Here is a 47622-nt window from a genome sequence, read left to right on the forward strand (position 1 = left end):
GAATAGCTCAGTTGGTAGAGCACGACCTTGCCAAGGTCGGGGTCGCGAGTTCGAGTCTCGTTTCCCGCTCCAAATATGTAACGCAGAAAGGAACCTTCGGGTTCCTTTCTGCGTTTTCGCATGCCTGATTTCCGGCGATGCCTGCGCGAACACCGGTGCGCAGGCATATCGGTACTCAGCGATAACTGATGGTGAAGTCGAGTGCGCCTTTGGCCAGGCCAGGCGTAACCCGGTCGTCGGTCTGGTAGAAATGCGCACGATAGGGCAGGCGGGTCTCAGGGAGTTCGAGTTTTTTTTTGCTCGAGACGTGTTCCTGCAGGGGGACGGGAACCCCCAGATCATCGGTTATCTGGATGCCGATGCCTTTCGCCGTCGAACCATTGCCCAGGCTGAACAGGCCCTTTTTCGGGTCGATCGCCACCGAGCCGTCGGTACCTGTCAGGTAGATGTAGGCGGTGGCGGTGCTCGCTGCGGGGTCGTCGTCGCAGTTACTCAACTTGATATGGAACGGCATGCTGGTTGTTGTGCTGTCCTTTCCCGGGAAGTCCGCCACTGTGTGGCTACCCAGGTCCACAGGGTCGGCACTCACGGCATCGCTTTCCAGCGTGCATTGTGCCTGGTGCAAGGTGGCGCTTGCCCGCAGGCGAAAGGCGTCAGGCAAATCCGTGGTGCTGCCATGGGCCAGTTCTTCATCCAGCACGACCGGCCCCGCCGCAATCGGCCCGGTCTTGACCAGCGTGACCCTCATGTTTATCGGGCCGATAAACAGAGGGGTGGCCATGGTGGTCATGTTGGTACCGTAGTAAGGCACGTTATTATCGCCGCTGGCCGATCTGAAGTTGTTGTTGGCTTGTGCGGCGAACGGCCAGCCCATCTCGATCACCGCGCCAACCCCTGCGATTCTTGTCCTGACGACCCTGCTGGCCAGGCGCCCGTTGCCCAGCCGCATAGGCAGGTTGTGGACGAATGGGGTGGTGTAATCGACGTGTGCTTCCAGCAGTCGATCGTCGGCGTTGGTGCATTGGACGCGGGTGGTTGATGGGTCGAGCAGCCCGCCAAAGAATTTGCTGGCGATGGGTTCACCGACTGGCAGATCCCTTGGCACCCATACGTCTGTGAAATCTGCCGAGAACAGCGCGGGGCCAGAGCCGTTCTGGGTGACGCAGCCTGATGCGGCATAGGCGGCTTGCAGGGGAATCAGAGGCAGGCTGGCGAACAGCAGGGCCGTCAGCAGGCGCGGGCGAGTGAAAGTGTTCATTGGTTGTTCCAGTCGGAGGGGGCTTGGCAGCGCAAGGTCTGCATGCGGTAGCCTTGTTCAAGCGGCAAGTTGGCGGGCGTGATATCGAAGCTGCATTGCTGCTCATTGCCTGCGGTCCATCTGGCCAGCAGTTGCTGTTGCTCAAGGTGGGTGGCCACCAGTGCCTGGCCACCTTGGCCGACCACCGCCAGTTCCTGGCCTTGGGCATCGCTGACTTGTGCGCCGAACGGCAAGGGGCGGCCGTCTGCTTGCAACAGTGTCAGCACCAGGCGGTTGACCCGGCGCGCCGCGAATTCCGCCAGTACTACAGCACCGCGGCGTGGTACCACCTGCGTGGCGCCGTTGTCGATTTCGATTTCCGGGTCGAGCTGGTCCAGTTGCAGCACCACGGGGTTGGCCCGGTACGGGCGCATATAAGGTGCCAGGACATAGCCGTCGCGGTTGGTTTTGCCCTGTTGTGTCTGGCTGACCCCGATCCCGGCGATATCCGGCACATGCACCACGGCGTTGGTTTCGCCTATGAACGGTGCCAACAGCATGCCGCCGCCGTGTGCCAGCAGGGCGCCGCTGGTGCTCAGTGACAGGCTGCGGTAGTCGGAGGCTTCGCTGTAGCCCACGCCGTAGTTGGCGTGGCGGCCCTGATAGGCCAGCGACAGGCTGCCACTTTGCTGAGTGTCGTTGGCCAGCGTGGCCCGGTAGTTCAGGCGCCGTTCGTCGAAGTGGCCGCTGAGGCTGGCGCGTTCGCTGTACTTGCCTGCACTGTGTTGCAGGTCGAACGTGGCGCTGGAGGCATGGGCGAAGTCCAGGGGCAGGGTGATGCCCAGGCCGATGATGCGGTCGTTGCTGCGCGACGAAGTGAGTGATTGCGAGGCAAACAGGTTGAGGCTGATGTTGTGCGGCAATTGCGTGTTGTATTGCAGCTGATATTGGCGCCGTTGCAGGCGGCTGTGCCAGTAGTCGTCCTGTGACAGGGTGAGGCTGAGCGCGCCGGCATTGCCGAAGTGCTGGTACACCGAGGCCTCCACCCGGCTGCGGCGGCTGCCCAGGTACCGGTTGGAGGCGTTGCGCTGCAGGACGGCTTCGTCGTAGTCGCGGTAGCCGACGGTGGAATAGCGGTAGCCGGCAAAGCGCAGGCTGGTACCGCTGTCGAAGGCCTTGCCGTAGCGGGCCGAGAGGCTGTTGCCCTTCACTTCGCCCAGCGCCGGGCCAAGGTCGGTGGTGGCTTGCGTGATGTCCAGCGACAATGCGCCGAGTGCCCCGAAGTCCCGTGCCAGGCCCAGGGTGGCAGCGCGGTAGTAGTCGCCACCGAGTATGCCGGTATACAGCGTGCTGTCCCAGCCGATGCCGCGGGCCAGCGCACCCTGCCATAGCGCCGGTGTATCGGCCTGGCCGGTGCCGTGGTAGCGGCCCAGGGCCAGGTCGTAGCGCCACACGCCGGCACGCATCAGGTTGCTGAGTGTGGAGTAAGGCTGGATGAAGCGGCGCACCTGGCCATCGGCTTCGGTCAGTACCACCTCCAGCTCGCCGCTGCTGGCGCCAACGGCCAGGTCATCGATTTCGTACGGCCCGGGGGCGACGAAAGTGGAGTACAGCGGGTAACCGTTCTGCAGTACCTCAAGCTTGGCGTAGGTTTGCGCCACCCCGCGCAACACGGGGGCGTAGTTCTGCATGGTGTCGGGCAGCATCCCGGTGTCGGAGGCCAGCTTCACGCCCTTGAACGGCAGGCTGCGGAAGACCTCACCCTGGGTGAAGGTTTCGCCGAGGGTGAGGGTGCCCCAGCGCGCCGGCAGGTCGCGCTGGGCGTAGGTATTGCTGCGCGTCCAGCGCAGGTCGCCCTGCTGGTTTTCGCGCAGGGCTTGCTGGCTGCGCAGGCGCCAGCCATACAGGTTGATACCGCTGTTAAGGTACAGGTCCTGGCTGTTGCGGCTGCCGCTGCCACGCCGGTTGCTGTGCTGGACCGAGGCCTGGTAATTGACGAAAGCGGCATTGATGCCATCGTCCCAGTGGCTTTCGGCGATGGCGCCGCTGGTGTCGCGGCGCAGGTAGGACTGCGGTATCGACAGGTTCAGGCGCAGCTTGCCGGCATCCAGGTCGGCACTGGCGCCGTCCAGCTGTGCGGCAAGGTCGATGCAGTTGCCTTCGTTACCGGGTTGCCTGACGGCCAGGTGCTGTTCCCGCACACCGATTTCACCCAGCAGTCCGGCGCTCAGGCATGGCACCAGGGCCTGGCCGTCGCTGCTCTCGTTGACCGTGATCTCCCGTTTGCCCATTGGGCTGAGGTTGACGTACAGATCCAGGGTGTAGCGGCCTGCTGCGAGGGGGCGGTGCTCGGCCAGGGCACGCAGGGCGAGGGCGCCGGCATCGGCGGGTTGGCCCGGGCTTTGGCGGATGAAGCCGGGCTCGAACTGCAGATCGGGCGGGGCGGCCACGGCTGGCAGGCTCAGCAGGCTTGCGCCGAGCGCGGGGAGGGGCAAAAAGCGCAGGCGTGACAGCGCCTGCCGGCGTTTGAAGGGCTTGAGCATGACGGATGCCTGGGTTGAACGTTGGAGCGCGGCGGTTAGGCGGTGCCGGCAGTGGCAAGCGAGGCGTGATTGGCTAGTGCGAGGCGGTCGCTTGGTGGGGAGGGAGGATAAGGAGAAAGGTGGGGAGGGGCTGTAGGGCTAGTCTGGGGGAAGAAGGGATAAGTCGGCGAGATTGTGTCAAATTGAAGGGGAAATGAGGTGATTGAGAAAGGCGGTGATGCAGATAAAATCTGCATCACCGGAATAGTTGTTATTCGTCTAGCTTTTCAGCCAATTAGAAAAGTCGACAGCTTCTTCGTGGTTATTAAAGTTATTTTTATAGAACCCTTTGTCCATTACATGTGTATATACCGTTGTTCCTTCAACTTTCAATGGCCTGGTTCCGTGAGGTGCTAGAGGTATACCCTGGCTGTCTACTTGCGCTTCGCCACCCGGAGCGAACCCATTGTTGCTGGGTGAAGTTTCGTAGTCTATTGACGGAGTCCTAGGGCGGGCTAGAGATTCCGAAGTGCTTGATAGACTCGTACGACGAGCGGGTTGATTGAGTTCACCGATGTTTGAATCCAATATTGGCGAATCGATAGATCTCGTTTCTGTATCAGCGTTGGGTACCATACCTGTGAGTTTCACGGGCCCGCCATCACCACCATCGACTTCCGCCGCCGCATTACGTCGTGCGTTATCGGCCGCTCTCCTATCCCTGCCTCCTTTGATCATCGCGGTCGTCAACGCCAGCGTACCAAGGATAGACAATGACAAGGACGCGATTCTGAGCTTCTGTTGCTTTTTCGGGTCTTTGGTGAACTCTACAGCAACCTGCGTAGCTGCCGATGCTACCGTCGCGGTTATACCTACAGCCAGCACTGTCAGGGCCAGCGGGGTGGCGGCCCCCCCTGTGGCTACGGCAAAGCCGATGGTCAACGCCAGGTTCATCGCCACAACGGCAATGTTCAGCCCGAATTCAACCCCACGTTTCTTCTTCTCTTTCTTCGGGTCATCGTTCGATCCCCAGCCGCGGCTGTAATGCCCGGTGGGGTCCTGCCACATCACCGGGTTGCCAAGGCAGTACACGTAAGGGTTGATGCCCGCCATTTCAGGGTCCATGTTGTCCGGGCTGTTGAAGCGCATCAGGCCTGGGTTGTAGGCGCGGTAACCACGCCCCAGCATGTACCAGCCCAGGAACCACTCGAGGGCTTCGGCATTGAACCCCAGCAGGCCCTGCAGCTTGCCTTCCTGCAGTTCGCCATAGGCACTGTAGGTCACTTCATGCACCTCGTCATTGGCCGCGCATTCAGCGATAACACTGTTGTTGTTACTGGCCATGTACAGGTTTGTTGCGCTGCCGTTGCCCGACTGTTGCATCCCCAGCGGTGTCACGCCGCTATACAGGTACTCGGTAAGCACGCCATCGCGCAGGGTGCTGCTGACGCGATAACCCTCGTAACGCCGTTGCTCCTCGGCCTGCGCGCCGTGGCGCACGCCCAGCAGCTGCCCGTGGCCGTCATAGCGGAAGCTGGCCAGGGCCTTGCCATCGGGGGTCGTTACGCTGGCCAGTTGGCCGGTATCCTCGTCGTACACCAGGCTGTTGCCCTGTTCGTCCTTCAGCATGTTGCCGTCGGCGTCGTAATCGTCCTTGGTGAACGTCACCAGTGCCGGGTAATCGGCCGTCAGCGTGTGGCTCACGCTTTTCAGCTGGAAGGGCGAATCTTCGAAGAAATCGTAGAAGGCTTCGTCGATTTCGCCGTCTGCGAACTCGGTCAGGCAGATGTAGATGTTGTCGTAGTCATCAAATTCAAATGCCTGATTGACGATTTCACGGCCCTTGCTATTGGTCGGCAATACGCTGCCTTCACACCTGTGGTTGTACAAGCGATCACGGTCATCATATTCAAAGGTTTCCGTCAGTACCGGCTCGCCCGCTTTGATCAGCCTGCGGCGGTGCAGCATGTCATCGTCGCGCCACAACTGGTCGATCGTGCGCTCATCGATAATGGTTTCCAGCTCGCGCTTATCGGTGGTGGTTTCAACACGGCTCAGCTTGAGGGTGCGCGAAGTTTCCCGGCCCCGATGGTCATAGGCTTGCGTGCACAGCAGTTGCTGTTTGTGGGTGGCCTCGGCGCTGTTGGTGGTCAGTGTCGTATGCAACAGGCCAGCACTGTTGTAAGTGAACACTGCCCGCAGCGAGCCCTGAGTGATCGAGACCAGCCTGCCGAGGTCATCGTACTCGTAGGCCTTTCGGCTGTTGTCGCTGTCGCTGTTCTCCAGCATGCGCCCTTGCAGCGAGGTGAGGAAATCACGCGTGTAGGTTTCGCCCGATTGCTTGTCTGCCCAGCTTTCACTGAGCAGGTAGCCTTGGTCGGTGTAGCTGTAGTTGCGTTTACCGTGCTCGTTTTCGGCTTCGGTAATGTCTGCCGAGGCCATGCTGTACTTGAAGTGGGAAGGCTTCTGGTTTTTCCCGGCGGTGATACGCGTTGGCGAGGTGCCGACCGCCAGATCGTATTCGTAGTTGAAGGTACGGCCCGATTTCATGACCCGTTTTTCCGGCAGTAACCGCGAGCCCAGGTACTCCCGCGTTTCCTGAAGTGGGCCAATGGTCATCGAGACCAGGCGGTCGATGTCGTCGAACTCACGCTCGCACACCGAAAGCCCTTCAGCGTCCCGCTGCGGGTGCACCAGTAGGCTGGTAGCCAGCTCATCGGTACTGTGGCGGGCGAACTTGCGGCTTAGCGCGGAGCCATCGGCGCGGTCGGTGCGCGCCATCCGTCCCCAGACGTCGTACTTGTAACCGGTGGTGCGTTTGTGTTCGGCGCGCGCTGTTCGCTTGCCGCTTGCCGGCACGCCGAAGGTAAAGGTTTCTTCGACGCTACGCCCAAAACCGTCATAGCGGTATGCGCGTGTCGACGCCGCGACGCCTTCTTCGTCCAGCGTTTGCACGTGCTCGGGTTTGTCGAAGTGGTTGAAGGTGGTGACGTTCTGGTTTTTACGCACACCGGGTTGATCCGGGTATTCCTCCCAGGAGGTGACGATATCCCCATCGGTGCCGAACGGGGAGCGTTCGGTGAACACGGTCACCTGGTCCGGGCGGACGGTGGCGCACCGGTTACCCCAGTTGTCGTATCGATGCTGGCTGGTCAGGGCCAGGTTGCGGCCGGGCAGGTGGTCGTAGGTGGTTTCTGCTTCCAGCTGGCCGAAGGCGTTGTACGCGGCCGAGTACACCTGATACGTCTGCTTTTGCCTGCTGCGTGAGGCCACCTCCTCGCATACCCGCTCTTCCTTGACGGTGCGGTTGAGGCCGTCGAACAGCATGCGGCTGATCACGCCCTGGTTGTCTTCGGTTTCCTGATAATTCTGCGCAGCCGACACTACATAGCGATAGTGGATCGTAGCGCGCCGCTCGGCATCGTCCGGTGCGGAGGTTTCGCTGGTCAGCCGATTGCTTGTGTCATAGCTGAAGCGCGTGACAGTGTGGTGAATGTCGACGTTTTCCAGCACCTGGCCTGTCAGCGGATGCTGGCTTTGTTTCGCGACCTTTTTGCTCAGGTTGTGCCCGGTGGTCGTCTGTGTGGTCTGCAAGACATCGCCGAATGCCTTGTGAAGGTCGCGGCTGAACTTCCACTCAAGCGTGGTGGTGGTGTCGGCCAGCACTTTGCCCAGGCTTGTCCCGTCATGCTCGCCATGTAGCGTGGTTTCGCGTTTGCTCATGCGCCCATGCAAACGCGCATTCCCTGGGTTGTCGAGGTAGCTACGCCTGACCGTGCTGAGGGGGCGCAGGGCTTGCGGATTGGACGCGTCCGACAGCACTTCCTGGTCGATGGCCAGCCATGTCGAGGCGATTTTGCCGTGTTCGGGCAGGTCGGTACGGCCTTCCAGAACAACCAGCGCTTTATAGGTGAAATCCGTGCGCAGCGGAATCGCCCCTTGTACAACCTTGGCGCGCGCACTCGGGTAGACTGTCTGGCTTTTCACATGTTTCCTGAAGCCGTTAGGCTCGGCAGGGCATCTGCCAGCTTCGCCCGTGGCCTCGAAGTATTCCAGCAAGGTGTACGAGCCATCCGCTCTGATTTCCTTGATGAGATTGCCTTCGGGGCTGTATTCGGTGGTGATGCATTCGGAGCGCTCTTTATTGGCATCATCCACCATTCCCCAGGTTGTCTTGACTGTTTTGGCCATCAGGAAATTGCTTGGCTGATCGTCGAAGGGGGTGCCCAACTCGCCGTGATAGGCTATTCGGGTCAGGGTGACCTCCTTGCCCTGAACACGGGTTTCCAGGGTGGCGCGGTGGAAACGGTCGTACTCGGTCGTGACGATACGGTCGGCCTGGCCCGCACAACGCCGGGTAGCCGTGGACCAATAGCTGTAGCCTGGGTCGACGATGTCGTACAAATTGTCGCGGCCGTTGTTGCGCCATTTAATGCCGCTGCCGTTGCCCATGTAGTTTTCAGCGGAGTAGTCATAGTCTGTGCGCATTTCAGGCTGGTCATGCCCTGGCAGAACGCGATGGCGCTTGACCCGTGGCAATTTCTTGTCGACACCCGGCAATGAATGGCCAGGGTCACCGTCAACGCCATAATCCACGTGTTCCACGGCACCCGTTGGCCAGATCACTCTGGTTACACAGGTTTGCCCATGCACCTCCTGGTAATCGAACTGCCACTGGGTCTGGTCGGGCATGACTATGTGCTGCAGCTGCCGCCCATTGAATTTGAGCACATGGCTGGCCCGTACATCCTCGGCGTCAGGGTAGCGGGTGAACACGGTAGTACCGCCATATGTCACCTCCAGCAGCCGGCGGCCTTTGCCGGGGCCGTCGGGGTGGCCGTCGCGTACTTCAGTCAAGCAGAACCAGCCAGGCGCATTCGGGTTACTGGCATACGTCAGTTCGATCCATTGCCCGGTCGGTGCGTAGATGCGCGTTGGCAAGGCCACACGCTGTTTTCCTTCGCCCATGCTTTCGAGCACTTCGACCACGCCGGTACGGTGCACGACGCGGAAGAGACCTTCACCGTCCTTGTGGAAATGAAAGCTATCGAGTTTCTTCTCGCTGATGCTCTCGATGCCATCCACGGTGAACTGTTCGCCGGTAGACAGTGACAAGGCGCCGCCGCCTTCAGGGTAGGCGTGTTCGACAAAGCGGGTACCGTTCATGTCCCAGCATTCGCCGTAACCGACATCGCCCCCACCCATTGAGTTGTAATTGAGGACCGGCTTCAGATTGGGCCCTGCGCCGCTGTTGGCGACCAGTTCAGGGATCGTGATGCTTAGCCCATATTGCCCGGTACGTTCTTCGACGCGGTTTTCGACCGCGAAGTTGTTGGCGTTGGAATGCGCGGCCATGTTGCTCATGGGGTCACCTGTGATTTGGTATTGGTTGGGTAGTACAGCGTGCCGCAACGGTATCGGGTGTAGCCGTTTTCATCGGACTTGTGGGTACGGCCGATCATGACTTCGCCAGCGCCGCAGGTAAAATCGAATTGGTATTCCAATTTACCGTCTAGCCACTCACCGGGCTCTACGATCATCCTGTTCTTTTTGTCATTATCTATTTCGTCTTTATAAAACTCGGCGCAGGTGTAGGTGGTATAACCGTTCTCGTCGCCTTCATGTTTTCGTCCGATCATCACACTGTCTGTCGGGCAGGTGAAATAAATGTAGTCTACCTGATCTTTATTGTAGGTCACGGCTTCTGTGCAGTTTTTGTCCGGTGGCTCGGCACTCACGCTGCTGGGTTTACGTCTGCCGCATTCAGATATGCTTGCGGAGGTGAAGCTATTCTTCATCAGGATTTTTTCGGTGCCGTTACCTTTGACTTCGGTGCAGCCGTATGTTGTGTCTTTGTTCTCGTCGCCGATATGCTTTCGGCGAGTCATGACCATATTTTTTTCGCAGGTGACATCGCTATCTTTTTCTTTCACGGTGACGGTTTTAGTGGCTCCGAGTGTTACGGCTTTCAATTCCGGTATTTCATCATCGTCCGAAATTTTTATTTCAATACAGCTTAGCCTGCGCGTGATTCGCCCTGCGCCATTGCTGGTTTTTTCAGTAAGTTTGAATCCCACCGACTTCTCGTTTCTGTCGTTGACGTAGTCTATGTATTTGCCGGTTTCGAACTCCACCAGCCGGTCAATGCCAATTTCTGGAAGTTGTGAAGGATTGCGTGTGGTTTCGAGCCGGATGACAAAGCTCTTGTTATCTTCCGGGTCATCTTCCGTGTAGAAGGTACCGTCCAGTTTCGTATTGCACAACCAGTCGTCGGTCAGCAGGATTTCTGCTGCGGAGGGAATATCCTGCATGATGATTTCAGTGGGTTGCATGTCATAGCAGTTCCCTGTGCCGATACCACCTCTATCGGCCAGGGAAAGTTTCAATGTCTTGCCGGCCCCGGCAGCGGGGATGTCCACGTTGCACCGACGCTCGCCATGATCTTCCGTCTCCTTTGAAACCAGAGTAAGGGTTCCGGCGTTGGCATGGGGTGCAGTCAAGCCAAAAAGCATAAGTGTGAAAACTGGGAAAAGGATTGTCGTTGAAGCGAGGCGGGGCAGGCTTCGCCTTACCGTATGGGTCATGGTCGAGTTCCTTCGGTTTTGAAGAAGTTGTTGGCGCAGGCCGCAAGTGTTCGCAGGAGCGGGCTGGTTATGCTCAGGCTAAAATACGAGGCGCAGGTTGGCACCTGGCAGAAATGACAGGTATGGCTGCTGGAGCAGCGTGGCTGCGTGTTACCTCTGCATGCCGCTTGGACCTGTTATTTTTGCCAGTAGTGGAAACGAGCCGGCAGGCGTAGAACTTCATTCCGGAACGCTTGATACGGAGTGACAGTAATGAGTTCAACGGCTGATAACAGCCCCATTGCCAGCCTGGGGCAGCGCCCACATTCGAGTAACCCGAAACCCGTTATTGCAGGGTTGACTCAAGACCTTGAAGTGGATCTGGATGCGTTGGGCGGCGCCAATCTAAAGGCCTCTATCCGAGGGGCGAATCTGCAAACGGGTGACGTGGTGCTTTCCAACTGGCGAGGCCTGGATGCAGAGGGGGGTGCATTTGATCTGGTAGCGGATGGCACAGTGGTAACCGACCCGGATAACGTGATTGTAGAGATAGACAACAAAATAGTGACCGCTGCCCGCGGCGGGTATGCGTTCTTGTCTTATCAAGTCAATGATAGTGCAAGCGACGAGTCGCAACGGCAGTTCTGCTATGTAGGGTTGCGTTCCGTCAACCGATTGCCAGTGGTGCAGGTATTGCAATCCCATGATCTGGAGATCGACAAGAAAGAGATACAGCAACATGCTCACGTGGTGACAGCAGCTTATCAAGCCATACAAGAAGGTGACACGGTTGAGCTGACAGTGCGTCGCTTCAGAAGCGATGGCAGGGAATTGAAGCAGTTTGAAACGGGCTTGATCAGTCAGCAGAAGTTTGAGGGGGAACCGCTCGAATGGTATATACCCAAGGCCCAGTTGAATACTGTCGATACGGGGGGGTACCTGCAAATCAGTTACAAAATCAAACTCAAGGACGGCAGCGAACTCGAGGCTTCGCGAAGCCAGAAGTTCACGATCCGTGACACTAGCGCCATCGCTACACTACTGCCAGCCCCCCGTGTAGAAAATGGCGGCAGTGACGAGATTGATCCTGGCAATTACGCCAACGGTCTGCCGGTTGCCATTGACGCCTATCCGCAGCGTGCTGTTGGCGACTACATGATGCTGGCCTGGGTGTTGGCGTCGGGTGAAGCGCACGTGCAAGTTGTCCGTGTGGATCAAAGCAGCCTGGTGGCAAAGCAGTTTGTCCTGCGCATTGCACATGAATGGCTAGTTGCCAGTTTGGGTGCGGTGCAGGTGTTTTACCAGTATGTCCGTGAAGGTCACTCGCTGACGTCAGAGGTATTGCCGCTGAAGGTTACGAGGCCTCGCCTAATTCCCCCTATGCCCACAGTCAGGGGCAGTTCGTCGACCGGGGCAGCAGACGAATACAATATAAATGCCTTCGATATCAGGAAAAGTGGTGCATACGTCATCATTCCCGCCGAAGCCGATCTTCTGGTGGGTGAATACTTTGAAGTGCATTGGCAGGGCGAGGCGAACGCGGGGCGGGTGATCATTGAAGACTCGGATGCGGAAGGCACGCGGGTATTCAACGTGCCAGCCGATTTTGTCGCGTCCAATATGGGTACTACGCCGTCGAAGCGATTTGAAGTGTTTTACCGGATCGTTGACAGGAAGACAAACCTTTACTTGGAAAGCAAGCCAGTGAAACTACTGGTTTTACCCTTGGAAAAAGAAAGATATCACCGCGTTGACTGCCCGGATGCAACGGCTGAAGAAGAGTTGGTGTTGGTGCCAGGTGGTGCAACGCTGACGTTGGCTCCTTGGGCTTTCATTGATGAAAACCAACTGCTGAGCATTCATTTAAGCGGTGTTGGATCTGATGATAAGCCTGTGGCGGAAGTTTTGCGGGACAGTGTGCCGGTTAGCCAGTCGGAGGTTGAGGCAGGTGTTATCGATGCACTCTCTTACGCTGTGCTGGACACGCTGAAATCGGATGCCAAGTTTCGTGTCTGGGCCAGTGTCAGTTTTGACGGAACTCAATGGTGGGATTTTCCAGAGCTGGATCTGACACTCAAAAGGTGAACACTATTCCAAGGCGCACGCCGGATGACTTTTTCGAAAACATGGCAAGCCTTGGCATGCTCCACCGCCGGGGTCGTCAACATGATTCGGCCAATATCTTTTGCCGACGCCAAACAATACATGGCACTTAATTTAACCAAACAATCGAGGGTTTGATCATGACAGACCTTACAAAAGAACAAATCCTGAAGCGCTTGGCCTCTGGCACTGTCATTAGGGACTGGAGCGCTGTTGGCGCGTTGGCACGAAGCCACATCAACCTGTTGCTTCGCGACCAGTTCCTGCAGGGGTACACCGACCAGTCGTTCATCGCGCCCATGAGTAGCCAGTTCGACCTGGATGAAGGTGGCGAATTACGTGGCGAATTCCGCAACCTGGTATTCGGGCCGCCACAGCTTTCATTCGAAGATGCAACCTTGCTCTCGGCGGTTACAACGGTGCGGATGAGTATTCTTTCAGGTGATTATGTGCAGCATGCTCACCTGCCGGGCAGCCCCCCGATTTTGCTGCGGGCCTATAGTGTGGACGAGGCCATGGGGTATGCGGTCAGTGCGCAGGTCGAGCTGAAGTTGCAGCAGAGTGCGAGCGGGCAGTACACCCAGTTGATGCTGGCGCTTTCCGACGCCAGACCCGATACGCTGGAGTGTGAGCTTGGCACAACCCCTTACGCCTCGAAACAGATTGGCCAGGCGGTATTCAGCCATTGGCTTGAGCAACCCGGCTATCGTCAGGTTTATATCCTGGCCCAGTTCGATCGTGAAGACTACGCGTCGATGTCGCCCATGGGGATCAAGGTATTGACCCAGATGGCGCCCTGGGGAGGCAAGACCGACAAGGCGTCCAAGGACAAGGCTGCCAGCGAAGGCGATGGTGCCGTGCTCTTGCTGATGCAGACGCGCTCGCATTTGCTGCCCGGCACGCTTCCACAGCCAGGTCACGATTTCCCTTTCCTGCTTCCCGGCACGGCCGCGGCAGGTGCCGAGTACTCATGCACCGTGTTGCTTGACCCGGTCAACGAGGGGAAGCGCGCCGAGCCGTTGACCCAAGTGTTGAGGCCGGTGCGCATGCCCAATGCACATCGGTACACGTACAGTGCTGGTGACAAGTTCGTGCCGGCCGATGTGGTCGGTTTTGGTCATATCTCGCCCACTGAAGGTACCTGTCGGGTCGAGCCAGGTATCAAGAGTATCGTTGCGCAAGAGACACTGCCGTTCAAACTCGAAGGCAGCACGCCCGCCGAGGGGTGGAATACGACAAACATCAGGAGCACTGCTGCCAGCGGCGACATTACGGATGCGGGTGTGTATACGTCTCGCGATGCCGACGCGTTCACAGCGGATAGCCAGATCTCATTGGTGACGGGGCGCTATGGCAGTGACGGCGACCAGCAACGTGCTGCGTTGCTGATCGAGCATGTCAGGCCGGTACAGATTTCCCCACGGGTGATGACCACTGGCGCCAATGGTGTGCCGATCCAGCTTGCCGCTTCAAGCGTAGATGGCGGCACCCTTCGCTGGGAAAAGGTCGATACACCGCAATCGCTTCGTGCTTCACGGGGGCCGCAGCGGGTCGGTAACCATGAGAAGCACGACCTTACGGGTGCTTACTCGGCCGACCTGGGAAAACTCGAGGATCTGGGTAACGGGAAGGCCAGGTTTACCCCGGCAAAGATCGAGCAGGACACCCCTGAAATCCTGTTCCAGGTCATTCGGGCTACGGACACCCGCTCAGGCGCATTTGCCGACGCGACAGTCGTGATCGTGACCAGGCCGCAATACTTTTCTGTTGACCCATTTTATGTAGCGGACTACAAACCGAACGGCACGGTGCCGTTCAGTGTCAAGGGCACCCCCCCTGGCCTGACGTGGCATTGGTTTGGCGAGGGCGAAATAGGCCAGGACGGTATCTATACGCCACCCCTGGCAGCCAAACTGCCAGTTACTGTGGTCATGGCCGATTGGCAAAACCTGAACAGCGGCTACGCAATCATCGAGCACCGCCCGGTCGTATTGGCCAGCCCGGCGACCAGTGGCTGGGATGATCTTGCCGTTTTCAGCATCGAGTTGCTTAGCCCTGGCGTGTGTTTCGCCAACGGTATGCAGCAAATTGAAGTGCTGATAACCATCAAGACAAAAGTGGATGGGTTGGGAGTTTCGCCGCCGATCAGCGACACAGAACTGGCCAGCCTCAAGCTATTCAACACTGAAGGCGGAAAGGTGATCGAGTTCCTGCCTGCCGGTGAAGAAGGTTTGGAGCCTGATGACCCATCGAAGCCCGGGACCTGGGCAGTGAGCAAAGACCGTAACCGGGTAGGAACACGGCCGGGGGCCACGCAGGGTGAAACGTTGCCCATGGACGCCAGTACCAGAACCAAGCATTTGTTCTTGCTGACCAACAGTGTGGGGACCCTGTTCGTGGGGGCTCAGTTCACCGGTGACGATAGAATCCCTTACAAATCCACTAGCTATAACGATGGTAATTCGAAAGTCAAGGTGACCGGTGAGGCGCCGCCAGAAAAATATACTGAAGATGCCTATACCTTCAAGCGTATCCCGGTCAAAGGTTGGGAAGGCGAGAACACCGAAGACTTCGACAAAACCGATGACACCACCGACTACTGGGTACTGGCTGGGGCGAAGAGCGATGAATTCAAGACGCTGAGTTTTCTAAGGTTGAAGTTTGACGACGACAACAAGGTATCGATGATCCGTTGGGAGTCAAACCAGCGCAAAGAGAAGTATTGCAGTTTCACGAGCTTTGCGTTTACGCCATTGAAACCCGCAGTCATGCAATATCCCCAGAATGCCGAAAACCCGGAGGATCCGGAAAAGTACCTGGTGTATGACGGTCTGTTGCAAGCGTTGGTGAAGGCCCAAGTCGGCGACCCTGACTTCCTGGATACTGAACTGGTCGAGAGCGCCAAGCCTGGGCGGGGCGATGTTTGTTTTGCGCTCCATCGGGTATCGAACCTGCCGCTCTTTTATGACAGTGAGAAAGATAAGCGCGAGAAATGGCGAGCGCCACTGGAACGGCCATTATTATTCCGTCTGATGGATCAATTCGGCAATTGGCATCGGCTCAAGGTTGATTTCCACCTTGCCAGTGGTGTGAAAGGTAGCCGCGACAAGCTGTCTTTCTCGGTCCGTTAATATTGATATTTTTTGAGGTAAATCAGTATGTCCGGCAAAACGGCACTGCATTCGGGGGCTTTCAACTTCTCCAGTTTCATCAGTAATAGTGTTGACCCGCGTACCGGCCAGTATGGCCTGAGTATTGTATTACCTGTCTTGCGTGGCGACTATTTGGGTGGCGTAAGCTTCCCGCCATCGTTTACATACAGTTCGGTGGGCGCAGGTGACTTCGGCTATGGGCAAGGCTGGGATATCAATCTTAGCAGCTTCATCGAGCATGCTTATCCTGAAGGCGGGAGTGCGCTATCGTTGTACACCGGTGAGCGTTTCACGGTAGACGGTGTCGAGAGTATCAGTGAGAAAAAACTGGATACTTTCCATTTTCACAAGGATGGCGATGGGGTGTTTCGAGTCGAGCATAAAGATGCTCAGTTGACAGAAATTCTGGAACTTGTACAGATCGGTACCAAAAAACTGGCGCTGCCCACAAAGATTTACTCCGCTTCGAAGCGCTGGCTCGAATTTGTCTACCGTGACAACCCGCAATTGCCAGGCAACCCCTGCTTGAGTGAAGTGCGTGACTCCGGGATAGATGGGCAACAGGGGCGTCGCCTGCTGTTGATCGAGTACCCGGGCGATATGATCATCACCTTGTACCCCGATCAACCTGCGGCGCGAGCCAGTTATACCCTCAAGTTCAAAGGGCGGCAGCTCGAGCGTATAGTCCTGCCCACCGATGATGCGGCTTATTGGGAGTTCGCTTATCAACAGGTGCACGGGCAAACCTGTGTGACCCGGGTGCGCAGGCCGACCGGTGCGGTGGAACATATCGAATATGGCATAGACGGTGATCCGGGCCACAAGCTCCCAGGCGTCGATCAGTACTTGCCGCGGGTCAAGCGTCACCGCATCGTTCCGGGTTTTGGCCAGGCCGAACAGGTTACCGACTACGAGTACTCTTCGACCAACTTCGTGGGTAATGGCAGCTCTGTTGTCTGGAACAATAATGGCCGCGATAACCTCTACGATGTGGCCGACGCCAACTATTCCTACTGGAGTAAAACCACCGAACGCTGCCCCGGGCAAGCTGACCGCACCGTGCTGAGAACCTTCGACCGCTTCCATCGTATGGTCGAGGAAAAACAAGTTCAGGGCAGTTGCGTCATTACCACGGTTAGCCAATACCCAGGCAATTCGGCTGAGCCGTTCGGCAAGCAACCTGAAAACTTCCAGTTGCAGCAACTTTCGACTCAGAGCTGGCAAAAAGCGAATGGTAAGCCGGGCACTGCCGTACACACCACCGAGTATGACCTGTTCGGCAACCTGATCAGAGAAGTTGCAGTCACTGGCGTCGAAACGGTGTACGAGTACTTCCCCGTTGACGGAGAGCCCGGCAAGTGCCCGGCCGACCCCCAGGGTTTTGTACGCTGGCGCAAGAGCCAAACCATCAAGCCATCGGCCAAAGGTGAGGGCGCAGCCGCGACCGAGCGTACCGAATTCGTATACAAGGCCCTTGACCCGGTTCCCCTGCCTGAGGGCACGCCCGACCCTGTCGCCAAGCCGTGGCTCGTGTTGAAAGAAGAACAAGCCTTCGTCATGGCGGGTGAGATGAAGGTGCCGCTGAGCCAGACGATTACCCATTACCATGAGTCCAAAGAAGACCTGCTGAGTTATGGGCGGCCGGCCGAGACGATCATGACCATGGGCGCAAAGCCTACGACCACCTCGTACAGCTACACGACAGAGGTGGTGGAAAACCATCCAGCCCTGGTCGTCAATCAGGTAGTGACGGGTTTCGATCATGGGCAGGCGCTGGAAGATGGAACCGTTCGCAATGTGCAGAAAACCTTTGCCTTGAAGCACTCGGCATTGACCGCAGAGCCGTTGCTCAACCGCGATGACAACGATGTGGAAATCGCCTATGCCTATGATCTGCTGGGCCGTGTGACTGTCGAGACGGTTGCGCCAAACGACAAGATTTACAAGGCTTCCCGCAAATACAGCTACGTGCTGGCGGTGGGGGACAGCCCGGCGGTGCAGACCTCGACCGATGTCAAGGGCGTGACCACCCGCACCCTGCTCGACGGCCTTGGCCGTGTGTTCGAAGAACAGCGTATGGAGGCCGACAGTGTCGAAATCTGGCGGCGCCAGCGGTACCGCAAGACCTACCTGGCCACCTACAACGCTTATGGCCAGCTTGCCGAAGAAACCGAGTACGACTGGATGGCCGATGTGGTTACCGAGCCGGGTATCCACCACGCAGTGGACCTGACGCTGCAGACAACATACGGCTACGACGACTGGGGCCAGCAAGCATGGCAAAGGGGGCCGGACGGCATCTGCCATTTCGAGGTGACGGACCCGGTTGGCACCGAGGCGTCGGCCCAACTGCCCATCACGCGTAGCTGGCGTGAGTCGGCGGATGGCACGGTTGCAAGCGGCGTGACCGAGACCTGGCTCAACCGCTTCGAAGAGGCCACGCACGTCAGGCGCTTCAGGAAGAAGGACGACACCGTTGCGTACAGCCAGCATACCTATCATTACGATGGCCTGGGGCGTGTGGCCCGGGAAGTGGCTGCCGACAAGTCCACCACGCTGAGCACGTACGACACCTTTGGCCGGTTGCTGACACAGACGCTCCCCGACAGGTCGGTGGTAACTCGCCGCTACGCCACGTTTGACAGTGACGACCTTCCGGAGAGCATCGATGTCGATGGCATTGTGCTGGGCACGCAAACGTTCGATGGCCTGAAGCGGCTTTACCGGTCTGTCACCGGTGGGCGAGAGCGCATTCTGCACTACAAGCCTGGGTATAACCGACCAGAGAAGGTGTTCACGCCTTCCAGGCAATGGGTCGAGTATGAATATAACCCGGTGTTGGGCGAAGAGCCGCTCAAACGGACATCCAGTCGGTTCACGGCTGACTACACGTATGACCCGGAGAATGCCCGGTTGCTGCGCTGTACAGAAGATGGGCAAACCCTGGAACGGGATTATTTCAGTACCGGGCAGATGAAATGGGAGAAGCGCACCGAGGGCAACGAAACGTTCGAAATGACGTATGCGTACAGCTATCGCGACCGTATGTTGAGCTACACCGATGTACTGGGCCAAGTGCAGGACTATCAGTATGACGATGCCGGGCGGCTGCAGAAGACTACCCTGGGCACGACAGTGGCGATGTTCGAGTACGACAAGCTGGGCCGAACATCGAAGATCGAAACCCGTGATGGTGATAACTACCTGATCACCTGGTTGGAGTATGACGAGTTCGATCGTGAAACCCTTCGCCGTTTTGACATGCCAAGCGAGATACAGACATTGAAGCAGGACTACGATGTCTGCGACCGGATTGAACTGAAGGCATTGAAACTCGGCGAGCAGGAAACGGGGGAGCTGCTCAGAGAGGAAACCTTTGCCTACGATGCGCGTGGCCGTCTGTATGATTACCAGTGCAGCGGGCCACTGTCCCCGGTCGACCCACAAGGGCATGTGATCCGTGCCCAGGCGTTCGAGTTCGATCCCTTGGACAACATTATCCTGGTTATCACCCAGCTGACAGACAAAGAGACTGATCAGCCAGGAGAAAATGTGGCCGAGTACTTCTTCGACAATGAAGACCCTGCGCAGCTCAGTAGCATAACCAATAGCTACCCGGGCTACCCCGCCACGGCGAAGTTGATCTACGATCCCGACGGGAACCTGACCGACGATGGTGAGGGCATGTTGATGGACTATGATGCAACCGGTCGTTTGAGGTCAGTCGAAAAGGCTGGTTTGATGTCGAGCTATCATTACGATGGTGTCGACCGCCTGAGTGGTCAAAGTGGAGGCTGAGTGTCTGGTCTCTTACAGTGAAAGCCCGCGTTAGTGTGTAATGTTGTTCACTCAAGTCTGATGTGACATCGATTGGGGCTGCCTTGCAGCCCTTCGCGGGCAAGCCCGCTCCCACAGGTACGGTGCAAGCCTCAAGGTACGCACAATCCTGTAGGCGCGGGCTTGCCCGCGAAGGGCCGCAAGGCGGCCCCAATCGCTTGAGTGAACAGCATTACGCGTTAGCGCGAGCTTTTTAATTTCCAGTCTGTGCATGGAAAGCAAGGAGGTCTTTCTGGCAACTGATAAAACTGTCAGTTGTGTGGGGGGTAGCCTCGGTTCTAAATATTCATGTGTTTTTCGACAACTCCCTCTCGAACTGCTGAGGCGCCAAAATGAAAATAGAAAGCGTGACCGTGGCTGATGTTGTATTTGCGCCTGTCTCACCTGAAATCGACCTGACGCTCTTGGCAGACACATCCGACGGTACGATGCGCAGTGAGGTTTTGACCGACGATGCCATCGAGATTTCTTTGACGATCAAGAACTGGAAGGCCGCAGGTGATCCCACCATGGGAGAGTTTGACCAGATGTGGCTGTATCACCTGCCAGAGGGCGGGGTGGAGGAGGAGCTCCACAGTGGTCAATATGATAGGGACAGTACTTTTCCCTTCCAGGTGAAGTTGGATAAGGCAAAGGTAAAATCATGGGGTGAAGGCAAACATGGTTTTTTTATCAGGGTGATTCCTTACAATAGTCCCTTGCCTGTTGATTTCCTCCCGTTGAACCTGATTTTCGATCGTGTGGCTCCTTATCCAAATCGACTTCCGACAGCTTTCCCGGCTATTGCCGCTGTGCTGGATGCCAATATTGGTGCGGTCAAGCTTGCGTTGCCCGCCTATCCGGATTGGGATGCCAGAGACATCGTGGCGTGGATCTGGCGCAGGGAAGTGCCCAGCGACCCGGGCGACCTGGTGCCTGACGGCTTCACGCCTGTCTCTGCAGTGCCATTGTCGATACCGGTGCCTGAGAAGGTCATTCGGGATGCAGGGGATGGCGGCATCCATATTGCCTACCTTTTAAAGGACATTGCCGGCAATGTGAGTGCCGTGTCAGTGCCCACGCGCGTTACGGTGGCGACTGGCAATTTGCCTACCCCGGCGGACTTCAAAAGGCCCCTGGTCTTGGGCATGAACGGCGGAGTGGTGGACCAGGATGCCGTGTTCAACGGTATTACGGTGGAAATTGGTGCCTTCCTGCATTTCAAGGCGACTGACCTGATCACGATCAAGTGGGGTACGCATACTTTCGAAACGCGGACTGTCGGCACGTTCCCGGTCAAGCTGGCCATCCCTGCCAGCGTTGTCCTGGCTATTTATGGAAAAGGCTCTACCGGCGTGAAACCGGTCGAAGTCACGTATGAGGTACACCGCGGTGACTACCTGTTGGGCGGTGAAAAGGATTCATTCGGCGTCAACCTTGAGCGCATTGGCCCAGTCGTGCCTGAGCCGGACCCGGAATGGCCGGGGCCTGTGAACCCGGAAATGGTCCTGCCGGATGTTTATGGGGGTAACGAGAACCTGAAAAACCGGCTGACCGAGGCGGATGAACTGGCCGATGCCGCACTTAAAGTAACGATCGATACCGCGTTCATGGAAGGTGATCTGGTCGAGTTCTACTATTCGGATGAGCATGTATCCGAGGCGGATTATGTACTCAAGGCGGCTGATCTCGGCAACGAAATAGAAGTGACGATTCCGTGGGTATACATTTGGCAGCACGATAATGGCGACCGCTCCGCTCACTACGTGGTCAGCCGTAAAGACGTGCCGAACAAAGCCGTATCCAACCCTCAGTCTATTCAGGTGGAGGCTATTGTCCTGCACCCTGAAGCTGGGCAGTTCCAGGGTGGGTTCAATAGCGGAGGGCGCGTCTGGCTGAATTGTACCGCCTTGTTTGATCTTGCAGATCCAACGGATACCCAACCCGGTGTACGTATTGATATCCCTGACTTGAGCGAGTGGTTGGCCGTTGGTGCGCAATTGACGCTCACCTGGACGGTGACGCACGGTACGTCTCCCGGTGGGCCCGATATACCAGGTGCCAAATACGAGCAAACTATCGAGTTGGATACGGACAATCCGCCGACCGGGTTCGTGTGGCGTATCCCTTACGCTGACGGCCTGAAGCCAATTATCGAATTCGATCCTGGAGCCAGTTATGACGGGCTGGCGTCATTTACTTATGCATTTGAACGCAGTGGTAAAACGGTCACATCCGACCCTGCCGGGGCGGTGGTATCAATGCACAGTTTTGGTGAGGAATGCCCTCTCGTTCGCCCTTGAGCGTTGGCGGCACAGCATATTGAGCATGGCTGTTGAAAAGTCGCATTGATCATCAGGCTTTTCCTACATGGTTTTAGGCGATTTCTTAATAGCCTTGCTCACGTTTCTGCTGCCCGTTCACGGGTAAATCGATGAGGCAAAGGTGCAATGATCAAGCAACGCAGTTTTACCCAGACCCCCGTGGCGCTAGCCTTTGGGCAATTATTACTGGGCGCTTCGACCGTATTTCTTGTCGGGCCGGCAAATGCCTTGACGTTGGTGGACCATGAGAAAACTATCGGTGCCGGCACCCCTGTTGACAGCTACAGGGTCACTGACGGCGGGCGCTTGGTAGCCGAGGGCGCTACCACACAGCAGATCGACGTGCGTACAGGCGGTGGTCTGCACCTTGAGGGCTCCACGGTGTCAGCCACCGGGGTCGCTGCGGTCATGGTCAACGGCGGTGCTTCGGCAACCATCACCAGTGGCTCGCGCCTTACCAGCAACCTGTTCGGCCTCGATGTGCTGCGCAGTGCGACGGCTGGCGCCAGGGTGTCGGTAAATGACAGCCATATCGAAGGGGGTATAGGCGGCGCCAGAGTGGCCGGCAGTTCTCATCTTTCCCTGACTGACAGTACGCTGGTGAGTAAAGGGGCGGCCGGTGCTGCCTTGCTGTTTGGCGATGCCCGGCTGGATGCGACCAACAGCCGGCTGACCGGCGCCACGGATGGCATCCGGGTGGTTGGCGATGGCCTTTCGACTAAACCTGCATTGATCAATCTGCAGGGCACGCACGTGGAAGGCCAGAATGGCGCCGCCATCCGGGTGGGTAGTGCAAACCAGGCGCCCGGCGATGCGACGATCATCGTCACGGGCGGTACTACGCTGCTCGGCAGCAATGGCAACCTGCTGGAAGTGGCGAACAGCTCGAATGCCACGATGCAGGTCGAGGGCAGCAACCTGGTGGGTGATGTGTGGGTGGAGGCCGGTTCCAGTGCCAATCTGACTTTGGGCAACCAGGCCAGCCTGACCGGGCGCCTGACCAATGTCGAACGCCTGGCGCTGAATGATGGCGGCCGCTGGAACATGGTGGAGGACAGTGAACTCGGGCAACTGACCATGGCGGGGGGCTCGGTGCGGTTCGGTGAGGCCACGCAGTACCAGCGCCTTACCCTGGGCAGCCTGTCGGGCAGTGGTACGTTCATCATGGACGCCGACTTCAGCAGCGCCCAAAGCGACTTCCTCGACATTACCGGCACGGCCACCGGCAACCACAGCCTGCTGGTGGGCAGCAGCGGCAGCGAACCCACCCAGGCAAACAGCTTGCACCTGGTTCACGCCGCGGCGGGGGATGCGCAGTTCTCCCTGCTTAACGGGCCGGTGGACCTGGGGGCGTTCTCTTATGACCTGGTGCAGCGTGGCAATGACTGGTACCTGGATGGCGCGACCAAGGTGGTAAGCCCAAGCACCGAGGCGGCCATGGCCTTGTTCAATACCGCACCGACCGTGTGGTATGGCGAGCTGTCATCCCTGCGCAGCCGCATGGGGGAACTGCGCCTCGACGAGCGTAAATCAGGCCTGTGGGCGCGTAGCTATGGCAACAAGTACAACGTTTCTTCTTCTACCGGTACGCCGTACAGCCAGGTGCAACAGGGCTTCTCGCTGGGTGCCGATACCCCGTTGCCGTGGGGTGACGGCCAATGGCTGGCCGGGGTGATGGCCGGCTACAGCAGCTCGGACCTGAACCTGACCCGTGGCGCCTCGGGTGAGGTGAAAAGCTACTACCTGGGGCTGTATGCCACCTGGCTGGATGCCCAGAGCGGCTATTACCTGGACAGCGTGGTCAAGCTAAACCGCTTCGACAACCAGGCCAAGGTCAGCCTCAGCGATGGCCAGCGAACCGAAGGCGATTATGACAACGTCGGCCTGGGGGCGTCGGTGGAGTTCGGGCGCCACCTGGCGTTGGACGATGGCTACTTCGTCGAGCCTTTCGGGCAGTTGTCGGTGGTCGGCGGATTACCACCTGGACAACGGCTTGAAGGCCGACGGTGATGCCACGCGTTCCGTACTGGGCAAGGCCGGCGCGACGGCGGGCCGCACCATCACGCTCGAGGGTGGGCAGTGGCTGCAACCCTATGTGCGTCTGGCCTATGTGCACGAGTTTGCCAACAACAACCAGGTAAAGGTCAACGATCACCAGTTCGACAATGACCTCTCGGGTTCGCGTGGGGAGCTGGGCATGGGGGTGGCGGTGTCGTTGATGGACCGCCTGCAGTTGCATGCCGACTTCGACTACAGCAACGGCAAGGGACTGGAGCAGCCGTGGGGCGTCAACCTGGGAGTGCGTTACAGCTGGTAAACCATGGCGAGCCGTTCATTGCGCCGGACTGGACACGTTGGAGGTTGAGTTATGCGAAACGGGAAGTCGGATCCGCTTTTTCCTCCACCTTGGGTGGAAGGCTCGCTTGAAAACCTGGAGGGGGGCGCGCAAAACGTCATCCCTCTGGGCCTGCTGGAAAAGCCCCTGCGTGTGAATGTCACGCCATGGCCGGGTTCCAACCCCTCCCATGACATGCCGGAGACACTGGTGCTGTTGTGCGATGGTGTGCAGATAGGCGAAACCAGGCAATGGGTGGCCCCCATTGCACCGGACGATTACTACGTCGAGATTCCCCTGGAGTACCTCAAGGACGACAGCACGCCTGAGTTGACCTACAGGGTCAAAGGTTACAACGGGGCGGAACGGTGCTCGGAGCCGCGGACCATAACCTTGGACTTGACCGGGCCCACGTTGGGCGGCGATCGCGGTAGCCTGATATTCGACGCAGAAGTGCTCACTGAGGGCGTAACGGCGGATTACCTGGAACGACACGATGATGTGCTTGTCGCACGGGTGCCGGACTATCAGACCTTTGTGCCAGGAGACCGCATTCGCTGGTTTTGGGATGCGCAGTTATACGACGACAACCTTGTTGCCGAGAAGGTAATCGAACAGGAGGGCTTTCCCGTCATCGTGGAAATCCCTGGCGATACCGTCCGTGAGCGGGGGGACGGAACTCGTTTTGCGCATTACCGGTTAAACGATTACGCCGGTAACAAGAGTACACCCGAAGAGCCGAAAGTGGTTCAGCTGAAGGTTGATACCGCGCCTGTGCCCAGGGACCTGACCTGGCCGGAAATTACCTATGCCACGGGAAGCGGGCAACAGGTGCAACTGGACCCCAACAAGAAGCTGAACTACATGCGGGTGACTGTGCCATCGGGGGCTGTATTCCCAGGGGAGAAGGTCGAGGTTTCATGGGGGGAGCCGGGTGGTGTCGGCAGCTACCTGGCGACAGAAGAAGCCCCCGGTTTTCCCGGGCAGTACGATATTCCGCTGAACCTGATTGCACAACACAGCGGCAAAGTGCTGAAAGTGTACTATCAGGTGACGGACAAGAATGGCAAGGTTCATCCGTCTGATGTACGCCTGGTATCGTTCTTGCCGCTCACTCAAGGGCTTACGACGCCAAACGTGAGCCCTTCCAGCCATAAAACGGTTTTTCTGTCCAATGTCCCTGAAGAGGGATTGACCATCACCCTCGATGCCTGGCGCTATAGCCATACGGATCACCGGGTCACGTTGGTCGTCAGCGGTGTGGATGACCAGGGTAAGCCAATGATCCAGGAGGTGCTGAAAGACCATGCCTTGACCTTGGAGGAAGTGGAAAACGGCTTGGGGTTTGATGATGCGCTCAAGGCGACCAAGGCTTTTCTGCTTTCGCTCAAGCGTGACCTGCTCACTGTGCGGGTTTCTGTCAGTTTCGATCAAGGCCTGACCTGGCCGCCATCGCCCAACTTTCCAATACTTGACCTGGACTTGCACGACTGAGCGGCTGCGTCATATCGACGAACCGGGCAGCGGTTTTTCCACCAGCCGGGTGCTGCCACCGTAGTCGTTGATTGTGCTGAAGCGTACCTGCAATCCTTCTGCGGGGCGGGTTGTCTTCAGTTCAAAGGCTTGGTTTTGCATGGGCAGCGCCATCAGCGCCGTGTCGATCTTTTCGGTTGTGCCTGCTTTGCCCACTTCCAGCCGGCCGAAGGTAAAGTGGTAGGGCGTGGGGTTGTGAACCTGCAGGAAGGTCTTGCCGTTCTCGCTGGCCAGCGACCACTGCAGGCTGTCCAGGTGCTGCTCGGGCACGCCTTGCACCTGGCTGGGCCGGTAGAACAGCTTGATGCGGGTGCGCATGGCGATCTTCAGCACATTTTGCTGCGCGCTATCGACCTGGGGAATTTCCTGCACATTGAAGTAGAACAGCGATTCGCGATCGGTGGGCAGGTTGTTTGGCAGGGCGTTTATCTTGACCAGTTGCTCGCGCTTGGGGTCGAGCCGGAACAGGGTGGGGGATACGGCAAAAGGCACTACGGTGCTGGTGTCGTCGGCCGCCGTGTTTACCCAGGCCTGCACCGCATAAGGTGCCTGGCTTGGGTTGGCGACAACCACCGAACTGCTGTGTTTGTCGCTGGGGTGGACAACGCGGGTGGCACTGATGGTCAATGCCGCTTCAGTGGTTGAGGAAAGCGTTGCCAGGCAGGCAAAGCTGAATACGTACTTGCGCAGCAGGGTCATGGACATGGTGGGACCGGCATGAGAGGTGAAACGGGTTGGTCCCCCCTGGTGGTGCCAGGGGGGCTTGAATCAGCGAATATCGACATTGAAGGAGATGTTGGTATCGATCTGCCCTTCGGTCACCGTTGCCGAAGTGGTGACAAGGCGGGCGGAAAAGACCATCTCGGTATCGCCGGTGTCCTTTACTTCATAGGCCATCGACTCGGTATTGGGCGCAAGGCGGCTCGTGAGGTCGTTGATTGCCAGACCCAGGCCGGTGCTGTATTCGAGGCCGTCCTTGAGGGCATAAAGATCGGAGTTGACGGGATCCGCACCCAAGCCCGCCTGGAAGGTGGCATAGGCATTCTGTGTGCCGGTCACGCAGCTTCCCGGTACGCGTAGTGCGAAGTGTACCTTGGGGGTTTCCTGGTCGACTGCAGTGAAGTCGAACGTATTGAAGTTACCCAGGTTGATCAGCGGCAGGCTTGGGCCGCCTGGGGTAACGACCTGGATGGGGCAGGTGCCAGGCCCGCTGACAGTACCTTCGAACTTGATGGGTTTTGCCATTGCCGCGCTGCTGCAAAGGCTCAGCGCAAGTACGGATAGTGTTTTTTTCATTGGATGATCCCTGTGTTGAGTGGCTGCGAACTCATGTATCTCAGCGCGCAGGCAGAGTACGCAGGGCAACACAGGGGGTCTGTAGGCGAAGGTTGCACATGCCGGGGGAAACAGGCTGGCCGAAGGGGCGCCATACCCCTTCGCCCGGGCAGCCCGGGATCAGTGGCGGGTATCGGCTGCCGCCGAAGCCAGCAGCTGCTTTTGCTCAAGCCAGTCAAACGCCTCGCCACGCTGCTCGCATTCGTAGCGGCGCTCTTCCAGGGCCTGGTACAGGTTCAGCTCTTCATCCGGCATGTAGTGCAGGCAGTCGCCGCCGAAGAACCAAAGCAGGTCGCGTGGCACCAGGTGGGCGATTTGCGGGTAGCGCTGGATTACCTGGCAGATCAGGTCTTGGCCCAGGTACTGGCTTTCCAGAGGGTCTTGCGGCAGCAAGCTCAACAGCTCGTCGAAGCGCTCGAGGAACAGGGCGTGGCTTTCCTCCGGTACCTGCTCGGCTTCACCCAGGGCCACCAGGATGGTACGCAGGTGGTTGAGCAGTTGCAGGTGGTATTCCAGATGGGGGGTGGCCATGGGGCGGTCCTCGGGGTGGTTGAAACGGGGGCGGAGTATACGCGGGTTACAGAAGGGGCCGCAAAACGGCCCCTTGGCTCAGCGTACCTTGCCTGGTTCGGGCAGCAACTGTGTCTTGTCGAAGGCATCCACATCGATCACTGCCCGCCGGGCGTGCTCTGCCTCCTGCAGTCGTTGCCCCTCGCCAGGCTGTAGCGCACCGCTTTCCACTGCCGCATCGATTATCGACTGCCCCGTTGCAGGCCGAACCTTGCCTTCCCTGATAGCCTGGTGCAGTGCCTTGTGCAGTGGGGCCGCCCCATCCAGCAAGTCGGCGGCCCGCTGTAGTGCCGCTACCGGGTCGCCATCGGCCTGCGGGCGGAAGCAACCTGCAAGCAGCTCCTCCAGGGCTGGGTTGCCCTTGCTGCTACCGATCAGCGCCGCCACTTCGGCATCCAGTTCATCGCTCGGCCCGGTATGGCGGCGACCGAAGGGGAACACCAAGACCCGTAGCGCGCAGCCGACAAAGCGGTTGGGGAAGTTGTCGAGCAACCGGTCCAGGGCTGTTTCGGCCTGGCCCAGGCTCTCTTCCATCGCCCAGCGCAGCAAAGGCTGCATGTGTTCCGGTGAGCCCAGGTCGTGATAGCGCTTGAGCGCGGCGCTGGACAGGTACAGGTAACTCAGCACATCCCCCAGCCTTGCGCTCAGCCTTTCACGGCGTTTCAGCGCGCCGCCCAGCAGCATCATCGACAGGTCAGCCAGCAGAGCGAAGGCCGCTGCCTGGCGGTTGAGTGCACGGAAGTAGCCTTGGCTCAGGGTATCGCCGGGCACGGATTCCAGTCGCCCCAGCCCCAGGCTGAATATCAGTGTGCTGGCCGCATTGCCGGCGGCGAACATGATGTGTTTCATCAACAGGTCGTCGAATTCCCTCAATGCCTGATCGCGGTCCTCGCGCGCGGCCAGGGCCATTTCCTTGAGCACGAACGGGTGGCAGCGGATGGCGCCCTGGCCGAAGATCATCAGGTTGCGCGAAAGAATGTTCGCCCCCTCGACGGTGATGAAGATCGGTGCACCCTGCCAGTTACGGCCCAGGTAGTTGTTCGGTCCCATGATGATGGCCTTGCCGCCGTGCACGTCCATGGCGTGCTGGATGCATTCGCGGCCGCGCTCGGTGAGGTGGTACTTGAGGATTGCCGACAGCACCGAAGGCTTCTCGCCCAGGTCCACGGCCTTGGCGGTCAGCAGCCGCGCGCTGTCCATCAGCCAGGCATTGCCGCCGATGCGTGCCAGCGACTCCTGGATGCCTTCGAATGCAGCCAGCGGGACATTGAACTGTTCGCGGATGTTGGCGTACTGGCCGGTGACCAGACTGGTGTATTTGGCTGCGCCAGTGCCCACTGCCGGCAGGGAGATGGAGCGGCCTACCGACAGGCAGTTCATCAGCATCATCCAGCCCTTGCCGAGCATGGCCTGGCCACCGATGAGGAAATCCAGCGGCACGAACACGTCCTTGCCGCTGTTGGGGCCGTTCATGAACGCGGCGCCCAGTGGCAGGTGGCGTTTGCCGATTTCGACGCCGGGCGTGTCGGTAGGGATCAGCGCCAGGCTGATACCCAGTTCTTCCTGCTCGCCCAACAGGTGGTCCGGGTCGTAGGCCTTGAACGCCAGGCCCAGCAGGGTGGCGACGGGCCCGAGGGTGATATAGCGCTTTTCCCAATTCAGGCGCAGGCCGATGACCTCTTCGCCGTTCCATTGCCCCTTGCAGACCACCCCGGTGTCAGGCATGGCGCCTGCGTCGGAGCCGGCCAGCGGGCCGGTGAGGGCGAAGCAGGGGATTTCCTCGCCACGCGCCAGGCGTGGCAGGTAGTGGTTGCGTTGTTCGTCAGTGCCGTAATGCAGCAGCAGTTCGGCCGGGCCGAGCGAGTTGGGCACCATCACGGTGGAAGCCAGGTCGCCGCTGCGGGTGGCCAGTTTCATCGCCACCTGGGAGTGGGCGTAGGCTGAAAAGCCCTTGCCGCCGTATTCCTTGGGGATGATCAGGGCGAAGAAGCCATGCTGCTTGATATGTGCCCAGGCTTCGGGCGGCAGGTCCATGTCCTGGCCGATCTGCCAGTCGCTGACCATGGCGCACAGTTGTTCGGTCGGGCCGTCGATGAAGGCCTGTTCTTCTTCGGTCAGCTGCGGCGCCGGGTAGGCGAGCAGGGTGCGCCAATCGGGACGGCCGCAGAACAGTTCGCCGTCCCACCATACGGTGCCCGCGTCGATCGCCTCGCGCTCGGTCTGCGACATCGGCGGCAGGGTACGCTGGAACCAGTTGAACACGGGGCCTGTGAATACCTTGCGGCGCCATTCCGGCAGCGCCACCAGGGCGACTTTCAGTGCCAGCGCTATCCAGAGCAGGGTCAGCAGCCAGCCGGGAGCGCTGCTGAAAATGCCCATCAGCAGCACATAAGCGGCCATGATGCCGAGAATTTGCAAGGGCGCCAGGCGCCGGTGCGTGAGGTACGCCGCGCCGATCACCAGCACTACCAACCACAACAGCAACATAATCGGTCCTCCTTGGAACCAGGGGGGTAAGCCGTCCCAGACAGCTTAGACGCAACGCTGCGAACGGCCGGGTCAGAACAGTGACAGGGCATGGCGGCGGGAGTTTCAGTCCGGTGTGTGCCTGTACCGGCCTCTTCGCGGGTGAACCCGCTCCCACAGGTACTGCATCACTCTCAGGTCTGGCGCAGAACCCTGTAGGAGCGGGTTTACCCGCGAAGAGGCCGGTACAGGCGACGAAAGTCTGGAGTAGACTGCACCACCTCCGCATTCATAAGGACGTTGCCATGCTGAAGATCTGGGGCCGCAAGAATTCGAGCAATGTGCGCAAGGCGCTGTGGATCGCCCACGAACTGGGCCTGGATTTCGAGTCGATCGATGCCGGCGGCGCCTTCGGCGTGGTCAACGAGCCGCACTACCGCGCGCGCAACCCCAACGGCCTGGTGCCGATGCTGGAAGACGGCGCCCTGACCCTGTGGGAGTCCAACACCATCGTTCGCTACCTGTGCGCCGAATACGGTGCGGAGCAGGGCTGGTACTTGGACGACCCGCGTCAGCGCGCCCTGGCGGACAAGTGGATGGACTGGACCACCTCGTCCTTCGCCACGCCGTTCCGCCCAATGTTCTGGGGCCTGTTGCGCACCCCGGAAGACCAGCGCGACTGGGTGGCGATCAACGCTGCGCACAAGCAATGCGCCCAGCTGCTGGCCATTGCCGACGAAGCCCTGGCCAAACAACCGTACCTTTCCGGTGACCAGATCGGCATGGGCGACATCCCACTGGGTAGCTTCATCTATGCCTGGTTCGAAATGCCCATCGAGCGCCCGGCCATGCGTCACCTGGAGGCCTGGTACGAGCGCCTCAAGGCCCGCCCTGCGTACCAGGCAGCGGTAATGACTGCGCTGACCTGATCGAACACCACGGCTACTTCGATAGTCATTATCAATACACATGACTGTACTTGTGCGGCCAGGCCAAGCACCATTGGCCGCACTCACTGCGCCAGTGCCTTTACCTGGCGTGTCCTGCACCTTTTTCTCGGTAAGTGACCCGCTATGAGTTCCGCCCTGTCCATCCGACAGCTGACCAAGACCTACGGCAACGGCTTCCAGGCCCTCAAGGGCATCGACCTGGATGTTGCCGAAGGCGACTTCTTCGCCTTGCTCGGCCCCAACGGCGCGGGCAAGTCCACCACCATCGGCATCCTCTCCACCCTGGTCAACAAGACCAGCGGCACGGTCAACGTGTTCGGCCACGACCTGGACCGCGAGCCCTCGGCGCTCAAGCGCTGCCTGGGCGTGGTGCCGCAGGAGTTCAACTTCAACCAGTTCGAGAAAACCTTCGACATCGTCGTGACCCAGGCCGGTTACTACGGCATCCCGCCCAAGGTGGCCAAGGAGCGTGCCGAGCAGTATCTGACCCAGCTCGGCCTGTGGGACAAGCGTGACGTGCAATCGCGTTCGCTGTCGGGGGGCATGAAGCGCCGCCTGATGATTGCCCGTGCACTGATCCACGAGCCGCGCCTGCTGATTCTCGACGAGCCCACCGCCGGTGTGGACATCGAACTGCGCCGTTCGATGTGGAGCTTCCTCACCGAGCTGAACCAGAAGGGCATCACCATCATCCTCACCACCCACTACCTGGAAGAGGCCGAGCAGCTGTGCCGTAACATCGGCATCATCGACCACGGCACCATCGTCGAGAACACCAGCATGCGCCAGTTGCTGGGCAAGCTGCATGTCGAAACCTTCGTGCTCGACATCAAGCAGGACCTGGCCACTGCACCGGTGCTGCAGGGCTACCCGTGCCGGTTGCTGACCCCGCACACCCTGGAAGTGCAGGTGGAAAAGGACATCGGCATCACCGCGCTGTTCGGCCAGCTGGCGCTGCAGAACATCGAGGTGCAGAGCCTGCGCAACAAGACCAACCGACTCGAGGAGCTGTTCGTGTCCCTGGTGGAAAAAAACCTGTCGAAGGTGGCCGTATGAGTGTGGAACTACGCACCAACTGGGTCGCCCTGAACACCATCGTCTACCGCGAAGTGCGGCGCTTCCTGCGTATCTGGCCGCAGACCCTGCTGCCGCCGGCGATCACCATGGTCCTGTACTTCGTCATCTTCGGTAACCTGATCGGCCGGCAGATCGGCGACATGGGTGGCTTCACCTACATGGAATACATCGTGCCGGGGCTGATCATGATGTCGGTGATCACCAACTCCTACGGCAACGTGGTGTCGAGCTTCTTCGGCAGCAAGTTCCAGCGCTCCATCGAAGAGCTGATGGTGTCGCCGGTATCGCCACACACCATCCTCGTCGGTTATGTGCTGGGTGGCGTGCTGCGTGGCTTGGCGGTGGGCGTGATCGTGACCTTCCTGTCGCTGTTCTTCACCCATCTGCAGGTGCATCACCTGGGCGTGACCGTGGTCGTGGTGCTGCTGACCGCCACCATTTTCTCGCTGCTGGGCTTCGTCAACGCGGTGTTCGCGCGCAACTTCGACGACATCTCGATCATCCCGACCTTCGTGCTGACACCACTGACCTACCTGGGCGGGGTGTTCTACTCGATCAACTTGCTGCCGCCGTTCTGGCAGACCGTGTCGTTGGCCAACCCGGTGCTGCACATGGTCAACTCGTTCCGCTACGGCATCCTAGGGGTGTCGGATATCAGCATTGGCACGGCGATTACCTTCATGCTGGTCGCCACCGCGGTGCTCTACCTGGTGTGCGTTCGCCTGCTGGTCAGCGGCCGCGGCATGCGTGCCTGACACCTTGCACCGGCATTGGCGCAGACGCCACTGCCGGCCCACCCACCAGCGCCAGTAGAGCATGGTGGTGAAGTAGCCGAGGATGCCCAGCACCACGCCGCACACTACCGAGCCGAGCAGGAAGGGTTGCCACAGCGTCGACAGCTGGTCGGTGATCCACTGGAAAGTCAGCTCGTCGGGCAGGGTGCGCGGCGGTACCTGCATCAGCCAGGCGCCGGTCATGTAGGTGACGAAGAACACCGGTGGCATGGTCAGCGGGTTGGTCAGCCATACCAGGCTGACCGCGATCGGCAGGTTGCCGCGCAGCGGAATGGCCAGCGCGGCGGCCAGCAGCATCTGCGCCGGCATCGGGATCAGCGCCGCGAACAGGCCAACGCCCATGGCCCTCGCCACCGAATGGCGGTTCAGGTGCCAGAGGTTCGGGTCATGCAGCAACTTGCCGAAAAAGCGTAAGGACTTGTGTTCCCGAATACTGGTCGGGTCCGGCATGTAGCGTTTGAAAAGTCGGCGCGGCATGTAGGCTCCCGGAGCGTTGATCCGGGCAGTATGCCCTGATTCCCGCTCAGCCTCGTTTAGAGTTTGTGACAATTGTTGAGCAAGCGCTGCCGGCAATTGGGCTATGCCTCAGAAGGTGATTTCGCTTCTGGAGCTCTACTTCATGCGCACAGGGATGTTTGCGCTCGCGCTCGGGCTGTTGTGCCTGGGCTTTCTCCCCGCATTGCCATCGGTCGGATGGCTGGTGCTGCTGGCTGCAGTCGGTGGCCTCGGCCTGTTCACCCGGCTGTGGCCACTGGGCTGTTTTCTGCTGGGCCTGTGTTGGGCCTGCTGGTCGGCGCAGCAGGCGCTGGATGACCGCCTGGCCACCGGGCTGGATGGCCGCACCTTGTGGCTTGAGGGCCAGGTGGTCGGCCTGCCGACCCGGACTGCGCAGGGTGTGCGTTTCGAGCTGGACGCGGCCCGCTCGCGGCGGGCAGAGCTGCCGCAGCGCCTGCAACTGAGCTGGTTCGACGGCCCGCCGCTGCGCGCGGGCGAGCAGTGGCGGCTGGCGGTGACCTTGCAGCGCCCGGCGGGGCTGCTCAACCCGCATGGGCCGGACCGTGAGGCGCAATTGCTGGCGCGGCGCGTCGGTGCGACCGGTACGGTCAAGGCCGGGCAGTTGCTGGCGCCGGTTGCCGGCGGCTGGCGCGACACGCTGCGCCAGCGCCTGCTGGCAGTCGAGGCCAATGGCCGGCAGGCAGCGTTGGTGGCGCTGGTGCTTGGCGACGGGGCGGGCCTGGCCCGGGAGGACTGGCAAACGTTGCAGGCCACCGGCACGGTGCACCTGCTGGTGATCTCTGGCCAGCACATCGGCCTGGTTGCCGGCTTGCTGTATGGCCTGGTTGCCGGGCTGGCGCGTTGGGGGCTGTGGCCCGCTCGGTTGCCCTGGCTGCCCTGGGCGTGTGGCCTGGCCATGGCTGCGGCACTGGCCTACGGTTGGTTGGCAGGTGGTGGTGTACCGGTGCAGCGTGCTTGCCTGATGCTGGCCGTGGTGATGTTCTGGCGCCTGCGCTTTCGCCACCTTGGTGCGACCTTGCCGTTGCTGCTGGCGCTGGTTGCCGTGCTGCTGGTGGAGCCGTTGGCCGCGCTGCTGCCCGGGTTCTGGCTGTCGTTCGCGGCCGTGGCCACGCTTGGCTATTGCTTCAGTGCCCGCCTGGGCGGCTGGCGGCCCTGGCAGGCCTGGACGCGGGCGCAATGGGTAATTGCCATCGGTTTGCTACCGGTGCTGCTGGCTACGGGCTTGCCCGTGAGCCTGAGTGCGCCGCTGGCCAACCTTGTTGCGGTGCCTTGGGTCAGCCTGGCGGTACTGCCGTTGGCGTTGCTGGGAACTTTGCTGCTGCCGCTGGGCGGGGTAGGGGAGGTGCTGTTGTGGCTGGCGGGTGGTCTGCTCGATGGGCTTTTCCGGCTGCTGGCGTTGGTGGCGCAACAGCAGTCGGCGTGGCTGCCAGCAGTTCTGCCATTGTGGGCCTGGCTGCTGGTGTGCCTGGGTACGTTGCTGGTTTTGATGCCCCGTGGCGTACCGCTGCGCGGGTTGGGTGGCGTGATGCTGCTGGCGCTGTGGGTACCCCCGGAGACGGTGCCGTTCGGCCAGGTCGAGGTCTGGCAGCTGGACGTCGGCCAGGGGCTGGCGGTGCTGTTACGCACCCGGCATCACGACCTGCTGTACGACGCCGGGCCGGCCAGGGGGGAGAGCGACCTGGGCGAGCGGGTGGTGTTGCCGACCTTGCGCAAGCTAGGGGTGGGCAGCCTGGACCTGATGCTGGTCAGCCACGCCCATGCCGACCACGCCGGTGGTGCTGGCGCAATCATGCGTGGCCTGCCGGTCGAACGGGTGATCGGCGGCGAAGTGCTGGATGACATGCAACTGCAGCCTTGTGTCAGTGGCGACCAGTGGACGTGGGATGGCGTGCGCTTTTCCCTGTGGCGCTGGGCTGATGGGCAGAGCAGCAATGACCGCTCCTGCGTGTTGCTGGTCGAGGCGCAGGGTGAGCGGTTGTTGCTGGCGGGAGATATGGAAGCCGGTGCCGAACGGGCCTGGCTGGCGGCCACAGAAGCGCCGCGGATCGACTGGCTGCAGTCGCCGCACCATGGCAGCCGCAGTTCGTCCAGCGAGGCCTTCATCCGCGCCACGGCGCCGCGCGGGGTACTGATTTCGCGCGGGCGCAACAACAGCTTCGGGCACCCGCACGCGCAGGTGGTCGAACGTTATCGGCGGCATGGGGTGGTGATGCATGACACAGCGGAGCAGGGGGCGTTGCGGTTGGTGTTGGGGAGGCAGGGGGAGGTGGAGGGTGTGCGGGGTCAGCGGCGGTTTTGGCGGGTTCGGGCGCAGTGAGGTGTAGTGGCTTGCAGGTGCTTGCCATTACATTTTCAGCGCCTGTGAGATCGAGCGCCGCCCGCGCGGCGCTTCGCAGCACAAGGCTGCTCCTACATCTGTTTCGGGCCAGTAACGCCTGTGCCAATGCGCGCGACCGCCTTGCTTGTCCGGCACGATATCGAGGTGGACACCAAGGGGCCGCGCGCCTTTGCCTCAGGAATAATTGGCCCGAAACAGATGTAGGAGCAGCCTTGTGCTGCGAAGCGCCGCGCGGGCGGCGCTCGATCTCGCAGGCGCTGCAACTGTCATGGCGAACCCCCACCCCCCCAACCCATTTCCCTGACCTCCGGCAGATGAGCCCCCGGCGCGCCTATGGTAGAGTGGCGGCCTTTTTCCGAAGGGGCGTTTACTGTGTGGGAATTGGTCAAGTCCGGTGGTTGGATGATGCTGCCGATCATTCTGAGCTCCATCGCTGCCATGGCTATCGTCGTCGAGCGCCTGTGGACCCTGCGCGCCAGCCGCGTCAGCCCGCCGCACCTGCTGGGCCAGGTGTGGATGTGGATCAAGGACAAGCAACTGACCAGTGACAAGCTCAAGGCCCTGCGCGCCGATTCGCCACTGGGCGAAATCCTTGCCGCCGGTCTGGCCAACTCGCGCCATGGCCGCGAAATCATGAAGGAATGCATCGAGGAGGCCGCCTCGCGCGTCATCCACGAACTGGAACGCTACATCAGCACCCTCGGCACCATCGCCGCCATGGCCCCGCTGCTGGGCCTGCTGGGCACCGTGCTGGGCATGATCGACATCTTCAGCGCCTTCATGGGCTCGCAGATGACCGCCAACGCCGCAGTGCTGGCCGGTGGTATCTCCAAGGCCCTGGTCACCACTGCGGCCGGCCTGATGGTCGGTATCCCGGCGGTGTTCTTCCACCGCTTCCTGCTGCGCCGCATCGACGAGTTGGTGGTGGGCATGGAACAGGAAGCGATCAAGCTGGTGGAAGTGATCCAGGGCGACCGTGAAGTGGAAGTGGCCGGAGGCAAGGCGTGAAGTTCCGGCGCAATCGCCAGCGGGAGAACGTCGACATCAACCTGGCGTCGCTGATCGACGTGGTGTTCGTCCTGCTGCTGTTTTTCGTGGTCACCACCACCTTCACCCGCGAGACCCAGCTGCGCGTCGAGCTGCCTGAAGCCGCCAGCGCCGAGCCGGCGGCGCCCGACCAGGGCAAACTCGTGGAAATCACCATCAGCGCCGAAGGCGTGTACTCGGTGAACAACCACCTGCTGCCCAAAAGCGACCTGGCCACCCTGAGCGAAGCGATCGAGCGTGAGTCGGGCGGCGACAACAAGCTGCCGCTGGCCATCAGCGCCGACGGCAAGACCCCGCACCAGGCCGTGGTCACTGCGATGGATGCCGCCGGCAAGCTCGGTTTCAGCCAGTTGCGCATGACCACTGTCGAGGCGGCCCAGGGCACACCTTGATGGCCTTCGCCGACCGTCTGCTCGCCGCCTGGTACGCCGGGCACCCGGCCCTGGCGCTGCTGCGCCCGCTGGAGGCACTGTATCGCCGCGTGGTCACGCGCAAGCGGGCGCGTTTTCTCAGTGGCGAAAGTGCCAGCTACCGGGCCCCGGTGCCGGTCATCGTGGTGGGTAACATCACCGTGGGCGGTACCGGCAAGACGCCGATGATCCTCTGGCTGATCGAGCACTGCCGCCAGCAGGGGCTGAAGGTGGGCGTGGTCAGCCGTGGCTATGGCGCCAAGCCGCCGCAGCTACCCTGGCGCGTGCAGGCCGACCAGGCCGCCGAGCAGGCCGGCGATGAGCCGCTGCTGATCGTGCAGCGCACCGGCGTGCCGCTGATGATCGACCCCGACCGCTCGCGCGCGGTGCAGGCACTGCTGGCCAGCGAACCCCTCGACCTGATCCTGTGTGACGACGGCATGCAGCACTACCGCCTGGCCCGCGACCTGGAGTTGGTGCTGATCGATGCCGCCCGCGGCCTGGGCAATGCCCGCTGCCTGCCGGCGGGGCCGTTGCGTGAGCCGGCCGAACGCCTGCACGAGGCTGACGCGGTGCTTTACAACGGCGCCAGCGCAGACCGCGCCGATGGCTTCGGCTTCTGCCTGAAGCCGTCCGCCCTGGTCAACCTGCGCAGCGGCGAGCGCCGCGCGCTCGACCATTTCCCCGCAGGCCAACGCCTGCACGCGGTGGCCGGTATCGGCAACCCGCAACGTTTCTTCAATACCCTGCTGGGGCTAAACTGGCAGCCGGTGCCGCACCCCTTTGCCGACCATGCGCAGTTCAGCGCCCAGAGCCTGGCCTTCAGCCCGCCGCTGCCGCTGGTCATGACCGAGAAGGATGCGGTGAAATGCCGGGCCTTCGCCGCTGACGACTGGTGGTACCTGGCCGTCGAGGCGCAGCCGACGCCGGCCTTCGGTGCCTGGTTCGACAACCAGTTGCAACGCTTGCTGCGCAAGCCCTGAGCCCTTTTTCAATTCCCGGCCACCTGGCCTAAAGGAAGCCTCAAATGGACACCAAACTGCTCGATATCCTGGCCTGCCCGATCACCAAGGGCCCGCTCAAGCTCAGTGCCGACAAGACCGAGCTGATCAGCAAGGGCGCCGGCCTGGCCTACCCGATCCGCGACGGCATCCCGGTCATGCTGGAAAGCGAGGCGCGCACCCTGACTGATGAAGAGCGTCTGGACAAATGAGCCTGGATTTCACCGTGGTGATCCCCGCCCGGCTGCGCTCCACGCGCCTGCCGGGCAAGCCATTGCTGCCGATCGCCGGCAAGCCGATGGTGCAGCATGTGTGGGAACAGGCCCGCAAGAGCGGCGCCAGCCGCGTGGTCATCGCCACCGACGACGCCAGCATCGTAGAGGCCTGCAAGGCCTTCGGCGCCGAAGTGCTGCTGACCCGTGCCGACCATGAGTCCGGCACCGACCGCCTGGCCGAAGTGGCCGCGCACCTCGGCCTGCCTGCCGATGCCATCGTGGTCAACGTGCAGGGCGACGAACCGCTGATCCCGCCGGTGATCATCGACCAGGTGGCAGCCAACCTGGCGGCGCACCCGGAAGCCGGTATCGCCACCCTGGCCGAACCGATCCATGAGCCGGAAACCGTGTTCAACCCCAACGCGGTCAAGGTAATCAGCGACAAGAACGGCCTGGCCCTGACCTTCAGCCGTGCGCCGCTGCCCTGGGCCCGCGATACTTTTGCCAAGGACCGCAACCTGTTGCCAGAAGGCGTGCCGTATCGCCGCCATATCGGCATGTACGCCTACCGCGTCGGCTTCCTGCAGGACTTCGTCAGCTGGGGCCCGTGCTGGCTCGAGCAGACCGAAGCGCTGGAGCAGCTGCGTGCCCTGTGGCATGGCGTGCGCATCCACGTCGAAGACGCCATCGAGGCGCCTGCCGTGGGCGTGGATACCCCTGAAGACCTGGAGCGCGTACGGCGCTTGCTGGAGGCCTGATGCGCGTCCTGTTCGTCTGCCTCGGCAATATCTGTCGCTCGCCCACCGCCGAAGGCGTGCTGCGCCATCAATTGCAGGCTGCCGGGCTTGCCGACCGGGTGCATGTGGCCTCGGCCGGCACCGGCGACTGGCACGTCGGCAAGGCGCCTGACAGCCGCACCTGCAAGGCAGCGCTGGCGCGTGGCTATGACCTTTCGCAGCAACGCGCCCAGCAGGTCAAGGCGGCGCACTTTGCCGAATATGACCTGATCCTGGCCATGGACGAGAGCAACCTTGGCCATTTGCGTGCGATGCGCCCGCACACGGCAGTGGGGGAGCTCGACCTGTTCCTGCGCCGCTATGGCGCAGCGCTGGATGAAGTGCCAGACCCGTACTATGGCGGCGCCGATGGCTTCGAGCAGGTGCTCGACCTGGTTGAAGCGGCGTGCCAGGCGCTGGTCCTGGAAATCAAGGGGCGGCTATGACAGTGCAGTGGCAGGAGCAGGTATCGCTCAAGCCTTACAACACCTTTGGCATCGACGTGAAGGCGCGGTATTTCACCCAGGCACATGATGACCAGGAGGTGCGCCAGGCGCTGGCCCAGGCGCAGCAAGGCGGCGTGCCGGTGCTGGTGATTGGCGGTGGCAGCAACCTGCTGCTGACCCGCGATATCGATGCGCTGGTGCTGCATATGGCCAGCCGTGGCCGGCGCGTGCTCAGCGACGATGGCGAACGTATCGTGGTCGAGGCCGAGGCCGGTGAGCCGTGGCACCCGTTCGTGCAGTGGACACTGGCGCAGGGCTATTGCGGGCTGGAGAACCTCAGCCTGATCCCCGGCACTGTGGGCGCCGCACCGATGCAGAACGTGGGCGCCTATGGCGTTGAGATCAAGGACGTGTTCGTCGGCCTGACCGCCCTGGACCGTGAGACCGGCGAGTTGCGTGACTTCGGCCTGGCTGAATGTGCCTTCGGGTATCGCGACAGCCTGTTCAAGCGCAACCCCGGGCGTTGGTTGATCCTGCGTGTGCGTTTTGCCTTGAGCCGTACGCTGCAGGCTCACCTGGATTACGGCCCGGTGCGCCAGCGGTTGGCAGAGCAGGGCGTGACCGAGCCGACCGCGCAGGCGATCAGCGAGGCGATCTGCAGCATTCGCCGCGAGAAGCTGCCAGACCCGGCAGAGCTGGGTAATGCCGGGAGCTTCTTCAAGAACCCGGTGGTCTCGGCGGAACTGGTCGAGCGTATCCGTGCGCAGTACCCGGGGGTGGTGGCTTATCCCCAGGCCGATGGCCAGGTGAAGCTGGCGGCAGGCTGGCTGATCGAACAGGCAGGCTGGAAGGGTCATCGCGAGGGGGATGCCGGGGTGCATCGTTTGCAGTCGCTGGTGCTGGTCAACTACGGCCAGGCGAGCGGGGTGCAGATGCATGCGCTGGCGCGGCGGATCCAGGGCGATATCCTCGAGCGGTTCGGAGTCGAGCTGGAGATGGAGCCTAACCTCTACTGATTCAGTGCCTGGGCTGGCCTTTTCGCGGCTAAAACCCTAAAGGTGCAGCACTGATTTCGGGCTCACTCGGTCCTGTGGGAGCGGGCGCGCCCGCGAAGAATTCAACGCGGTGGCTGGCACCGGCTGCGCCGGTGTTCGCGGGCACGCCCGCTCCCACAGTGAGTTCGCAGGGCTTGAGGGTAGTGAAGTCCAAAACGTCCAGCCAAGAAAAAGCCCCGCCAGTTCGCACTGGCGGGGCTTTTTCATTCAGCCTTGGCTATCAACCGTGATGAGGCTTTTGCTCATCAGTGGCTTCCAGGGCTGGCTCCTCGGTGGCTGCAGCAGCTTCCTGTGCGGCCTTGGCGGCAGCCTCGGCCTCACGCTTGCGGCGACGCACTTCACGCGGGTCGTTCGGCGCACGGCCGTTGGCCAGCATGACAGTGGCAGGTTCCACCGGCGCAGGGGCTTCGACCGGTGCAGGCTCGACGGCCACTGGGGCAGGCTCTGCCACCACTTCTGGCTGGGCCTCGACAACCGGGGCAGGTTGCTCGGCAACCGGAGCGGCTTCGACCACGACCGGGGCCTGCTCGATTTCACCGGCCTCGACGGCAGGCGCTTCTACCGGTGCTTCGGCAACCACTACCGGTTCGGCAGCAGGTGCTTCGTCGACCACTGGCTGCGGAGCGACTTCGACCACTGGCTCGGCAGTTGCTTCGACCACGGCCACAGGCTCGCTGACCGGCTGCTCGACCACCGGGGCCACAGCCACTTCTTCAGCCACGGCAGTAGCTTCGACCTGCTCGACCTTCTCGGCCTGCTCGACCGGCTGGGCGACTTCGCTGTTGTCGGTTTCCGCTACGGCGGCGACTTCGGCGGTGGCAAGCTCGGCCTGCTGGTTGGCCTGGGCTTCGGCGTCGGCACTGATGTTGCTGCTGGCGACAGCGGCAGTCACGGCCAGGCCGGCAGCCAGCTCGGCACCCAGCTCGGTGGCCTGATGCGGTTGTGGCTGCTCTTCGCTGCCTTCTTCCTCGCTGCCATCGATCAGCTCGCCGTTGGCGTTGCGCTGACGCTCACGACGGTTGCTGCGACGACGCTGGCCACGGGAACGGCGGCGCGGGCGCTCGCCATCGGTGCCTTCCTGTTCGTCCTGCAGCAGCTCTTCGTTCGGCAGTTGCTCTTCAGCCAGCTCGGCAGCCTGCTCGGCGGCTTCTTCGGCTACGCGTGGCTGACGCTCTTCGCGTGGTGGGCGAGGAGCACGTTCTTCGCGTGGAGCACGTTCTTCACGAGGTGCGCGCTCTTCACGAGGAGCACGTTCTTCACGAGGAGCACGTTCTTCGCGAGGTGCGCGTTCTTCACGCGGAGCACGCTCCTCACGCGGGGCGCGTTCTTCACGTGGAGCACGCTCCTCACGTGGGGCGCGTTCCTCGCGAGGTGCACGCTCTTCACGCGGGGCACGTTCTTCACGGGCTACACGCTCCTCGCGCGGCTGACGTTCCTCACGCTCGGCAGGGGTAGCGTCCAGTGGCTCACGCAGTTCGCGCACGCGCTCTTCGCCACGGTTGCCACGGCGGTCTTCGCGTGGCTGGCGTGGTGCACGTTCTTCACGCGGTGCACGCTCTTCGCGTGGGGCGCGTTCTTCACGTGGTGCACGCTCTTCGCGCGGGGCACGTTCTTCACGAGGTGCGCGCTCGGCACGCTCTTCACGCGGCTTGCGCTCTTCGTCGCGGCGGCCGTTGCGGTTGCGGCTTTGCTGGCGGCCGTTGCGGCGTTCTTCGTTGCGTGGGCTGCGCTCGGCGGCTGGCTTCTCGGCGGCAGTCACAACCGGCGCGGCGGCAGGCTCTTCCTTGCTGGCGAACAGGCTTACCAGCGACTTCACCAGGCCCTTGAACAGGCTTGGCTCCGGAGCGACCGGGGCAGGGGCGACCGGTGCGGCAGGCTGCGCCTCTTCGACAGTGGCCGGTACCGGCGCGTTGGCGCGGGCCGGGGCGGTCTTGACCGCGGCTTCCTGGCGAACCAGGGTGCGGGTAGCGGTCGGCTGCGGCGCTTCTTCGGCTTCGGCGGCGGCGATCTCGTAGCTGGACTGGTTGCTCAGCACTTCCGGGTTGTCGTCGCGCAGGCGCTGGACTTCGAAGTGCGGGGTTTCCAGGTGATCGTTCGGCAGGATGATGATGCGCGCACGGGTACGCAGTTCGATCTTGGTGATCGAGTTGCGCTTCTCGTTGAGCAGGAAGGCAGCCACTGGGATCGGCACCTGGGCGCGAACTTCGGCGGTGCGGTCCTTCAGGGCTTCTTCTTCGATCAGGCGCAGGATGGCCAGCGACAGCGATTCGACGTCACGGATGATGCCGGTGCCGGAGCAGCGTGGGCAGACGATGCCGCTGCTTTCGCCCAGCGAAGGGCGCAGGCGCTGACGGGACATTTCCAGCAGGCCGAAGCGCGAGATGCGGCCGACCTGGACGCGGGCGCGGTCGGCTTCCAGGCACTCGCGAACACGTTCTTCGACGGCGCGCTGGTTTTTCGCCGGGGTCATGTCGATGAAGTCGATGACGATCAGGCCGCCGATGTCACGCAGGCGCAGCTGGCGGGCGATTTCCTCGGCCGCTTCCAGGTTGGTCTGCAGGGCGGTTTCTTCGATGTCGCTGCCTTTGGTGGCGCGCGCCGAGTTGATGTCGATGGACACCAGGGCTTCGGTCGGGTCGATCACGATCGAACCGCCGGACGGCAGGTCGACCACGCGCTGGAAGGCGGTCTCGATCTGGCTTTCGATCTGGAAGCGGTTGAATAGCGGCACGCTGTCTTCGTACAGCTTCACCTTGCTGGCGTACTGCGGCATCACCTGGCGGATGAAGGTCAGGGCTTCTTCCTGGGCATCGATGCTGTCGATCAGCACTTCGCCGATGTCCTGGCGCAGGTAGTCGCGGATGGCGCGAATGATGACGTTGCTTTCCTGGTAGATCAGGAATGGCGCGGCGCGGTCCTGGGACGCTTCCTTGATGGCGGTCCACAGTTGCAGCAGGTAGTCGAGGTCCCACTGCATTTCTTCGCTGCTGCGGCCAAGGCCGGCAGTGCGCACGATCAGGCCCATGTCGCCCGGCACGGTCAGGCCGTTCAGGGCTTCACGCAGTTCGTTGCGCTCTTCGCCTTCGATGCGGCGGGAGATGCCGCCGGCGCGCGGGTTGTTCGGCATCAGCACCAGGTAGCGGCCGGCCAGGCTGATGAAGGTGGTGAGGGCGGCGCCTTTGTTGCCACGCTCTTCCTTCTCGACCTGGACGATGACTTCCTGGCCTTCGCTCAGTACTTCCTTGATGTTGACCCGCCCTTCGGGGGCTTTCTTGAAGTATTCGCGGGAGATTTCTTTCAGCGGCAGGAAGCCGTGACGTTCGGAACCGAAGTCGACGAAGGCGGCTTCGAGGCTGGGTTCGATGCGGGTGATCTTGCCTTTGTAGATGTTGGCCTTTTTCTGCTCGCGCGCGCCGGACTCGATGTCCAGGTCGTAGAGACGTTGGCCGTCCACCAGGGCTACACGCAACTCTTCGGGTTGAGTCGCGTTAATCAGCATTCTTTTCATGTTGTACCGTCGGTTTCCGGGCTGCCGGAAACGGCGTTCGGCACACACGACGTCTCATGGTCGGTGCCAAGGTGCGCAAAGGGTGGCCGGGCCACCCCCGTGTCGAGCGACGTTCGGCACCAGCCGGTTGCCCAGCCTGCCGTTGTCGCGACGACGCGTCCTGTTTGCTGCGGTGCCAACAAGGCCCCGGTGGCTTCGAATTGGAATCCGAATCAACCAAGCGGGCCTTGTGCACTCAGTCAGGAGGAGGAATCAACCGTCAGCCGTGGACGCCCGGAGGCATCTGTTCAGGACCTTATCCGCTCGCCAGCCGTTCAGTGGGCTGGTGGGCCGGACGCGGTGCTACACGGTCCGAGGGCTGTGCATCTCCACCCTGCACGTATCCCTGATAATTCGGGTGCTGCCGCGCGCTGAATCCGCAACGGGTTGCATTTTTCGCCAACGCAGGTTCTGCGCTGGCGCCATTCATGTCCAAGGCAGGTATTTCCGAAGCATTCGCCGGGCGTTGCGTGGAAGCGACGGGGCGGGCAGAGGTGCAGCGAAAAGAATCGGGTAAGCAGGTGAAACACCGCACTTGTCGTTTTTTTTCGGTCTTCTCTACACAGCGCTGGTGGCGATTCCAGGCAATTCGGTAAACTGGCGAAAACCCCGTAGGACGGCCTCGCGTCCTGGAGAATTGCGTTGGTCAGGGACCGGCTAGGAGCCTGGTGCCGCTGGCCTGCCGCTTTTGGCGGCGTTCGCGACTATAGCAGCAATGATTAAGTGCTTCAATTCCATAAAAAATTGTTATGATCCCGCCATGACGACCAATACCCCTCCGACTTCCGGCGTTCAGCTGATCGAAGTCGCGCCGGAGCTTGCCGGCCAACGCATCGACAATTTCCTCATCACGGCCCTCAAGGGCGTGCCCAAGACCCTGGTGTACCGCATCCTGCGCAAGGGTGAAGTACGGGTCAACAAGGGGCGCGTCAAGCCGGAGTACAAGATCCAGGCCGGCGACATCGTGCGGGTACCGCCCGTCCGCCTGCCGGAACGTGACGAGCCGGCGCCGGTAGCCCAGGGCCTGCTGCAGCGCCTGGAAGCGGCCATCGTCTACGAAGACAAGGCGCTGATCGTGATGAACAAGCCGGCCGGCATCGCCGTGCATGGCGGCAGCGGCCTGAGCTTCGGCGTGATCGAGGCGCTGCGCCAGCTGCGCCCGGACGCCAAGGAACTGGAGCTGGTGCACCGCCTGGACCGCGACACCTCCGGCCTGCTGATGATCGCCAAGAAGCGCAGCATGCTGCGCCACCTGCACGCCGCGCTGCGCGGCGACGGTGTCGACAAGCGCTACATGGCGCTGGTGCGCGGCCACTGGCCGACCTCGAAGAAGCAGGTCAACGCGCCGTTGCTCAAGAGCAACCTGCGCTCCGGCGAGCGCATGGTCGAGGTGAACGACGAGGGCAAGGAGGCGCTGACCCTGTTCCGCGTGCTGCGCCGCTTCGGCGAGTTCGCCACCATTGTCGAGGCGCGCCCGATCACCGGTCGTACCCACCAGATCCGCGTGCACACCCTGCATGCCGGGCATATGATCGCTGGCGACAGCAAGTACGGCGACGAAGATTTCAGTCGTGAAATTCGTGACTTGGGCGGCAAGCGCCTGTTCCTGCATGCCTACGCACTGACCGTGCCGCTGCCGGATGGTGGCGAGCTGAAGCTCGAGGCGCCAGTGGATGAAGTCTGGGCGAAAACCGTTGAACGTCTGAGTGCGTCCTGATCCATGAAAAAAGGCTATGAGCTACTGATCTTCGACTGGGACGGCACGCTGGCCGACTCGATCGGGCGTATCGTCGAGGCCATGAACGCCGCCGCCGAGCGTGCCGGTGAGGCGCAAAGCAGCGAGGATGCGGTCAAGGGCATCATCGGCCTGGCCCTGGGCGAGGCGATCCACACCCTGTACCCGCACCTGGCGCCTGCTCAGGTCGAAAGCTTCCGTCAGCACTATGCCGATATCTACATGGCCCTGGACCAGCAGCCCTCGCCGCTGTTCGAGGGCGTGGTCGAGTCGCTGGATGCCTTCCGTGCCGAGGGGTACCGCCTGGCGGTGGCCACCGGCAAGGCGCGTCGCGGGCTGGACCGGGTGCTCAAGGCCAATGGCTGGGAGCAGTTCTTCGATATCACTCGCGCCGCCGACGAGACCCGCGGCAAGCCGCACCCTCTTATGCTCGAGGAAATTCTCGGTCATTGCGGTGTCGAACCGGGGCGTGCGCTGATGGTTGGCGATTCGGCATTCGACCTGCAGATGGCCAGCAATGCTGGCATGCACTCGGTGGCCGTGGGCTATGGTGCCATGTCGCTGCAGGCGCTGGCCGAGTTTGGTCCGCAGGTGTGCATCGATCATTTTTCCCAGTTGCGTGAGTGGCTGGGTGGTTCCGCAATTCCATTTCCAAGGTAGGTAAGCATGGCAGACGAATGGAAAGCCCCCGAGGCCGAACCCGAGGAGCGCGAAGAGCGCAAGAGCTGGAAACTGCTGGAAAAGACCCTGCTGGCAGGCGTTCAGGAGCAGCGCCGGGCGCGACGCTGGGGGATCTTCTTCAAGTTGCTGACCTTCGTCTACCTGTTCGGCATTCTGATCCTGTTCACACCGTTGATGGACATGGACAAGACCGCGTCGCGCAGTGCCAGCCATACCGCGCTTGTCGAGGTGCGCGGGGTGATTGCCGACCAGGAGCCGGCCAGCGCCGACAATATCGTCAAGAGCCTGCGCGAGGCGTTCAAGGACAGCAAGACCAAGGCTGTGGTGATGCGCATCAACAGCCCGGGAGGCAGCCCGGTGCAGTCGGGTTACGTGTATGACGAAATCCGCCGTCTGCGGGCCGAATACCCGGCGATAAAGCTGTATGCGGTCATCGCCGACCTTGGCGCTTCCGGTGCCTACTACATTGCCAGTGCGGCGGACGAGATCTATGCCGACAAGGCCAGTCTGGTGGGCTCGATTGGTGTGACGGCGGCCGGTTATGGCTTTGTCGGCACCATGGAGAAGCTGGGTGTGGAGCGGCGTACCTACACTGCAGGCGAGCACAAGGCCTTCCTCGATCCGTTCTCGCCGCAGAAGCCGGAAGAGACCGAGTTCTGGCAGGGCGTGCTGAATACCACGCACCAGCAGTTCATTGCCATGGTCAAGCAGGGGCGGGGCGAACGCCTGAAGGACAAGGAGCATCCGGAGCTGTTCAGTGGCCTGGTCTGGTCGGGCGAGCAGGCCAAGGAGTTGGGCCTGGTGGACGGGCTGGGCAGTGCCAGCTATGTGGCGCGCGAGATCGTGGGCGAGAAGGAACTGGTGGACTTCACCGTGCAGGAGTCTGCGCTCGATCGCTTCTCCAAGCGCGTTGGGGCCAGCGTGGCTGAGCGCCTGGCGATGTGGATGGGGTTCCAGGGGCCGCAGTTGCGCTGAGGGTTCGTCGCCCGTTTTGCGGTGTTTGTGAGATCGAGCGCCGCCCGCGCGGCGCTTCGCAGCACAAGGCTGCTCCTACATCTGTTTCGGGCCAATTATTCCT

At 61.0% G+C, this 47622-nt stretch carries 28 protein-coding genes and 2 pseudogenes; 20 read left to right on the plus strand and 10 right to left on the minus strand.

Features of this window, described 5'->3' with window-relative positions; genetic code table 11:
* Positions 1 to 175 precede the first annotated feature (175 nt).
* The 4 genes from ACGLHT_RS25310 to ACGLHT_RS25325 form a co-directional block, all read right to left on the minus strand.
* Entirely contained in the window at positions 176 to 1258 is a 1083-nt protein-coding gene (locus ACGLHT_RS25310; RefSeq protein WP_274120093.1) for a fimbrial protein, read from the minus strand.
* Positions 1255 to 3780, minus strand: coding sequence for a fimbria/pilus outer membrane usher protein (locus ACGLHT_RS25315; RefSeq protein WP_274120094.1), 2526 nt, complete (start codon positions 3778 to 3780; stop codon positions 1255 to 1257). Before ACGLHT_RS25315 ends, ACGLHT_RS25310 begins: the two co-directional genes overlap by 4 nt.
* Before the next feature lie 258 nt (positions 3781 to 4038).
* Positions 4039 to 9123 carry an RHS repeat-associated core domain-containing protein gene (locus ACGLHT_RS25320; RefSeq protein ID WP_274120095.1) on the minus strand — a complete coding sequence of 1695 codons (5085 nt, stop codon included), beginning with the start codon at positions 9121 to 9123 and terminating at the stop codon, positions 4039 to 4041.
* Positions 9120 to 10343 (minus strand): hypothetical protein, encoded by a 1224-nt coding sequence (locus tag ACGLHT_RS25325; RefSeq protein WP_274120096.1) that lies wholly within the window; start codon positions 10341 to 10343, stop codon positions 9120 to 9122. Before ACGLHT_RS25325 ends, ACGLHT_RS25320 begins: the two co-directional genes overlap by 4 nt.
* A 252-nt stretch (positions 10344 to 10595) precedes the next feature.
* On the opposite strand from ACGLHT_RS25325, the gene ACGLHT_RS25330 reads away from it, so the two are divergent.
* From ACGLHT_RS25330 to ACGLHT_RS25355, 6 genes and pseudogenes are all read left to right on the plus strand, one after another.
* On the plus strand, positions 10596 to 12407 hold the full coding sequence (locus ACGLHT_RS25330; RefSeq protein ID WP_274120097.1) for a hypothetical protein: 1812 nt from the start codon (positions 10596 to 10598) through the stop codon (positions 12405 to 12407).
* A gap of 158 nt (positions 12408 to 12565) precedes the next feature.
* Entirely contained in the window at positions 12566 to 15556 is a 2991-nt protein-coding gene (locus ACGLHT_RS25335; RefSeq protein WP_274120098.1) for a hypothetical protein, read from the plus strand.
* A 27-nt stretch (positions 15557 to 15583) separates the two neighbouring features.
* Positions 15584 to 19375 carry an RHS repeat domain-containing protein gene (locus ACGLHT_RS25340; protein ID WP_274120099.1) on the plus strand — a complete coding sequence of 1264 codons (3792 nt, stop codon included), beginning with the start codon at positions 15584 to 15586 and terminating at the stop codon, positions 19373 to 19375.
* Between the two features lie 371 nt (positions 19376 to 19746).
* Positions 19747 to 21696: a hypothetical protein gene (locus ACGLHT_RS25345; protein WP_274120100.1), complete on the plus strand. Its 1950-nt coding sequence runs from the start codon at positions 19747 to 19749 to the stop codon at positions 21694 to 21696.
* Positions 21697 to 21843: 147 nt separating this feature from the next.
* Positions 21844 to 24034: pseudogene (locus ACGLHT_RS25350) on the plus strand (autotransporter outer membrane beta-barrel domain-containing protein).
* 51 nt (positions 24035 to 24085) lie between these two features.
* Positions 24086 to 25546 (plus strand): hypothetical protein, encoded by a 1461-nt coding sequence (locus ACGLHT_RS25355; protein WP_274120101.1) that lies wholly within the window; start codon positions 24086 to 24088, stop codon positions 25544 to 25546.
* Positions 25547 to 25555: 9 nt separating this feature from the next.
* Here the strand turns inward: ACGLHT_RS25355 and ACGLHT_RS25360 are convergent, their stop codons facing one another.
* The 4 genes from ACGLHT_RS25360 to ACGLHT_RS25375 all read right to left on the minus strand — a co-directional run bounded on the left by ACGLHT_RS25360 (position 25556) and on the right by ACGLHT_RS25375 (position 29977).
* Complete coding sequence (locus tag ACGLHT_RS25360) at positions 25556 to 26290, minus strand: molecular chaperone (RefSeq protein ID WP_274079390.1); 735 nt, start codon at positions 26288 to 26290, stop codon at positions 25556 to 25558.
* Positions 26291 to 26353: 63 nt separating this feature from the next.
* Positions 26354 to 26881 carry a fimbrial protein gene (locus tag ACGLHT_RS25365; RefSeq protein ID WP_170978822.1) on the minus strand — a complete coding sequence of 176 codons (528 nt, stop codon included), beginning with the start codon at positions 26879 to 26881 and terminating at the stop codon, positions 26354 to 26356.
* Between the two features lie 159 nt (positions 26882 to 27040).
* Positions 27041 to 27451: a PA2817 family protein gene (locus tag ACGLHT_RS25370; protein WP_137163269.1), complete on the minus strand. Its 411-nt coding sequence runs from the start codon at positions 27449 to 27451 to the stop codon at positions 27041 to 27043.
* Between the two features lie 78 nt (positions 27452 to 27529).
* A complete protein-coding gene (locus ACGLHT_RS25375) occupies positions 27530 to 29977 on the minus strand; it encodes an acyl-CoA dehydrogenase (RefSeq protein WP_274120102.1) in 2448 nt (815 codons plus the stop codon).
* A gap of 284 nt (positions 29978 to 30261) precedes the next feature.
* Between ACGLHT_RS25375 and ACGLHT_RS25380 the strand changes: the two genes are divergently transcribed.
* The 3 genes from ACGLHT_RS25380 (at position 30262) to ACGLHT_RS25390 (ending at position 32738) form a co-directional block, all read left to right on the plus strand.
* On the plus strand, positions 30262 to 30885 hold the full coding sequence (locus ACGLHT_RS25380) for a glutathione S-transferase (RefSeq protein ID WP_274120103.1): 624 nt from the start codon (positions 30262 to 30264) through the stop codon (positions 30883 to 30885).
* Positions 30886 to 31029: 144 nt separating this feature from the next.
* Positions 31030 to 31962 carry an ABC transporter ATP-binding protein gene (locus tag ACGLHT_RS25385; protein ID WP_085693398.1) on the plus strand — a complete coding sequence of 311 codons (933 nt, stop codon included), beginning with the start codon at positions 31030 to 31032 and terminating at the stop codon, positions 31960 to 31962.
* Entirely contained in the window at positions 31959 to 32738 is a 780-nt protein-coding gene (locus tag ACGLHT_RS25390) for an ABC transporter permease (protein ID WP_003260104.1), read from the plus strand. The genes ACGLHT_RS25385 and ACGLHT_RS25390 overlap by 4 nt, the downstream gene beginning before the upstream one ends.
* A gap of 9 nt (positions 32739 to 32747) precedes the next feature.
* Here ACGLHT_RS25390 and ACGLHT_RS25395 read toward each other — a convergent pair.
* Positions 32748 to 33254 (minus strand): annotated as a pseudogene (locus ACGLHT_RS25395) (DUF2062 domain-containing protein); the annotation flags it as partial.
* A 142-nt stretch (positions 33255 to 33396) separates the two neighbouring features.
* On the opposite strand from ACGLHT_RS25395, the gene ACGLHT_RS25400 reads away from it, so the two are divergent.
* From ACGLHT_RS25400 to murB, 8 genes are all read left to right on the plus strand, one after another.
* A complete protein-coding gene (locus ACGLHT_RS25400; RefSeq protein WP_274120104.1) occupies positions 33397 to 35610 on the plus strand; it encodes a DNA internalization-related competence protein ComEC/Rec2 in 2214 nt (737 codons plus the stop codon).
* Positions 35611 to 36003: 393 nt separating this feature from the next.
* Positions 36004 to 36639, plus strand: coding sequence for a MotA/TolQ/ExbB proton channel family protein (locus tag ACGLHT_RS25405; RefSeq protein ID WP_027919457.1), 636 nt, complete (start codon positions 36004 to 36006; stop codon positions 36637 to 36639).
* On the plus strand, positions 36636 to 37070 hold the full coding sequence (locus tag ACGLHT_RS25410; protein ID WP_013971564.1) for a biopolymer transporter ExbD: 435 nt from the start codon (positions 36636 to 36638) through the stop codon (positions 37068 to 37070). Before ACGLHT_RS25405 ends, ACGLHT_RS25410 begins: the two co-directional genes overlap by 4 nt.
* Positions 37070 to 38071, plus strand: a complete 1002-nt coding sequence (gene lpxK, locus ACGLHT_RS25415) for a tetraacyldisaccharide 4'-kinase (RefSeq protein ID WP_137163272.1) — start codon at positions 37070 to 37072, stop codon at positions 38069 to 38071. Before ACGLHT_RS25410 ends, lpxK begins: the two co-directional genes overlap by 1 nt.
* A gap of 44 nt (positions 38072 to 38115) precedes the next feature.
* Positions 38116 to 38301: a Trm112 family protein gene (locus ACGLHT_RS25420; RefSeq protein WP_011532874.1), complete on the plus strand. Its 186-nt coding sequence runs from the start codon at positions 38116 to 38118 to the stop codon at positions 38299 to 38301.
* Positions 38298 to 39062, plus strand: coding sequence for a 3-deoxy-manno-octulosonate cytidylyltransferase (gene kdsB / locus ACGLHT_RS25425; protein WP_025338209.1), 765 nt, complete (start codon positions 38298 to 38300; stop codon positions 39060 to 39062). The genes ACGLHT_RS25420 and kdsB overlap by 4 nt, the downstream gene beginning before the upstream one ends.
* The gene (locus tag ACGLHT_RS25430; protein WP_003259973.1) at positions 39062 to 39526 is read left to right on the plus strand and encodes a low molecular weight protein-tyrosine-phosphatase; all 465 of its coding nucleotides are present in this window, start codon (positions 39062 to 39064) and stop codon (positions 39524 to 39526) included. The genes kdsB and ACGLHT_RS25430 overlap by 1 nt, the downstream gene beginning before the upstream one ends.
* Entirely contained in the window at positions 39523 to 40542 is a 1020-nt protein-coding gene (gene murB / locus ACGLHT_RS25435) for a UDP-N-acetylmuramate dehydrogenase (RefSeq protein ID WP_274079382.1), read from the plus strand. The genes ACGLHT_RS25430 and murB overlap by 4 nt, the downstream gene beginning before the upstream one ends.
* Positions 40543 to 40801: 259 nt before the next feature.
* Here the strand turns inward: murB and rne are convergent, their stop codons facing one another.
* Complete coding sequence (gene rne, locus ACGLHT_RS25440) at positions 40802 to 44089, minus strand: ribonuclease E (protein WP_274120105.1); 3288 nt, start codon at positions 44087 to 44089, stop codon at positions 40802 to 40804.
* A 799-nt stretch (positions 44090 to 44888) separates the two neighbouring features.
* Here rne and rluC point away from each other — a divergent pair.
* The 3 genes from rluC to sppA are packed head-to-tail and all read left to right on the plus strand — an operon-like array spanning position 44889 to position 47519.
* On the plus strand, positions 44889 to 45845 hold the full coding sequence (gene rluC / locus ACGLHT_RS25445; RefSeq protein WP_025338212.1) for a 23S rRNA pseudouridine(955/2504/2580) synthase RluC: 957 nt from the start codon (positions 44889 to 44891) through the stop codon (positions 45843 to 45845).
* 3 nt (positions 45846 to 45848) lie between these two features.
* Positions 45849 to 46523, plus strand: a complete 675-nt coding sequence (locus ACGLHT_RS25450) for an HAD family hydrolase (RefSeq protein WP_025338213.1) — start codon at positions 45849 to 45851, stop codon at positions 46521 to 46523.
* A 6-nt stretch (positions 46524 to 46529) separates the two neighbouring features.
* Positions 46530 to 47519 carry a signal peptide peptidase SppA gene (gene sppA, locus ACGLHT_RS25455; protein ID WP_274120106.1) on the plus strand — a complete coding sequence of 330 codons (990 nt, stop codon included), beginning with the start codon at positions 46530 to 46532 and terminating at the stop codon, positions 47517 to 47519.
* Positions 47520 to 47622: the final 103 nt, after the last annotated feature.

The sequence above is a fragment of the Pseudomonas sp. PsB genome (assembly GCF_043658375.1).
Classification (GTDB): Bacteria; Pseudomonadota; Gammaproteobacteria; order Pseudomonadales; family Pseudomonadaceae; genus Aquipseudomonas; species Aquipseudomonas putida_Z.

Coding starts and splice junctions, on each gene's coding strand:
- ACGLHT_RS25310 (WP_274120093.1), bottom strand. CDS start 1,258: ATGAACACTTTCACTCGCCCGCGCCTGCTGACGGCCCTGCTGTTCGCC.
- ACGLHT_RS25315 (WP_274120094.1), bottom strand. CDS start 3,780: ATGCTCAAGCCCTTCAAACGCCGGCAGGCGCTGTCACGCCTGCGCTTT.
- ACGLHT_RS25320 (WP_274120095.1), bottom strand. CDS start 9,123: ATGAGCAACATGGCCGCGCATTCCAACGCCAACAACTTCGCGGTCGAA.
- ACGLHT_RS25325 (WP_274120096.1), bottom strand. CDS start 10,343: ATGACCCATACGGTAAGGCGAAGCCTGCCCCGCCTCGCTTCAACGACA.
- ACGLHT_RS25330 (WP_274120097.1), top strand. CDS start 10,596: ATGAGTTCAACGGCTGATAACAGCCCCATTGCCAGCCTGGGGCAGCGC.
- ACGLHT_RS25335 (WP_274120098.1), top strand. CDS start 12,566: ATGACAGACCTTACAAAAGAACAAATCCTGAAGCGCTTGGCCTCTGGC.
- ACGLHT_RS25340 (WP_274120099.1), top strand. CDS start 15,584: ATGTCCGGCAAAACGGCACTGCATTCGGGGGCTTTCAACTTCTCCAGT.
- ACGLHT_RS25345 (WP_274120100.1), top strand. CDS start 19,747: ATGAAAATAGAAAGCGTGACCGTGGCTGATGTTGTATTTGCGCCTGTC.
- ACGLHT_RS25355 (WP_274120101.1), top strand. CDS start 24,086: ATGCGAAACGGGAAGTCGGATCCGCTTTTTCCTCCACCTTGGGTGGAA.
- ACGLHT_RS25360 (WP_274079390.1), bottom strand. CDS start 26,290: ATGTCCATGACCCTGCTGCGCAAGTACGTATTCAGCTTTGCCTGCCTG.
- ACGLHT_RS25365 (WP_170978822.1), bottom strand. CDS start 26,881: ATGAAAAAAACACTATCCGTACTTGCGCTGAGCCTTTGCAGCAGCGCG.
- ACGLHT_RS25370 (WP_137163269.1), bottom strand. CDS start 27,451: ATGGCCACCCCCCATCTGGAATACCACCTGCAACTGCTCAACCACCTG.
- ACGLHT_RS25375 (WP_274120102.1), bottom strand. CDS start 29,977: ATGTTGCTGTTGTGGTTGGTAGTGCTGGTGATCGGCGCGGCGTACCTC.
- ACGLHT_RS25380 (WP_274120103.1), top strand. CDS start 30,262: ATGCTGAAGATCTGGGGCCGCAAGAATTCGAGCAATGTGCGCAAGGCG.
- ACGLHT_RS25385 (WP_085693398.1), top strand. CDS start 31,030: ATGAGTTCCGCCCTGTCCATCCGACAGCTGACCAAGACCTACGGCAAC.
- ACGLHT_RS25390 (WP_003260104.1), top strand. CDS start 31,959: ATGAGTGTGGAACTACGCACCAACTGGGTCGCCCTGAACACCATCGTC.
- ACGLHT_RS25400 (WP_274120104.1), top strand. CDS start 33,397: ATGCGCACAGGGATGTTTGCGCTCGCGCTCGGGCTGTTGTGCCTGGGC.
- lpxK (WP_137163272.1), top strand. CDS start 37,070: ATGGCCTTCGCCGACCGTCTGCTCGCCGCCTGGTACGCCGGGCACCCG.
- ACGLHT_RS25420 (WP_011532874.1), top strand. CDS start 38,116: ATGGACACCAAACTGCTCGATATCCTGGCCTGCCCGATCACCAAGGGC.
- kdsB (WP_025338209.1), top strand. CDS start 38,298: ATGAGCCTGGATTTCACCGTGGTGATCCCCGCCCGGCTGCGCTCCACG.
- ACGLHT_RS25430 (WP_003259973.1), top strand. CDS start 39,062: ATGCGCGTCCTGTTCGTCTGCCTCGGCAATATCTGTCGCTCGCCCACC.
- murB (WP_274079382.1), top strand. CDS start 39,523: ATGACAGTGCAGTGGCAGGAGCAGGTATCGCTCAAGCCTTACAACACC.
- rne (WP_274120105.1), bottom strand. CDS start 44,089: ATGAAAAGAATGCTGATTAACGCGACTCAACCCGAAGAGTTGCGTGTA.
- rluC (WP_025338212.1), top strand. CDS start 44,889: ATGACGACCAATACCCCTCCGACTTCCGGCGTTCAGCTGATCGAAGTC.
- ACGLHT_RS25450 (WP_025338213.1), top strand. CDS start 45,849: ATGAAAAAAGGCTATGAGCTACTGATCTTCGACTGGGACGGCACGCTG.
- sppA (WP_274120106.1), top strand. CDS start 46,530: ATGGCAGACGAATGGAAAGCCCCCGAGGCCGAACCCGAGGAGCGCGAA.